Source organism: Paenibacillus sp. ISL-20 (assembly GCF_018613005.1).
Lineage (GTDB): Bacteria > Bacillota > Bacilli > Paenibacillales > Paenibacillaceae > Paenibacillus_AQ.
The window spans coordinates 1-57,671 of record NZ_JAGGRD010000001.1; the positions used below are offsets into that span (position 1 = coordinate 1).

The window sequence follows — 57,671 nt, forward strand, 5'->3', positions numbered from 1 at the left end:
AATGCTTTGTCCCCGAATTTCATCCTTGCTTAGAACCGTTCCAAGAAATTTGGGGGCAACAGCGATGGGAGGAACGATTCGTACACGGAGCGTCTCCTAACAGAAAAAGGGGGGCATCCCGCCAGAAATAAGATCTTTTGGGACACCCTCTTTAGCATGTTAAATTCGCTGTTATTATGATTTGTGTTTATCCAGCTCATATTTGATGTGCCGCAGCTCAGGCAATAGAATCCGGTTCATCGCAAGCTTGACGGCTCCGGTCGAACCTGGCATCGAGAAGACGGCCGTGTGGCTTAAAGTGCCGCCGATCGCACGGCTCAAAATGGCCGCAGACCCAATATCCTCGGTAAAGCTTAGGAAGCGGAAGATCTCGCCGAATCCGGGGAGTTCCTTATCAAGCAGTGAAGATACGGCTTCATAGGTGGTATCCCGGCTCGATATGCCTGTACCGCCGGTTAATAGGACGACATCAATCTCCGAATTGCTGACCGCGGAATAGATCGTTTCACGGATTATTTCATAGTCGTCTTGGACAATGCTGTAAGATACAACGACATGTCCGGCTTCTTCAAGCAAGCCGGTCATCAGTTTACCGCTCTTGTCCGTGTCCTTGGTCCGCGTGTCCGAGACGGTAATCACCTTACAGTTCACGGAAGCGGGAGATTGCTGTTTATGCTCTTGCGTTGAATTCATAGAAATGACATCTCCTGTAGTAGTTAATGGTGGTGAGCTTGCAGTAGTCGGATGAAATGTAGTACACTCGCTAGCATAATCATGATGCACGCAAAGGAGTATGGAACGTGGAGCATGTAACACCCATTTATATTTTATCAGGTTTTCTTGGCAGTGGAAAAACAACATTGCTTAGCCGTCTCATTACCTGCTTCAAGCAGCAGGGCTTGCGGCCAGCCATTGTCATGAACGAGATCGGCGAGGTCAACATTGAAGGGCTTGTCGCCTGTGAAGAGGTACCAACGGCAGAAATGCTAAGTGGCTGTATTTGTTGTACCATTAGATCCGATTTATCATCTGAAATCGCGATGCTGATCCAGCGGGAACAGCCGGATGTCATCGTCATTGAAGCGACGGGGATCGCGAATCCGATGGAAATCCTGGACGCAGCGGCGGAAGCTTCTTTATACATGAGAATCGATGTGATAAAACTGATCACCGTCGTGGATGCCGCGCATCTGCTGCATTTGAACATAGAGCAGAAGGGGAAGACCTATCGTTTGATGCAAGAGCAGATTCGCGCCGCCTCAGCACTCGTCCTCAATAAGATGGACCTGGTGAACGATCAGGACAAGGAGATGATTCAGCAGCTGGTTGAGCGCTGGAATCCGTATGCTCCGATTATCCCTGCGGTACGCTGCGACTTGAATCTTGAAGATCTGCTGCGGAGCGGTCCACATGGACAGAATGAGCATTCGCATGTACATGGTCGAGAGGACAGGGATGTGCATGAACATACAGACAAGCAAGAGCACGCCAACAGTCATGACCATGTGCACAACCATGACTATGCCGACAGCCATGACCATGGTCATGCTCACGATTCTCATGATCATGTGATGTCCTACACCTACTATTTCAGCCATGCGGTAAACAGTGTAGAATTCGAGCGATTCATAGCTGGGCTGCCAAGGGATGTGTACCGGGCTAAAGGCATCCTTACCTTCAATGATACCAACAGCCGATTCTTGTTTCAGTACGCCTTCCGGGAATCCGACTTTATGAAAATTACACCCCAGGGTCAAGTACCGGATGTGGTGGTATTTATCGGGGAGCACTTCCAGAAGTCGCTGCTGCAAGAGCAGCTTGAAATGCTGGAAGGGAAGATAAGTCGGGCATAAGTCACAGACTTGCCTGATCATTTTTTGGGCAATTGTACTGGGGTCTTTCTGGCCATGTTTGATTCAGAGGGCAGTTCAAAGTTTAATACAAAGGCATAGCGTAATAACTACAAGGAGGATCTACCCAATGTTAAATGAACTCAAATATAAAGAATGTATTGAAGCATGTCTCCAATGTATGAACGCTTGCAATGTATGCTATGTATCCTGTCTGAAAGAATACGAACTGGCTATGCTTCGCGATTGTATAACACTCGACAGAGAGTGTGCCGATATATGCGCGTTTGCGGCTCAAGCCATGTCACGGAAAAGCCCTTACGTTAAGGAAATTTGCGAGCTGTGCATCAAGGCATGCCTGGCTTGTGCGGAAGAATGCGGGAAGCATGATCACGAGCACTGCAAACTATGTGCCGAGGCGTGCCGGAAATGTGCTGAAGCATGCCGCGAAATGCTTCAGCACATGTAAGTTAACCAGTCTCTATCGTACGATATAACAAAGCCTGATTTCCGAAGCGGGGGATCAGGCTTTTAATTGTGAGTCTAGTATCTTCAGCTCCGGTGTGCTGATCCGCTTCAACGTGGAAAACGGCAATTTTGGCTGGATTCCAAGCCTCTCTGTTGGCCCGGCTTTGGCCGGGTTTGGGGTCGACGTACATAAAATTCAGTGGCCAGACTCCAAAGACCTTTTCTCTGTGAGAGCACCTGGAGGCATTTTACTAACTCCGAATTTTCCCCTATGATAAATGTGTGAGAAGGCAAGTTCAATTATAGGTAAAAGAATGAGGTTGTAATATGAATAGTTCAGTTGGTAAGAACAATCGGCATGTCCGGAACCTGAATCGTATCGGCATTATCGCGCTGCTACGCGACTACGGCAGTTTAACGAAAGCAGAAATTTCGGCCAAGATGAATTTAACGTTTACTGCCGTTAATAATCTGGTGGAAGAGCTGATGAAGGATCGATTGATCATTGAAGCCGGATATTATGATGATTCCAGCCGTGGCAGGAAGCCCAAGCTCATATCCTTGAATCCCGGCGATATTTACACGGTCGGAGTCCATATCAGCGCATCCTCCGTAAGGGCGGCCGTCATTAATTTGCAGGGAAAAGCGATAATGGAGAAGCGTTGTTCCTTTGAAGATAACACCAATCGCGGCAGCGTTGTGAACATTATTATATCGACGATACAAGCTGTACTGGACATGTCAGGCCTGGAATCCGAAATTATCGGCATCGGCGTAGGAGCTCCCGGACCGCTTGATCCGATTCAAGGCAAAATTCTGTCTCCGCCCAACTTACCCGGTCTGCATCAAGTACGGTTAAAGGGACTGATCGAGGAGAATACGGAGCTTCCAACCCATGTTGAGAAGGACGCTAATGTAATGGCACTCGGTGAATTATGGTATGGAAACGGCCGACATTTCAACAATCTGGTGTATGTGGAAGCCGATATTGGGATCGGGAGCGGACTGATCTTCAACCAGAGAATTTATCAGGGTTATCCCTTTGGAGCCGGTGAGATTGGGCACTGTACGATCGATATCGACGGTCCGCGCTGCAATTGCGGTAATGACGGCTGCCTTGAAGCGATGGCGTCGGGGATTGCGATCGTCCGCAAAGTGGGTGAGGAGTTAGGGCGTGGGGCTGCAAGCTCTCTTCGTTCTTATGTTAATGACGAACATCATGGTCTGGATGTTGTTGATGTAATCAATGCCGGGTTGGCTGGAGATCCATTGGCTGCCAATATCCTGCACGAATCGGCACGTTATGTCGGTATATCCCTGGCCAATATGATAAATCTGCTTACACCGGAGACCATCATCCTTGGCGGAGTACTGGCTAATCGTTACCCTGATTTCTACAATCATGTTAATGAAACATCCTTTAACAGAAGCTCGTCCAGGTTCCAGAATCAGATGGTGCTGCAGCCCTCAGAGCTTGGAGAACATGCGGGCATCATTGGTGCAGGGACGATTGTATTTGAACAATATCTGAATGAAATGAGCGATTAGAGGGAAAAGGACTTCTTCACCTTCATAAATATTAAATAAGGTTTAATAAATTCCTGACGTTCTTGGCTATGCTTAAGTATTGATTTTGGCAAGGCAAATCCGTAGTATAGCAGGGGAGCAAAAACAGCCCGTTTATCCAACGATAAACGGGCTGTTTTTGCTTTTTTAATCTATTTTTGCTGCCGAAGTATACTCATCCTTACCAAAGTCGAGGCATCACGGACAGTACCGGACTATCGGCATTTATTTACAAAGGATCAAGGTAAGTGCTGGTGGGTCCTCTTCATGGTCCAATGGTTATGGGAAGAAAGTCTAATATTTATTTGATTATCCATTATTAGGTGTTAATTACTTGATTGTAGTGTATGATTTTGGAAAGACACAGGAGATCCGGGTCCTTATATGACGCTGTTTCGAAAAGTGGAAATCAGGTTTATGACGATATCAAGGATGAAGGCGATCAGAATATCGATGATCTGAAGAATAAGAAAAATAATTAGCGACGTAAATGGATTGGGTCAATCAGAAAAGGGTTATGACCAAGTTGAACGTTAAGAAAGAATGATTAACAAGGCGGCCATTAGGCCGCCTTTGTTTATTTTATCTTCCTGCCCGTTACCTCCGATGCTTTTTGATAATGGCCTCGTGGCCGGAATAAACGCTGGATTTTCATGTCATGTGAGATAACGGTACCTCTGTTCACGGAGCTTGAAGTGTTGTGCTTTCAGGTAAAATAGCTCTACAATACAAATAACACCAGATTAAGTGAACAGGAGTTGAAATGTTTGCAAGAGCTGCTGGAATTGAATGGGGTACACAAGCGTTTCGGCAAATTTGTCGTCTTACATAACATTACCTGGGGTATTTCCCGAGCCGAGTGCGTTGCTATTACAGGAAGCAACGGCGCGGGAAAGAGCACCCTACTGCATGTAATAGCCGGACTTGCTAATCCATCGGGAGGGTCCCGGGTCGAGTATGAAACCTCCCTTCGCGTCGGATATGTTCCGGAGCGATTCCCTGCGCTTCGATTTCGTCCTTCTGAATACTTGCGCCATATGGCCGCCATTCAGGGTATGAACAAGCAAGAAGCCGAGAACCGAATTGGTGCGATGCTGAATGTGTTTCAGCTGCAGGACATGAAGATGACCCTATGCTCCAAGGGGATGCTGCAAAAAGTCAACATCATGCAGGCCCTGCTTCGTCAGCCCGATCTATTGGTTCTGGATGAGCCTCTGTCGGGACTGGACGAGGCTTCTCAAATGGAGATGATTGGCATTCTAAGTGAAATCAAAAGACAAGGGACAGCCATTGTGATGTCCGTTCACGAGCCGCTGCTTATTGCTTCGCTGGCCGACCGGGTAACGCAGCTCCGCCAGGGGCGGATCGAACGGGACGGAACGCTGGAAGCCGGTTCGGAGATGGGACGGATGAAGCTGGAATTCACGCGTGTTTCTCAGGACAAAATGCTGGAACTGGAACGCCGTTCAGGGTTTCACTATTGGATTTCGAGAGGTAACCCTACATCGATGGTCGTGTCGCGGCAAGTCGCGGATAATATGCTGCTGGATATTTTACAGTCAGGTGGTTCGCTGATACGGCTGGAACCCTGGAGCGGAGAGATGGCAAAGCAAGTGTACCCAACCTCTGGTCAATCAAATGAAGGGGAGGGAGCATAATGTGGTCATTGATTCGTTACATGCTTGCTAGTTACACGAGATCCTATCGATATTTCGCTCCGATTGCCTTCATGTTGATATCGGTGGTGTTTATATACTCCTACCGGCCCAATCCGATCATGGACAGTTATGCCGTAACGGCTGCATTTCTGTTTGTTGGCTCAGCTTGGCTAGGTTTGAACTTTCTCAATCATGATCAAGGGCGTCAAACGATGCTCCTGATCGTTCACAGCGGGAAGGCCATACGATATTATGCCGCCCAATATGTAACCGTAACGCTTCTATCTATCCTGTTCAGTTTATTTGCCGTCCTTTATCCAATCGTATTTGGAATGTTTGATAAGCCGATTACATTATCCCAGTTTGCATTGGGTTATCTGGGACATGTGGCATTGTCCTTGCTTGGGATTTCTCTGTCCGTATTTTTTCAGTTTGGCTTTATGGAGAATCAGGGAAGAGCGGCAGGATGGCTGTTAATCGTTATCGTTATTTCCTTAGCCGGGCAATCTATCGTTCAGGATGGTCTTGCTGATTTGAGATTGATTCCTTATGTTCTGCCACCTGTCTCTGTTATGATTGACATGTTCATTCATGCTGACGAGCGTTCCCAGTTCGTGTTATTCATGACGATTGCGTACACGTTCATATACAGCTTTATTTTGCTGGCGGTTTATCTATGGACGGCCTGTCGTAAGGATGCGGCAACCATAATCCGAAAAGTAGGTTGAAGTAGGAGGAATCTTCCTTTACCATAGGGATATACACAAATAGAAACGGTAAAGACAGCCAATACTAGAGGAGGATACCATGAAACAATCTCGACTGATGGATAGTGACCACTCCAAAGAGCTGTTTGCCTATTTCGGATTAGCGGTGTATTATTCACAGGCGCTTGAGCAGCAACTCGCGAATCTGTTGATGCTGATCAAGCTTTCCCAAGGGAATGTGCCTTCAGAAGAAGATTTCACCCAACTATATCATCGGAAATTAAGCAGCTCTCTGGGCCAACTGGTACACGAGATCCAGCATTACTTTCCATTCTCCGAAGAAGAAACACTTCAATTAAAAGAAGTCTGGAAGCAGCGTAACTACATCGTTCATGATTATTTCAAAGAACGGATTCATGAGACGTTCAGTCCGGCTGGCCGTTCCCGAATGATTCGGGAGCTGACCGCATTTAAGGACCAGGCTCAAGCGTTAGAGCAAAAGCTGCAGGGCTATTCTCGCGAAATGTATGTGAAGCTTGGCCTAGACAGCGAAAAAAGCGTATAAAAGAAATTAGGGCTGAGATGAAACATATTCCAGCACCTCTGCGTCAGATAGATTAGGAGGTGTAATTATGAAAAAAACTACGAAATTGTTAACTGCAATGCTTGTCACTTCGTCATTGCTCGGTGCCGGCGCCGCCTCTGCTTTCAACGATATTCAAGAGGAGCAGCCACTACAAATGGTGAAGGAGCTGCAAGCGAAAGGAATTATCCAAGGGATTAGTGCCGATAAATTCGCTCCGGCCAAAACAATAACGACCGCCCAAGCGGTGCAGATGATTGTGAATGTCGCCGACCTGAAGGTACAACCGAACTATACGGGCCGTTCGTTTGACAGTGTGCCGAAGGATGCCTGGTTTGCGGATGCTGTGAATATAGCGGCTCAGAACGGATTGTCCGTATCCGCAGACATGAAATGGAATGAACCGATAACCCGAGAAGGGTTCGCGACATTGCTCTCGGAAGCGATTCAGAAGACCGGGAATTATCCCGTGGTCATGATGTATCTGCATGTGGCTGACGAGGATTTGATGAAAGAGGAGAGCCGGGGAGCGGTGCAGTTCCTGCTGTTAACCAAGATCGCTGAGCTCGACGCCAACGCCAAGTTCCATCCTGCCAAGAGTTTAACTCGTATTGAAGCGGCAGAGCTTGCGTACAATTCCATTCAATTTATTGAGGAGCATCAGAAGAACATGATACCCGAGAAACCGGGACAATCTGAACCGGATGTAAGTACAAGCGTCGTTAAGGTGGATGATGCGCAGAATAAAGTCACGGTAACCAAGGAAGACCTACCGAATCCGGGGTACGGCATTAAAATTACGTCGGTCGACTATGTTAGCGATACCGAAGCCGTGATCTACTACAAAGTTCTTCAACCCGATCCGGACAAAATGTACCCGCAAGTCATCTCCAAATCTTCAGATAACGTGCTCGTGCCTTCCAAGTACACCAAAATCACGGTCAAAGCTGAAGCTACTCTTGATCATCTGGCAAAGTAATTCTTGTAATGTACCGCCAGCATACAATGCAATAAAGAAGGCTGTTCCCAAGCGAATGTAACATTCGACAGGGGACAGCCTTCTTTATTAGATATCTGTAGGTATAGTCTTCGAAGCATGGGTCTTCCTGATATCGCAAGAAAAACTTCTACTAACTTGCTTTATACATGACCACCAGCCATTTTACTGTTGGAGGCAAGTACCGTCTCCTTACTCTCTGCAATCGGAGCCGTACTGCCTTGCTGGAGTTGATACATTTTAAAGTATCTTCCGCCCAGGGCCATCAGCTCGTCATGGGAACCCTGTTCCACAATTTCGCCGCGGTGAAGGACCAGAATCTGATCGGCACTGCGGATCGTGGATAAGCGGTGGGCGATGATAAAGGTCGTGCGCCCTCGCTTCAGTATCTCCAGGGCTTCCTGGATTAAGGCTTCCGTCTCCGTATCAATGTTAGCGGTGGCTTCATCGAGAATCAGTATGGCCGGATTGAACGCAAGAGCCCGGGCAAAGGAGATTAACTGGCGTTGTCCGGCGGAGAGTGTGCTGCCTTTCTCTAGTACTGGCTCATCGAAGCCTTGCGGAAGATGAGCGAGCAGCCGGTCGGCCCCTACGTCGCGCAGCGCCTGCTCCACCTGTTCCCGTGTAATGCTCGGATCACCCAGGCTGACATTCGAAGCAATGGTGCCTGTGAACAGGTACGGGTCTTGCAGTACAATTCCCATATGCTTGCGGAGCCATTGCTTTGGAATATCGGTAACGGGCTGGCCATCAATGGTAATGGTGCCTTTCTGAGGGTCATAGAAGCGGAACAGCAGATTGATGATGGAGCTCTTGCCGGAGCCGGTATGACCTACAAGCGCCACGGTTTGGCCCTGCTTCGCTTCAAATGAAATGTTCTTAAGGACATAGTCCTTCTTGTACGCAAACGACACGTTCTGAAATTCTACATTTCCTAAATACCGCGGCATGCTGCCATCCGTTACTTTCTCGCCTGTTTCATCCATCAGCTCAAACACCCGTTTGGCGGAGACGATGGAGGTATCGAGCGCTGCCAGCTGGTTAACCATGCCCGTTATCGGCTGGAACATGCGGCCAAGCAGATCAACGAAGGCGTAGAGGACGCCGATCGAGACGATGCCGGCACCATTTAATGAAGCAGAACCGAAATACCAGAGTACGACTACAAAGGAAACGTTACGCAGAACATTCACCAGATTGTGCGTGGTGAAGGAGTTCAGATTGAGCATTTTGTTCTGATGAGCCATATAATCCGCATTCAGCGCCTCGAACTCGTCCTGGGTCGCTTTTTGGCGGCGGAATACACGAATGATGGCCATACCTTGAATGGATTCATTAATGATGGCATTGATCTCGCTCAGACGGGAGCGGATGACGGTATTGTATTTGGTTGCAAATTTACGGTACAGAATGGTCCATACAATCAACATTGGAATAACAAACAAACTGATCAAGCCCAGTCGTACATCCAGAAGGAACAAAGCGACGTAGACACCCGTGATATACACGGCGCCGGAGCTGAAGTTGGATAATACCGCAACGAACAGGTCCTTTACCGCTTCGGTATCATTGGTTACCCGGGAAACAACTTTGCCCGCCGGTAAATCATCAAAGAAATTGACGGGCAGCCGCTGAATGTGGGCGTACACATCGGTGCGCAGCTTCTGAATGACCCGATTAGCTGCCGATTGCAGCCAGTAGGTTCTGCCGAATACCGTAATCATGGAGATCAACAGGCAGATCAGGAACAGGCCGACCAGCTTATATATGTTGGGAAGTTCGGGTTTATAAAATTCAAACAGCTGTTCCTTGGTCAATTTAACAGCCGGATACTGCATCTCCTTCGAGGCGTAGGAAATTGTCATGACACCGTCCTGAAAGGAGCGGTTTCCTTCGGTTCGGGCTACCGGCTCGTTAATGAAGTAAAAGCTGCGGCCAGCCTGAACGAGACGTACTTCATGTCCTCGCGTCTCGCCTTCAAGAAAGCGATCCTCGCGTTTATAATAAGTCCCGTTATAGGATGCGGCATCTTGAGCCTGCGTCGTCTCATAATAAGGCCGTTCGATGCCCAGGATATGCTCGTCAATCATCGTTTTTGCGATGAAGGGACCTGCAAGCTCTGCGGCAACGCCGATGGCCAGCAGAATCAAGGCGGCGATGAAGGTGCCCTTGGCTGTTAAGGCATAACGGAACAGTCGTTTGGCAATGCCGGATTCATTCGATATGGTCGTATCGGTTGGAGTCAATTAAGACACCTCCTCCGAGGTCAGATTGTTTTCTACCTGCTGGCGTTCGAATTGCTCACGGTACCAGCCACCGAGCTCCAGCAGTTCATCATGGGTTCCTTGCTCCGTGATTCGACCATCCTCCAGCACCACGATGACATCGGCATGCTGAACGGCTGAGAGTCGATGCGTGGAGATCAGGGTCGTCTTGCCGGCACGTTTGCTCCGGATATTATCGATGATTCTGGCTTCCGTCCGGGCGTCTACAGCGGACAAGGAGTCGTCCAATATTAAGATTTCAGGGTCGCCGATAAAAGCTCGGGCCAGTGAGACCCTTTGTTTTTGCCCACCGGACAACGCCACACCTTTTTCGCCTACAAGGGTATCAAGCCCATCGGACAGGGTGACCAGATCGCGGTCAAACGCAGCGGTCGTAATGGCCTCCATGATCAATTCGTCGCTGGCATCCTTTTTGCCGAATTGGATGTTCTGACGCACCGTCTTGGAGAACAAAATCTGCTCCTGCGGCACATACCCAATCCAGCCATGGAGCCGGTCAGTCGCCAGCATCTCCATTGGTATATCGGAAATGAGGATTTCGCCGGTTCCGGTAGGGTACTCATGGAGAAGCTGCTTCAGCAGCGTCGATTTGCCGCTGCCCGTGCGTCCTACGACGCCGAGCGTCTGGCCTTTTTGCAGCGTAAAATTAATATGTTTCAAATTATCAATTGTAGAGGTTGGGTAACGGAACGTGACATCTTTAAATTGAATCGTATCCGGAACCTCCACATCTGCAGGGTTCGCGGCGTCGGTAACATCTGGCGGGGTCTTTAAGGTTTCGTTGACCCGATCCAGGGAAGCGTTTCCGCGCTGCATAATGTTGATCAATTCCCCGATGGCAAACATCGGCCAAATCATCATCCCGAGGTACATGTTGAACGATACGAGATCTCCGAGCGTGATTTGATTCTGGAACACCAGATACACACCGTAGGCTAAACCGATGACGTAACTGAGACCGATGGAGAAATTGATGGTTGGTTCGAATAAGGCGTCCACTTTGGCTACCGCCAGGTTTTTACGATATACATCATCCGTAATGTCCTGGAAGCGCTGCTGATCGGCGCGTTCCTGTACATAAGCGCGGACGACACGCACACCAGCTACGGACTCCAGAACCTGGTCGTTCATGTCACCGAAGGCATCCTGCGCCAGCGTGTAGCGTTTATGGATGGCTCTCCCGTAGATGACCATACCAATGGCTATGATCGGCATGGGCAGAATGGCTGCCAATGTAAGCTTCCAGCTGACAATGAAGCCCATGGCGAACAGAACGACGATCAAGTATATGGTGGAGTCGGTCATGACGAGCATCCCGAAGCCAGCAGTTGCTGCCACGGAGCGAAGGTCATTCGTAGCTTTTGCCATGAGATCTCCTGTGCGGTTACGCTCGAAAAACGGCGGAAGCATCCGCAGCAAATGGTTCATGTACCGGGTACGGAGCAAACGTTCCACGAGGTTCGCCCCTCCGAACAAACGGTGCATCCATATGTAAGTGGCACAATAAACGACAGCAACGATGCCGAGAATCATGAGCAGATATTGGACGAGAGACGCCCACGTTATGGAACTGCTGACGATATCGTCAATGGCGTTTCCGAGCAGAAGCGGCGGCAGCAGCTCAACCAGTCCGCAAAAGATGAGAAGCGCAAGGCCGATCAAGTAACGCTTTTTCTCTTGCTTGAAAAACCAGCCTAAATTTTTAAGTACAGCAAACAAATTATCCCTTCCTTTCGTAGGTCGTTCCGGCATCATATCATCCTAAAAACCAAAAAAAGCACATCATCCGACGACGGACGATATGCTTCATTAATTTTGAACTTATCATTCGCACGGCGATCATGACTTCCGTGCAACGGTTAGCTACTTCGTTCTGATCATTCAGGCAACGAATGAACGAGGCTTGATGATGATGAGACAGCACCATTGGGGAGTCGATCCATATTTAATTGTAGGAAATGATGATCCAGATGAACTTGATCCATCGCAAACAGTTTAAACATGTCACTCACCCTTTCTTCGTAATTTACAATTTATTCAAATCGATCTCGTATGGACTGAATTTTATCATCATGAACTGGAATGTGTCAAACTTATTTTTCAGGATCATAGTAAGATATTCGATAGTGAAGGTAGGGTAGAACCTTATGTCACTATTTTATTATCAAAATGATTTGTATCCTAACATGCGTATGCGTTATGATAATATTGCAACTATTTATAAGATACCGTTCCTAAGATCTCCGGTCTGCAAAAAGATAGGGGTCAACATAATATGACGTCTAAGGAGGGGGTACGACACATGCAAATTCAAGTCAGCGACCAGGCGGCACGTTGGTACAAGAAGGAACTTGATCTTCAGTCAGGCACGTTCGTTCGCTTCTTTCCACGATATAGCTCAGGCGGAGGTCTCCATCCCGGATTTTCGCTCGGTATTTCGGTAGAAGAACCAAGAGAAGCGGGATTGACGGAGCATTCCGAAGAGGTAACATTTTTTATGGAAGAACAGGATTTGTGGTATTTGGAGGGATATACGCTACGCGTGAAGTATGAGGAATCCTTGGATGACATTTCGTATATTTATGTAGAAGAGGGCGCAGTGAATTAACCTGATGTGAGACTGCAGCGCCATCCAGGGAAAGGAGGTTCCCAAGATGAGCGTATATCACCGTGATATCCGCCAATACATCGGCAAACGCTCGGTGGTCCGTGTGAAAGCGGCGGTGCTTGTGCTGAACGATAACGGAGAGCTTCTGCTCCTGAAGCGGCAGAACAAGGACGAGTGGGGACTTCCACTCGGAAACCTGAAGCCCGGCGAAGCTCTTGAAGACACAGCGTCCAGAGAGCTGTGGGAGGAGAGCGGCCTGACAGCGGATGATATGCGACTCTTGGACCTTGTGTCGGGTCCGGAGTATATGAAGAAGCAAATAGGTGGAGATGAAGTGTATTATGTGATAGGTGTGTATGCGGCAACCGGCCTGCACAGTGCCATTCATTTGTCCCCTAATACGGAAGTATCTCTTAAATATTTTGATTTTCAAGCATTGCCCGTTATGGATGCGATCACGGTTCGCTTGCTGGACAAGATAAAAAAGAACAGCTGAGGCTCGTTTCGTGGTGGCAGTTTGTACGCCTTAAATTCCCCGCACGGGGAATTTTTTTCGGTCAACATGAGGAGTTCCTGCCCCATTCAAACCGGGGGGAGGGACTCCTTTTGCCATGCGAAGCTGTGTACATAGGATCATTATGGCTGCCCGGACAGCGGGACCTCTAATGCAAAATCAAAATCGTCGATATCATAGACCTGAACGGGAAGAGCGCTTTCGACGATACGCTGAATCAATTCGTATTGATCGGTCAGTATGGGAGCAGCGGCTCTTTGGGATGCCAGCAGCAGCTCGGTTTCCACAGGATCGAAGGATTCCCCATAGGGTGCGGTGTCCATGGTATTCATGACCGAGACCCGGGTAGTTTCACTAACGGGAATGGTGGGGCTCTTGGACCAGGGCACCTGCAGGGCGCGCTCGATTTTCTTTTTGTTCAGCGGCTCTTCAAAATAGGAAATCAATTCGCCGATCTTTATCTTGACGTGCTGGTCATCAGCACTGCTATTCATGAGATGTTCCTCGGTGGTATGAAGCTCATATAATTCCAAAATGGTAGTGTACGGAATGATGTACTCGACGGGTTTAGTTGGTACTAACAGCTGACCGTAAATGGCCAGCATGACGGCCTCCGTCACGAAAATTCTGGTCATGACTAAATCCTCCTGCAAGACATGATACAATTCATAAGTTTAGAACTAATAAAGCATTGAAGTGCATAAATGTCAACTGCTCTTCGCCTGACAACCACGTGGATGTTACTTCAGAAAGGGGCTGTTATCACCTTTGAAATCATGGAAAATCTATTATCCGTTCGTTAAGCCATATATGAAGTGGATCATCCTGACCCTTATTATCGGCATGATCAAATTTGCAATCCCGTTGTTACTGCCTATGATCATGAAATATGTCGTGGATGATCTGCTGATCAACCAACAGATGACCATCGAACAGAAAATCCAGGATCTAATGTGGATTCTCGCCGGGACCCTGGTGCTGTTTGTCGTTGTGCGTGGTCCGGTGGAATACTTGCGGCAGTATTTTGCCCAATTCATTACCAGTCGTATTTTATTCGATATGCGTAATCGGCTGTATGCTCATCTGCAGCGGTTATCCCTTCGTTACTATCAGAATACCAAGGTAGGCGAGGCGATATCGCGCTTTATCAATGATGTAGAACAATCCAAGAACCTGGTAGAAGTCGGTATGATGAACATCTGGCTGGATATGTTTACATTGGTGTTTGTATTAATCGTCATGTTCTTCATGAATCCCGTTCTGACGCTGGTTGCCATCTCGATTCTTCCTCTCTACGGGTTAGCGGTGAATTTGCTGTATAAGCGGCTTAAGCGCTTGACTAAGGACCGGTCGCAGGCTCTCGCCGGCATCCAAGCGTACCTGCATGAGCGGATTCAAGGGATCTCGGTCATCCGGAGTTTCACCCTCGAGCGTTATGATCAGAAGAAATTCGAAGGCATCAACGGCAATTTTCTGAAAAAAGCGATGGCGCAGACCCGCTGGAATGCGCTCACCTTCTCCATTATCAACACACTCACCGATATTGCGCCTATTCTGGTTATCGGATACGGGGGATATCGGGTGATCCAAGGAGATCTGACATTGGGCACGTTTGTTGCCTTCTTTGGCTATCTCGACAGGCTGTATGCACCCCTTCGCCGCTTGATCAACTCGTCAACGGTGTTGACACAGGCTTCAGCGTCGCTGGAGCGGGTCAAGGAACTCATGGACGAGCCATATGACATCGTGGACCGTCCGGATGCCAAAACGCTTAAGACAGCGGGACAGATCGAGTTTGACCGCGTATGCTTCAAGTACAATGATGCCGCGGGCTGGGTGCTGCAAGATATTAACCTGACCATCAAGCAGGGGCAGACGGTTGCCTTCGTCGGCATGAGCGGCGGCGGCAAATCATCCCTGATTGGATTGATTCCGAGATTTTACGATGTACAGCAGGGCGCGGTGAAGATTAACGGTCACGATGTCAGGGATTTGACGCTGGACAGCCTGCGCGGATCGGTGGGGATGGTACTGCAGGACAACTTCCTGTTTAGCGGATCCGTTCGTGAAAATATATTGTTTGGTAGTCCGGAAGCGGATGAAGAGAGAATCGTCGCCGCTGCCAAAGCCGCCAATGCGCATGATTTCATCACCCAGCTGCCGCAAGGCTATGAGACCGAAGTGGGGGAACGTGGCGTCAAGCTCTCGGGCGGGCAGAAGCAGAGACTTGCCATCGCCAGAGTCTTCCTCAAGGATCCGGACATTCTGGTGCTGGATGAGGCGACTTCGGCGCTGGACCTGGAGTCCGAGCATCTGATACAGCAGGCGCTGCAGTCCTTGTCCAACAATCGCACTACATTGATCGTGGCCCATCGCCTTTCCACCATTACGCATGCTGATCAAATCATTGTGCTGGAGAATGGCAGAATTACAGAGCAAGGCACGCACGGCGAGCTGATGAATCTCGATGGAAGTTATGCCAGACTATACAACGTGCAGCATTTGGACAATTAATATTCTCTTATTTCAGTGATTAACGAAAGACCCGTCCTTCTAAGGCATGGTGTTCGGCCATGCTTCAGAGGACGGGTCTTTTGATGTGTTTAAAGGCTTATTTCTCGATATTCTTGAACACCGTGTCATAGGTCATCTGAATATAGTCCAGCGTCTGCCCGTGCAATACGATATTGTTCACCAAGGTGATCAGCAGGAACAGTACCATGATGCCGGTCAGAGCTTGTTGAATCCGGAGGTTCTTCATTCTGGCAATAAACAGTGCTGCAAGCACAAACAGGGCAAACAGATAATGTCCTGCGTACAAGTACAGATCGTAAGCATACGTAGCCAAACCAAACCCAACGATGATGTGCAGCAGAATCGCGAACAGAATATAGATTGCAAATGCCCAGGTATCGCGGGAGCGGATACCCTTAATGAAGGACAGAACAGCAAGCAGCAGTACTCCGATACCGACGATATGGACATGAATCGGATACGGCTTGGCCAAATTCGTCACGAATGCAGCGATCCCCGGATCGATCATGGCAAGCTCAGGCGACAGGATAGGACTTACAAACAGCATGTAGAAGACTCGGGAATGGTGCTCGAATGAAAAAGGAGAAACATAGCTGAGCGCACCGTTCTGCACGCTTGAAAACACGTTGGCGATCCACGATTTACCTGAGAACAGCAAGTGTTGAAGCAGAGTTACGATCACCGCCATCCCCAGGAAAACCAGCATTGTCATGATAAACCGTTTAAACGTTCCCTTCTGTTTTCTATCGAACTGGCTGATCAGCAGTGCTCCTGCGAACGTCGCCACATTCGTAGACGTGATGCCGAAATTAATCAGGGCCAGGGAGGCATTCGGCATGACGGCAAATCGATTCGTAAGCCGGCCATAGTGCAAATAAGCGGCTGATAGGATGATCATGAACTGCGCATAAGCGTAGGAATCCGGTATGAGTGTAGTGAACAGCGAATATGAGCTGATACCGAAGAAAGCCGCCGTGACGAGAGACAACAACCAGCTGGCTCCGCTTCTTCGGATGATGTAATAGACCAGCGCTGCGCTAAAGGCGTTCAAGACCGATTGAATCAGAAGATAGGGGAGGTTGGAGCTCCCGATCATCGTTGTTAACGGGCTCGTCAGGAAATTAATGAAGGGATGGATGATTGAGATATTTTCCGGTCCGTATTCCATTGAAGGATCGAAGTTAAACAGATTCAGTGTAAAGGGCGCACCATAGAATGGGCTATGAGGCATCAACTCGGCTGCATGATCCTTGATGTAGGCTACGAACGGAAGGTTCATGAACACATACCATAGGGCCAGACAGACGCTTAGGCCGATTGCCGTGTAATTATCTTTTTTATGTCGAAATAAATAACTGAAAAAAGTCATGCTTTTAGTTCCCCCATCTTTCTATTATATGTACTGAAAATAGGCCAAAGCGGCATTCGCTTTACCAGATCAGCAGAAGCAATCCGGAAATAATAAAAGCGACGCCGGCGATTTTTCGGATCCCGATGGTTTCCTTGAATACCAGTTTGGCAAACAACAACGCCCACAGGAACGTAAGTGCATTCGCCGGCATAACCAGCGTATAAGGAAGCTCTCCTAGAAGGTATATGTTTAACAAGGCCCCCAATCCGTAACTAAGAAAACCGATCAGCAGCAGCTTGATTTGTTTGTTTGCGGTATACCCTTTGAAGAATACGCTGCCCAGCGAGCCCAGTAAGGTCATCAGGAGCAGGAGCAAGTATAGGAACCCGTCATTTTTCATAGGAAGTTAATGTCACCCCGATTCCAAGCAGGGCTACGGCTGCCAGTTTTTGCAGGGTTAATGGTTCATCCAGAAAAAAATCACCATAAAACAGAGCCACAATATAGCTGATACACATCAGAGGATAGGCAACGGACAGCTTCTCCAGTGAAAACGATTTGATCATGAGAATGGCCCCGAGGCCGTAGCAGATAAAACCGATTCCCATGTATATCAAGTTGGCGTGGCCCCATTTCCAGAACAGCTGGCCGGTAGCTGTCAAAAAAGCCGATAGAACCATGAACAGCTTGCCCAGGTGGCGCGGGGCGCTCTGCGCTTTTATCTGTTCCATGTTAATCCCTCGCATCCCTGAGCGGATTTCTGATTGATCAAATATTTGTGTTTGACGAGCCCGAACATCGGGAGGTCAGACAAGGAATCGGAGTAAGCGCAGGAAGCTGCATAGTCAATGGTCAGTTGCCGCTCGTTCAAGTACTGCTGAATCCGGTTCACTTTTTCCTCTCCCTTACAATTGTTCCCTTCGATCATCGAGGTAAAGCGTCCTTCCCGTACGGAAAGTTTCGTAGCGATCACGGTGTCGACGCAAGGAAGCTCTGCAAAGTATCTCATGTAAGCGTCGGGGGACGCCGTTACAAGCAGCACATGATAACCCTCGCTTTTTTTTCGCTGCATTTCCTCCAGCGCAGCCGGGAAGATGGCAGGTTTTAATTCCGTTTCGTAAAAATGCTTCAGGTCGGCATCGTCCATATGGCGCATCGCATGAAAATAAGCGTTCTTTGCCTTCTCAGCTTCCAGAAGACGGAGCTTGTACAGCACGGAATGCAGCACGACTTTCAGAATGATGGGTGCTGTGGACGGTTTTTTTTGTATACCATATTTTAAAAACTGAAACATGGAGTCTGTATGGATGACCGTTTTGTCGATGTCAAAGATTGCGAATTTCTGATTCATATCATTTCCCTCAATTACTGATTCTGTATTATTCAAAGTATACTAAAATCCCGATAACGCTGATGACATAGAGGATCACGGTGACCAGGATGTGAGTGTCCTCCAGGAGCACCCGGTCCGGAGCCCCGCCTTTTTTCTCAATATGAATTAGATAAAGATAGCGGAACATCCCATATATGACAAGCGGTATGGTCCACATGAGGTGAACGGTTCTGCCTGACGTAAAGGTAAACAGCGAATAACTGATGATGGTTGCTGTGGTGACAATGCTGCTCATCTGGTCCAGCAGATCGAACGAATATTGATCGAGCACCTTGCGGTGAGAGCCCTTGTCATGCTGCAGCAGATGGAGCTCATGCCGTCTCTTGCCAATCGCCAGGAAGAGCGATAGCAGCATCGTACAGAGAAGGAACCATGGTGTGAACGGGACGTGGATGACCAATCCGCCTGCGATGGCGCGCAGCACAAACCCGGCCGCGATAATCATAATGTCAATGATAACAACATGCTTCAGCCGGAAGGAGTAGGCTACGTTCATGGCAAAATAGAGCACCAATAACACGGTAAACAGCGGATTGAGGAAATAAGATACGGCCAGCGAAGCTATTAGCAGCAGCGCGCCGAATGCAATAGCCAGCTTGGGCGGCAGCGCACCCGAGGCCATGGGACGGTGTTTTTTTACCGGATGGTTGCGATCCGCTTCGCGATCGGCATAATCGTTCACAATGTAGACGCAGCCGGATACGAAGGATAACAGGAAAAAACCGATCAGGGTGTCGAAGAGCACGCCGGGATTTACCACTTCAAATGAGAAGAGGGGGGCTGCAAATATGAGCAGGTTTTTGGTCCATTGCTTCGGCCTCAGCTGCCTGAAAAGCAGCATGGGAAGCTGCCTAAGGGGAGCAGCAGCCGATTCGGTATTCGTTGAAGACAAGTGTGTTACCTCCTGATACATCATATTTCATAAGGGATTACGGAAAAAAGCGCTAAAACACGATAGCTATCATACCATAAAATAGACTATATATGGTAATGTGCCGTCCGATACAAGGCTTATATATAGAACAAATAAACCTCCCCAAACGTTCACGAACCGACAGGGAGGTTATTTTTCTGTTTGTGTTATTAATAAAAAGGGCTGCATCTGTTCCTGCTCCTCACGATTTACCGATGAGCAGGGACAGCAGACCGGCGGCGATGAGCGGCCCGACGGGCACGCCGCGGAACAGGGCGACCCCAAGCACCGTGCCAACGAGAAGACCGGCAACTACGGTGGGGTTGCTTCCCATCAGCGTGGCACCACGACCGCCCAGATAAGCGACAAGCATGCCGACGGCGATAGCCAAAAGAGATTTCCAGTTCAGGAAGGATTCACCGATCGTTTGCAGGCTCATTTTGCCGCTGGCCAGCGGTGACATGACACCTATGGTGAGAATGATAATGCCGAGCGTTAGTCCGTATTTCTCCAGCCATGGGAATGCTTGCTGAAAGCCGGTTACACGGATGAGAAGCAATGCCAGCATCGCAATCGTCACGGCGGAATTGCTGCTGATAATGCCAATTCCCGCCATAGCCAGCAGGATGAGTGAAGTTACGTCCATGGGGGATCGCTCCTTTTTGTTAAGCGTTCGAGACCAGATGCTCGGCAATCAAACGACCGTGTAGTCTGCCTGTCTCAATGAACACCTCATTGGCATTACGACCGGACGCAATGACACCAGCGACATAGAGTCCCGGAACGTTGGTCTCCATCGTATCCGGATGATAGAGCGGCTTCTCCATGTCTTCATCCAGTTCAACGCCGGAGGATGCGAGCAGTTTGCGATCAGGACGGAATCCGGTCAAGGCCAGTACAAAATCATTTTCAATGATTGTTTCCTGGCCTTGATTCGAAAGAACGGTAATGGAAGACTCCGCGATTTGTACGACCCGCGAGTTCAGGTGAAGCTGGATATGTCCCTTTTGCACCATACTATCGAACAGAGGACGTACCCAAGGTTTGATGTTCTGAGAAACTTCTTCACCCCGATATACCATCGTGACCTCAGCTCCGACACGGATGAGCTCCATGGCAGCATCCACAGCGGAATTACTGCCGCCAATGATCGCGGTTTTCATTCCAGCATAGGGATGGGCTTCCCGGAAATAATGGGTGACTTTCTCCAAGTCTTCTCCAGGAATGCCAATAAAATTCGGATGATCAAAATAACCCGTAGCAATGACTACGTGTTTGGCTTCTCGCATAGACTCTACACCACCGCGGCGCTGGGTCTTTACCTGAAAGCTGCCGTCAGGCTGCTTGGTTATGGTGAGAGCTTCTTCGTATGGGGAGATCTTCAGATTAAAGTGTCTGGCAACTCTGCGATAATAAGCCAGTGCCTCGTGCCGAAACGGTTTATCATTCGATATCGCGAACGGAACTTCTCCGATTTCAAGCATTTCAGCCGTACTGAAAAACTGCATATGCGTTGGATAGAGATAAATGGAATGAACTACATTGTGTTTATCGATGATCTCGCAGCTGAGGCCCTGGTTGCGGCATTCAATGGCAGCTGAGAGACCACATGGGCCTGCGCCGATAATTAAGACGTCGAGCATGGTGAACCTCCTTATGTAATAACCTTACGCTATCGATCTGCATAATAATCCTACAGCAAATAAAAGGATAAATCCAGGTTTGACGGGATTGACAAACATTACAAATTTGATTAATATCTAATTAGATTAATATTAAATTAGATGATCGTGAAATTTATAATTCAAAGGGAGGAAGAACACCATGATGGTACCGACTGCAAGTGAAGCCTATAAGGCATCCGTTCTCCGGAATTTTATAGCGAAAGACGGAACGCTGCGTTCCATTCCTGCCCAGTACAAAAAGAAACTCGTCATATTGGAATATCTGGTAGAGCAGCTTGAAGCGGGGAAGGAATATCCGGAAAAGGACATCAATGCGTTTATCAAGCGTTATCATGCGGATTATGCGACCATTCGGCGGGAATTTATCATTCATCAATATATGAGCCGTGACCATGAAATCTATACACGTAACCCGCGTGAGTTATGGACCCAATGGGAAAAGGTTTAAACGGGATTACACAAAAGCCACCTTTCACTGCCTAAGACAGTGGAAGGTGGCTTTGTATATAACTATCCGTTGTATGAAGAGGTAAAAGTTCGATTAGAAACCGGCAGCAGCCTTTTTAACGAGCTCGAGACCGTTCTGAACGATCATTTCCGCTTCGTCAGGGAATTGGTTGTGGCCTTCGATGATGAGGGTTTCGATATCTTGCACGCCCCATTGACGAAGATTACCCATTACGAAGTTAACTGCCATCTCTGCCGCGGCCATAGGTCCCTCGGAATAGTTACCGCCACGAGCATTCAGGATGACGACTTTTTTGCCTGTCACAAGACCTACAACGCCTTGTGGCGTATATTTGAACGTTTTGCCTGCTTGGTTCAGGTAGTCGATATAGGTATGAAGAACGGCAGGTACGGTCATGTTCCACAATGGGAAAGCGAGCACGATTTTGTCTGCAGCGAGAAACTGGTCAAGATATTTGCTTACATTCGCAGCAGCTGCCTGCTCTTCGGGGGTAGATTCCAATCCTTGGGCAGCTTTGAACATACCGTTGATGGCTGTGCCGTCATAATAAGGAAGATCCTCTGCAAAAAGGTCAAGCTCTGTGATTTGGTCTTCCGGATGACTTGCTTTAAAGGATTCCAAAAACGCATGGTACATTTTTACGCTTACCGATTGTTCGATGGCTCTGTTGTTTGCTTTGATGAATAGTACATTAGACATGTATGAAAACTCTCCTTGTTGTGTAGTTTACTTTATAAAGTATAGTATATTTCATTTATATCGTTTGTCAACAACGTCTTAATGTACGATATCGATATTTCCGGAGTAGGTTTCCACTTGGATGGTATCGGTTGTTTCTTTCAGTGACTCCGGAGCTGAAACGTCTCCCGATAGTGTCTTAAGGTCATAGAAACCCCGGAATGACGGGTCAGGCTGTACTTTCACATTGCCGGATCTGCACAGGATATTAACCGATGAAACGCCGAGCAATCCTACGTTTACGCTGCCGGAAGTGACCTCGATGTCCACGGGGCCTTCCATATCTTTCAATACGACAATTCCCGAATGATTGACTATTTGAGTGGAGGCCTGAATGACGGAGCCGCGAATATTGCCTGAAATATTTTTTACGTTCAACTGATCGGCTCGTATGTTGCTCATGTTGATGTTGCCTGACTTCACGGAGATGTCAACCATCTTGGAGGAAGCTCCGCTTACCTGGATATTGTCTGAGAGCGTCGATAAATCGAGTTCGCCCAGTTGTGTGCTTGATGGAAGCACAATGGTCAGTTTTCCTTTCGGTGAACGAAAGTCCACACTCATCAACTGGAAAGTGGAAGGAGTAGTCAGATCCAATTCCACCTCAGGGCCAGATGGATTAAAATTTTTAAGAACATCGACATACTCCGGTTTTAATTTGCCGTCAAAAGCGATGTACCCGCTTGAATCTACGCTGTCCTCGAAAGAAAAGCTGATATCGATATTGCTGGTGATTTTTAATTTCTTCAGATTTTCGGCGTTTTGCAGATCCCATTTATTCTGATAACTGATAAGTTCTTCGCCGAATTTAAATTGGTTGGCTGCCATGCCGATAATGCCTACCAATATAAGTGCAATAGCTAAACTGAACAACCATTTCCTGTTCACTGTGCCTCACGACCTTTCAACAAGCGTGTATTCCATCTTGAGTACCTCGAGGTTAATGTTAGTAATCCAACCATGACAGAGCGGGTTGCGTATCCAAGGAATATGCCGATTCCAATCAGAGAAATGGACAAGAATAATTTAGCCGGATAAAATGTTCCGTTCACGATATATTCAAGCAGGACAAGAATCGGGCTGAGCATTGTTGCCAAAGCCCCCAAAGCAATGGCGACACCGCCGGACCACAATGCGGCCAGAAAAGGAACAGCCACCAATCCACAGAAGAACACTCCAACCATAGTCGCATATTTGCCAATTGAAGACGGTCTTCGGATCGCTGCCGGAGCAGGCATATCCATATCCACATACCGATCGCCTAACGCTTCTTTCGCCATTTCAAAAGGATCTCCCAGTTCACGGGCGATTTCCTCTTCGGTTCGTCCATTCTGCATGCCAATGACAAAATGGGACTCCACATCTTGAATGAATTCCCGTCGTTCGTCGGGAGGAAGCGCGGCAAGCCGCGATTCCAAAATCGAAATAAACTGTTTTTTAGTCATACAAATTCCCTTCCTCTATCAGATTGGTCACATTGCCCACAAAAGCTTGCCATTCCTTTACCATGGCTTTCATATAGATCACTCCGCTGGGCGTCAGTTTATAATATTTACGGGGCGGACCCTCGGTCGATTCCTGGAGGTACGTCGTACAATAGCCTTCATTTACGAGGCGGCGAAGGAGAGGGTACAATGCCCCTTCGGCTACTTCAATATGCCTCGATACCGCTTGAGCCAACTCGTACCCATATTGGTCCTTGCGATGAATTAACACCAGCACGCAGAGTTCGAGAACGCCTTTTTTGAATTGAATACTAACATTCATACGGCAGATACCTCCTTTCATAAGTCCATGTTCATGCTGTTCATCACGAGGTGGTAATTAATATTCAGTAGTGGTTTACAATAAGATAACATTTAGTACTGAATAATGCAAGGTACTGATTATAAAATGGGTTGTTGCCAGAATATCGTCGAATCATAAGAAGCTTTGTTAAACGAAAGAAAGTCTCGTTTAATCTTGAAAAGGCACGGTTAATAGAAGTTATCAGAACATTGGGTCGTTTTTCCAAAAGAAGAATGGAGGGATGAACAGTATGTCCATCGATCGGTTTATATTAAAAAAATTGGACAGATGCCAGGAGATCACAACGCGGAGAAATCTCGTAAAATTGTTTCAGATCCGAATTCAGAGAGCGCAGATAGCCGAGGATCGCCATTACGGGTTATAATGAGGTTAAACAAAAAAAAGGGCTACCCCTCTTTAAAAGAGAGATAGCGCAAGAGAGTCGTTTTCGCTTTTGCTGTGAAGAATTGCCTCGGATCCCTCGATTTCAATGCTGATCAGGGAATTGAGGCATTTTTGCAGCGCGTTTTTACCGGTTTGAATTTTATGGTCAAGCGCGCTGGTTAGCAGTTTTAGCACCTTCTGTACCGGCTGCTTGCTATCCGTTGTAAAGTATACGGGAACCGGCTTATTTTGGAACATGATTAGTGTTTTCATATCAATCACCTCACGAAAGATTTTTCATGATATTTGCATTATAAATTGCCAATCTTAAAATAACCTTAAATTCATAGAATTAATCAGCATCATTTTTCTGAGCGTGACATTTTTGTGAACGACGATATTATCCCGACGACAAACCCGGATTTAACCTATAATCAATACATAAATAGTCCCTCGGGACTAACAAAGCCGCGTGAAAAATAGGAAATAGGAAGTATGACACAAATTGACAGAACTGACCCTGGAATGATATTATTACAATAATGTAACTATTTTTTGCAACTATTGAAATAGGTGATTGGACTTTGCATATGGAATAAACATAAGGATTACCATTTTTGGAAAGGCAGGTTAACCAGATGATACTCACCGTGATCAGCGGGCGAAATGAAGATGATTGGTTTGATATCGACGTACCCGATGAGTGCTCCATTGAACGATTGAATGAGCTGCTGGGGCTACGTCTTTTTCGTGAACCCTCGGGTGAAGGGATTCAATATATATTGGAAGCAAAGTTCCCGGAAGGCTTGTGGTTTACGGTAGGGGGCCATTCTAACCTGGTTGAAGCAGGACTTAGAGAAGGCTCCTATATCCGTTTACAGCGGGCATTCTCAACAACCACCGAGGAAGCTCCTGTCTATGGCAGAAGATTGTTGTTTCAAGAAAGCTGAGATTGGGTAAATAGCCCTTTGGTTTTAATTGAAACAGCAAAATACATAAATGTACATTTCAGACGCTCTGGATTAGGAGGAAGTGACATATGAACGTGTTGTACCAACGTTCGCCGCGTATTAGACCGGCTTTACCGAATGAAGACATGGAGATTCTGAGACCGCCGTCCGAGCCAAGCAAACCGTCGTTTTCAATGATTGCCATCATTATCCCGATTATTATGACGGCTGCGATGGTTGGTTTCTATTTCTATATGAGCGCGAACGGCAAAATGGGGAGCAACTACATGATACTCTCCATCTTTATGATGCTGACTTCTTACACGCTGCCGTTCTTCATGTATTTAAGCAACAAGAAGACTTATCAGAAGAAGCTGGCTGAACGAAATCAGAAGTACCGTGCACAGCTTGACCTGCACCGGGAAGAGCTTAAGGAGCGGCAGGAGGATCAGGTACACATTCTGTTTGATATCCATGGCGATCCGGACGTGTGTTACAACGTTGTGAAGAACCGGAGCAGCAGCTTGTGGGAACGTTCTCCGGAAGATAAGGATTTTCTGGAGATTTGCGTAGGCAAGGGAGAGGTTCCATTCTACATTAACGTTAAGCCTCCCCGCGCAGATGGGTATGACAAAGATCCTTTGATCGAAGCAGCCGAATTGCTGACTTCCGAATTTCAGTCCGTCGACGATGCATCGATTGCGCTGCCGTTATTCGAATCCAAGGTCATAGGGATCGTAGGCGGAAGAGACCGCATATTAAATATGCTGCGCGTGATGATGGCCCAAACGGCTGTGCGGCACTCACCCGATGAAGTGAAGATCGCCGCTTTCTACGAAGAAAAAGAAGCGAGCGAGTGGCAATGGCTGCGCTGGCTCCCTCATACGTGGGATGATGATCGTTCCAGCCGCTATCTTGCGAATCGACGGAGCAATGCCCATCAGCTTGCCGATGAAATATTCACTCACTTGTACCGGCGTAAAAATAATCGCTCCGAACATGGGAAGAAATCGATTGAGACGCCGGCTTATGTCGTGATCCTATCCGCTACCCAATTAATCGAGGAAGAACCGCTGCTGCCTCTGCTGATGGAAGATGCCGAAGCGGCCGAAGCGGTTACCATCATCTTGTCCGACCGCAAGGAAAGCTTGCCGATGCACTGCCAGCTTATTGTTGAGGTTGACCGGGAGCAGGCGGCTTACACGATTAAGAAAGCGGACGGCACGGTCTCCAAGCAAACCTTCCAATCCCATCATATTAGCAGGGATCAGATTGAAGCCTTGGCCCGATATATGGCGCCTATCCGGTTGAAGCGATCCTCTGCGTCTGATATCCCTAGCGTTTTGGCACTTTTCGAGATGATGGATATTCAGAAAATCAACGATTTGGATGTACACAGACGCTGGCAGCAGAACCGATATCCGGATTCATTACCCGTTCCGATGGGTGTCCGGGCAGGCGGGAAGAAGATTAATTTGAATCTTCATGATAAAATAGAGCGTCAAGGTCATGGACCACACGGTCTGATTGCGGGAACGACCGGTTCCGGGAAAAGTGAGGTTATTCAATCTATTGTGGCTTCCCTGGCCTCCGAGTTTCACCCGTATGATCTAGCATTTATGCTTATTGATTATAAGGGCGGCGGCATGTCCAACACGTTTGTTAACTTGCCGCACGTAGTAGGCACCATAACGAACCTGGATAACAATCTGATTGAACGGGCGAAGGTGTCGCTGAAAGCGGAGCTGGTCCGCCGCCAGAAAATATTGAACGATGCGGGAAATCTGCAGCATATCGACGAGTACTACAAGCTGTTGCGCAATCGCCATGGCGAGCCGCTCCCGCATCTCGTGATTATCATTGATGAATTTGCACAGCTGAAGAAAGATCAACCAGAGTTCATGGATGAATTAATCAGCATTGCCGCTATTGGACGAACACTTGGTGTCCATCTGATTCTTGCGACTCAGAAACCGGCAGGTGTCGTGGACGATAAAATTTGGAGTAACTCGCGCTTTCGGATCTGTCTTCGGGTACAAAGCGAGGGCGACAGCCGTGATATGCTGAAGATTCCGAATGCAGCCTGGATTAACAAGCCCGGACGAGGCTACTTCCAGGTGGGCAGCGATGAAGTGTTTGAAGAAATGCAGTTTGCCTGGAGCGGCGCTCCTTACATTGAAGAGAAGGATACCCCTGGTGTAGTGGTTATTCGCGAGGTGCGAATTAACGGGAAGTCGGAGTCACTGCTTGCTTCTAATCCCTCCCTGGGAGCGCATCTGGAGGTGCCCAAACAGCTCCAGGTGTTTATCGACCATGTGGCTGAGGTGGCCAAGGAGCAAGGGATCGAACGGCTTCAGGGGCCTTGGCTTCCACCGCTTCCGGAGAGTCTGGATCTGGAGAGCATACCGTCTGGGACCGATCTGCAGAAGCAAGATCTGTTCAGTGATTCGGCACTTGTGTCCTATGTTGGAATGGTTGATGATCTGCCAAACCAGTGCCAGAAGCCGCTGATGCTCAATCTTGAGCAAGGCCACTGGGCCATATACGGCATGCCCGGACTTGGTAAGACCACCTTTATTCAAACGATGCTGATGTCGTTAGCCAATCGGTATACCCCGGACTTTTGGCATGGGTATATCGTGGATATGGGCCGGATGATGCGGGACTTTGCAGGGCTTCCTCATATCGGAGGAGTCATGATGGCGGAGGAAGAGGATCGTGTCAAGCGCCTGTTCCGTTTTCTGACGAAAACGGCGGCGACTCGCAAGGACATGATTGCCGAAGCGGGTGTGAAGACTGTTGCATCCTACCGCCGGGGCAACACAGGCCCCGTTCCGCAGCTGGTCGTGGTTATTGACGGTTATCTGAATTTCCGCAACTCCTATCCGGATGAGAATGATATGCTTGAATACCTGCTGCGAGAAGGCGGCAGTCTGGGGATTACGTTTGTCATTACGGCGAACCGGATTTCGGATATGTTCGAGAAGGTCCGAAGCAATATTTCGCAAGCGGTATCGTACGAACTCGCCGATCCTGCTGATTACTATTATGCGGTGGGGCGTCCAACAAGAGCTCCCAGCCAGCTTCCTCCAGGAAGAGGGCTGGTCAAAGGGCAGGTGCCGCCGCTTGAATTTCAGACGGCCTTGCCGGCTTCCGGTCAGGAAGAGGGGGATCGTTCCGCAGCGCTCCGCGATATGATTCGCACTCACCGGGCAGCGTGGCATGGGGAAGAAGCACCACGGATTGAGTCACTGCCGGACAAGATTCCGCTCCATCAACTGCTAAAGGTACAAAAGCCTTATGAATCAGCAGGTATGGTGAAGTATCGGGTCCCAGTCGGAGTGGCTACGGATGACTTGACACCTTTTGCTATCAATCTGGAGGATGGACCGCATTTTATTGTGGCGAGTCCGATGGAAGGTGGTAAAACGTCATTCCTCCTTAGCTGGATGTTATCACTTGCATATCATACATCGCCGGATGAGCTTGAAATATATACGGTTGATACACGCTATGGAAGCAGCGGTCTGAGTCGGATGAACCATCTTCCGCATGTCCGTGGGCATGCAGAGAATGAGGAAGATTTGGCTCCGCTCATTTCAGGCCTTTATGAACGGGTTCAGACCCGGTCGAAGGACAGTGAAGACCCGGCTATCCTGCTTATGATTGATGACGCTGACGTGCTCAGCAAGCAGCTTTCCGATTTCACCTTGAAAGACCAGCTTTCAGCCATCGTCAGACAGGGAAGGGATCGCAGGGTGCATGTTGTCGTTGCCGGTGTGCCGGCCGATTTCCCGACGTATGGCGTCGATTGGTTTACCGATATCAAGGCTGCACAAAACGGGTTTTTATTCGGAACATTGGATTCCAACGATTTATCGTTCTTCAGAATTCCTTTTTCCGAATCCGCCAATAGTCCTGGAGGACTAAAAATACTTCCGCCAGGACAGGGGTACTACGTAAAACGTAAATTTTCCAGAATAAAAGGCGCAGTTCCGTTCGATGACGAATGGAACGCCCAAAGATGGGTCACAGAAATTCGCGACCGATGGCATGTTGTAGTTTGAGGGGAGGTGGCTCATAATGTTGACAATTCATGCTTCCAAACAAGAAACGATCACGCTGAACGACAAGGAATTTTTCTTCTTGGCTGGAATTATCGGATCGGACCGATTACTTGGTGTTGAAGATCCTTTTGTAGGATACTTAACGGAAGAAATCGCGGTTGAGTGGGAGAAAACCAAACAATCGCTCCTAAGCAAGCAATATTTGATTCAAGAGGAAGGCGGGGAATTGTCGATTCCACCCGAAGTCTTCTCAAGAGTAGCTATTGCCGGACTTGCGGAACGTGCGTGCTGGTTGAAATATGAAAATCAGGATTCGGCGTTTGAAGGATATCTGCATGTTACGGACGAACGGGTAATACAAGTATGCAGAAGCGGCGAAGACAACCGATGTTACCTGCTTAGCGAACTTGGTACTATCGAACAAACCTGCGATCAGCTGGTGCAGGATCTTGCCCTAAGCGACCAAAACTGGGGGGATATACCGGCACTACTCCTTAGCCGGAAGGAATTCGGAGATATTTACACCTCCGTTTCCGAACAGAAGTGTGACGATATCGGCGATCGCTTGGCCAGGTTGACGGATGATGCTGAGGGTTCAATCGCTTTAGCGAAATGTATGAAAAACAAGGTGTCTTCGGGGGAACTCCAGCTGTCGATATGGAACGGAATCAGCTGGGAAAGTCAAAATGCAGCATTTATAGTGAACGAGTCCATGAATTGGCTGCTGCGTATGAGCCTGGAGGGAGACCAGGACTGGTTAACTGCAGCGCCAGCGACCAAAGAGCAGTTTCGTCATATGCTACTTATGTGGCTGAAACAGTAACAGAGCCTGTATGAAAGGTGAGGACCAATGCGTATTTCTGTCGAGCCGGAGTCTCTCCGGACGTTAAGCCGTCAGCTGCAGCATAGTGGCGATGAATATTTAGCGATTACGAGAACGCTCAACCAAGCTATGGAATCACTCGTTTGGGAGACGTCTCTCAAAGCGGCGGTTATTGATGAGTGGCAGTCTGCCCGGAGTCTTGGAGAGCATCTGGGAGCTCTTCTAGCTCAGTTGGGCAAGCATCTTCAAAGCAAAGCCGATCAATTTCAAGAAACGGATCATCAGTACCATACGATTTTGGAGCATGCAATCATAAGTACAGTATCACCGACAGCTCTGTTTGCGGCTTCCGGCATGGAGGGGCGTTCATCCATATTACCTGAATATGGTAATTCCTCGACGGTAATATCGAACCCGAGTTCGGTAGCCGCTGCCGTAGGAATGGCCAGTGGAGACAACGGGGATTCAGCTAGACAAGCCGCATTAGCCGGGCAAAGCTGGACCTTTACCGATCCGTCTTCGTTTGGTATTGCCAACTAAATCCCTATTCCTTTTGGGATAATCAGGATGGTAAATGTTTCAAATTGGGACGTATAGGGTAACTGGAAATTAGGTCTGAGGACATTTTGATAAACTAAGACTCTTGGGCTAAGATGTCAAGTGTCACCAGAAAACGAATTTCTAGGAGGTTACATAAATGGCAGGACGTATTTTAATTACGCCAGAGCAAGTCGAGCAAGTAGCGAACCAATTTAAACAGAGCGGTGATCAAAGTCAGCAAATCGTTAACAGCCTGACTCAATCGATCAACGGTATGGAAGGTCAATGGGACGGTATGACGAAGCAGCGCTTTTTCCAGGAATTCCAGGAAGCAAGCCGCTTGATGAACTCCTTCGTACAAACGCTTGACAGCATCAGCAATGAGCTGAAAGCGATCGCTCAGAAATTCCGTATGGCTGACGAATCTCGTTAATACCCATTCGGAGACTTTTGCTTTATAATAGTTTAATAGGCAGAATAAACCGGGTGGAAGACAACCCGGTTTTCTTGCAATTTTGGATGTTTAGAATAAAAGAATCTGGTTAATAGAGTTATATAGTTAGGTAACGGAGTTAAGAGAGGATGACGTTCATGACATTTCAGCCAAACCCGGGCGATGGGATTGTTGTAAATGGAACGGCTTATACAGTAGGGCAGCATCCTGCAGCGCCAGGCGTAGCCTATGCCCAAGCCGGGAGGCAGGGAATCGTCTACCAGCTGCTTCCTGTGGATGGGGAGCTGCATGAAGCCAAAGCACTAAAAGTGTTTTTTCCTAAGTTCAGAATTCCGGCTATGGTGTACCAATCCGAGCATATGGGGAATTATCGCGAGATACCGGGTTTGCAGGTAAGTAGTCGAGAGGTGCTCACTCCCGAAAGAAACGGAGATTTGATAGCGGAATATCCGGATTTGCTCTACGCGGTCATCATGCCATGGATTCATGGATGTACTTGGTTTGACATAATAAGCGATCAGCGTAATCTGGGACGTTCTGAAAGTCTGATGCTTGCCAAGGCATTGGCAGCCATCGGTTCAAGCATGGAGCAGCGCGGATTAGCACACTGTGACCTGTCTGCGCCTAATGTCATGCTTCCGTTTTTTTCGGAAGTGAAGCTGCCGGAAGGCGCTGCCGCCGTTGAGCTTGTTGATGTAGAGCAGATGTACAGCCCCAAAATGGATCGACCTGATGTTTTGCTTGCTGGCTCTCCTGGATATGCGGCTCATCGAACGGTACATAGCGGGTTATGGAGTGCATATGCCGACCGTTTCGCGGGTGCTGTTATCATTGCGGAAATGCTGGGATGGAGCGATCCGGCTATTGTTAATCGGGCATGGGGCGAAAGTTATTTTGATCAGCATGAAATGCAGACTCCGTGCGAGCGTTATTTTTTACTGAAAAAGTCGCTGGGTCAGCGTTGGGGTACACGGATTTCGGATCTGTTCGGCAGAACCTGGGACAGCCAGGATTTGAGCAGCTGCCCTACCTTTGGTGAGTGGCTGATTGCATTATCCTCATTAAGTGAGGAAGAAGTGGTGGAGGAAGCCCCAACCGCTGTAGCCGCTGCAACTGCCAATGACGATCATTCGGATGAAACCCGTTCTGAAACTTCCCAAGAGGTGCCGGCCGAGATTATGGCATCGCTTGGAATTGAGCCAGGCACCCGAGAGGTCAACGACAGTGTGGTTGGACGCTTGTTTCATCAGGCGCGTGATCTGGAGGATGCGGGCAATCTTTCCGGTGCGTTGGAAATATTCCGCTCCGCGTATCATTTTGTAAAAAAGGACAGTCCGCTTGAAGTGGAGCTTGCCGCCGCTATACAGGGGCTCGAGGAGCAGCTTCGTCCGGCTGAAGAATCATCCAACAAAGGCATTAAGGCACTGTTGTTATCCCGTAAATTCATGCTCTCGACCGCTGCGGCTATCGTCATATTGGCAGGTTCTGCGATTACGGTGAACCAGATTTTGGCGGAGAAGGCAGAGAGTCGTCAGTTGGATGCCCAGCGATTAGCCGAGCAGCGAGCGCAGGAGAAAGAAGCAGCTGCGCGCAAGCAAGAGGAAGAAGCGCGGAAGCAGCAGGAAGAGGCGGCTCAGAAAGAAGCAGAGGCTAAGAAAGCGGAAGAGGAGCGCTTGAAGGCAGAAGAGGCCAAGAAGGCTAAAGAAGCTGAGCAGGCGCTGAAGGAACAGGAGAAAACCGAGCTTCAGGCAAAGTATGAGAAGCAGGCGAAGTATGAAGCTTACCTAGCATCGCTAGAAGAGAAGAAAAAGAAGCAAGCATTGCAAGAAAAATATGATAATCAAGTCAAGTATGAGGCGTACTTAGCCCAAATGGAAGAGAAGAAGAAAAAGGCGGCCCAGGAAGCAGCGGCTGCCAAGGCGGAGGCAGAGCGTCAGGCGAAAGCCAAGGCTGCCCAAGAGGCCCAAGCCGCAAAGCTTCAGAAGCAGCGTTCCCAAAACGTTGTAGAACTGGTTGCCCTATATAATAAGGCTTATAATGCGCAGGTAGCCGGCAACAAAGACCGCGCCAAGAATGCCGCACGTGAGTTCATTGAGCTGTACAACAAGGATAAGGCCTATTATAAAACGGTTGGTAAAATGAGCAGCCGCCTTAATAATCTGCAGGAATTCATAAGTAACGACAGCCACTGGATACCAAAACTTTAAAGAAGTAAACATGACGAAAATGCAGGGGTGAATGTTAATTCACGATGAACTATACCATTCAAGCATCACAGCGCACGCCAGCGCTCATTATATATCTGATTGATATCAGCGCATCTATGAATATGCTGATGGAGGACCGCAGGCGGATCGACGTCGTTTACGAAGCATTGTCCTTGGCCATTCGGCAAATGGTGTTTCGCTCCACCAAAGGGAATCGGCTAACGCCGAGGTACCGGATCGCCATCCTTGCATACAGCGATGATGTCTATGATTTGTTAAACGGGATCAAGGGTATTGACGAAATTGCGGCGATCGGATCGCTTCCGGACTTAACGCCTAAACGGTTCTCCGATTCGGCGAAAGCGTTCCTTCAAGCCGAGAAAATTCTGCAATCGGAGATTCCGAATATGCAGGATTGCCCTGCGCCGCTTGTGTGCCATATGACGGACGGTGTGGCCACGGGAGAGGATCCGGAACCGATTGCCCGCCGTATCATGAACATGAGCGTTCCGGACGGCAACGTGCTCGTGGAGAATATTTTCATTTCCGATCATCTGATGAGCCAGCCGATATCCGAACCGCGCCGATGGAAGGGGATTTTGGCTGATACATCGCTTGAGGATGAACATGCGCGCAAACTTAAAATGATGTCTTCCGTTCTTCCCGAAAGCTATCGAGAAATGCTGCTTGAGGCGGATTATCAACTGAGCCCGGGAGCCTTGATGATGCTTCCAGGCACTTGCTCTGAGCTGGTGTCCATCGGGTTTCAGATGTCAGCTGCCACGCCGGTAAGGTAAGAGGTCACAAAGATGAAGCGATCATACGCGAGAAGCATGGAATCGTTGGGAATTCGTAAGCGGAAGGCTCAAGCAGCATCGTTTTATTACGAGAGCAAGCAGACCGTGGAAGAACCGATTACGAAGATTAAAGATTTGTTCACATGTCGTTATGCGTATGGCAGAGCGGCAGAATCTGTCATGCTCTCCGAGACGGGTCAGGATTTTATTGCGTTAAAGATGAATGAAGATGTATGCCATTTTGTACTGTGTGATGGTGTCGGATTGAGTTATCGAGGCGATGTGGCTTCACGTCTGCTGGGTCAGGGGTTAATGAACTGGCTGGAAACGATGGAGGAACTCACGAGCGCATCGCTCGAACGCAAACTGAAGGAACTTACCCATGAAGCCGATCAGGAAATGCGGACGCATTCGCTGAGTTCCGAAACGCCAAAGCTGCTTCGTGAAGTACTGGAGGAGAAGCAGCGCAAAGGAAGCGAAGCCATGTATATTTGCGGTCGCATAGAGCTCTCTTCGGGTTTTCGTCGCCAAGGAAGGCTGTGGCTCGCCTGGCAGGGTGATTCCAGGGTACGCTTGTGGCGCAAGGAAGACGAGATCACCTCGGTATTCGGAGATCGTTTCCGAACGTCGGAACGCTGGTCTTCCCGAAGTGGTCCGATCGGAGGCAGTCCTCATGTGTTCTCGTGCAAATTAGACCCGGAGACCGAATATCGGCTTCAGCTATACAGCGATGGGCTCAACGATCTGGACCCGATGAAGGAGCCGATTCCCGATGAGCAGGTGCAAGTATTAATGAATGCTCGCCATACGGACGGTCTGGAAGATGATGCTTCGTTTCTGGAGATAATATGGTAGGTTCCCAAGAAGGTTATGGTATGATAAACGCTGAGTCGGACCCAAGGGTCCGGCTTTTTTATGCAAAAAATTAGAAATCATGATTATAAAACAACTCCTTTTGGGTAATCTTGTGACAGATGAATGCATAACGGATTACGATTAAAAGGAGTGTGTTAATAATGAATGAAGGACACGGACGTTTTTATGGGAGAACAGCGATCATTACCGGAGCCGGATCAGGCATCGGAAAGGCAACGGCCATTCAGTTGGCGAAGGAAGGCGCAAATGTTGCCTTATTTGATCTGTTGGATGACCGAACGAATAAAGCGGAATCGGAGATCAACTCGATTCGTGAGGGTTCCGCCAGAGCCTTTGACGTGGATACCACAGATCCTGACCGGGTGGAGAAGGCGGTCCTCGAAACGGTGGAGATTTTTGGCGGCGTGGATATCGTATTCGCCAATGCAGGGATTAATGGCGTGATGACGCCAATTGATGAAATGAAGCTGGAGGAATGGACCAAGACGCTGAACGTGAATTTGAATGGTACGTTTCTGACGGTCAAATATGCCATCCCGCACCTTAAGAAACGGGGACAGGGCAGCATTATCATTACCAGCTCCGTCAATGGCACCCGAACCTTCTCCAACTTTGGGATGAGCGCCTACAGCACAACCAAAGCGGGACAGGTGGCTTTTGCGAAGATGGCTGCCCTGGAGCTGGCAAAATTCAAGATCAGGGTTAATGTAATCTGCCCCGGCGCAATTTCTACCAACATTGATCAAAGCACGAAGAAGCAGGGCGATCTGGAGGAGATCGTGATTCCGGTGGAATATCCGGAGGGGAGCCAGCCGCTGTCTGACGGTCCGGGTACGCCTGAAGAGGTCGCGGATTTGGTGGCGTTTCTCGCTTCCGATCAGTCGAGACATATTACAGGGGCTCAAATATTCATAGATGGAGCCGAATCGCTGTTGTAAATGAGATCAGTTGAACCCCCAAAGGTTCCCTGCATTTAGAACTTGGAATATAAACTGCGCTGCTATATGATGAGGAGGACGCGATCCGCAACGGAGAGCTCGATCATTTGCCTTTTGCCGGGAAGAAACTTCCGATCGACGATCTTTCGCACATTCCGGAGGATCTGAGAATGTCCTACCGCATCATGAAAAATGCGGGTTATGTTCCTGAAGAAGTTACACTTCGCAAGGAATGCGTTCAACTGTATGACCTACTCGGTGCAGCCCAAAACGAGGGTGAGCAGGAGCAGCTTCAACGCAAGCTGAATGAAAAGCATCTAAGACTGCAATTGCTGATGGAACAGCGGGGCCTTAGCGGTAATAGCGCGTTTACACAGTATGAGTCCAAGGTCAGGGAACGATTAACCCATGAGGAATAACAGAACAGCGCCAGCCTTTCTTCTCTTTTCGAGAATGATAGTGCTGGCGCTGATTGTTTGTCGGGATGTGAAGGAACGTAATTTGAATAATGCTCAATGAATCCCGTATTTTCGGTGAGCTGTACTTAGGATTCAAACAGCTGATTTTTGACATGATCCGTCATTTTTATCGGGGCAGAGGATACTTTCGATAAGTCAAAAACAGGAATTAGATCCTCAGGGCGAACGGATTCCGAATGATCCAGAAGGCCGGCGGTCCAAGCCAGCCAGCCGATGATGCGTTCGGGCATCAGGCCCTGGCCGCGAAGAAATGAGAGGCTAAGTCCGCGGGTTCTCTTAGCGAGCCTTCTGCCTTCCGCATCCACCATCAGCGGGGTGTGCGCAAACTGTGGCGGGTGGTAGCCTAATGCTTGGTATAACAGAAGCTGACGTGGGGTGGAGTCCAGTAGATCGGCTCCTCGGAGCACATGGGTTATGCCCATAAAGGCATCATCCACGACTACCGCAAGTTGATATGAGATAATATCGTCTGCCCTGCGAACCACAAAGTCTCCTCCATCGGATAGCCGATAGGACTGCTCTCCGGCGATGCCATCAACAAAGGAAACGATCGTTTGCGGTACCTTCATCCGCAGCGAAGGTTTCTTATGAAGCTCTCTAAGCACCGCTTCCTCCCGAGTTAAATCTCTGCAAGTTCCCGGGTAGCGGAGGCCTTCCGATGCAATGCCGTGCGGTGCGCTGGCTGCAGCCGTGATATCGGCCCGACTGCAATAGCAGGGGTATAGTTTATTCGATTCCTTCAGCTTGCTGATTTCCCGCTCGTACAGCGCTTGGCGTGCCGCCTGATGATAAGGTCCATAGGCTCCGGCCATACCAGGACCTTCATCCCAATCCAAACCGAGCCATTCCAGATCTCTCATAATCTCGACGGCAAGCTCCTGTCGGGAACGCTGGACATCGATATCTTCTATTCGGAGTATATATTGGCCGTTCATACTCCTTATTTGCAGCCATCCAAGTAAAGCGGTCAATGCATTGCCGATGTGCATTTTGCCTGATGGCGTAGGGGCAAAGCGACCGCGAAATGTGGCATGCTGCTCCATACAGTTCACCTTCTTGACTCCATGAATCTTGATGTTCACTTGGGAATGATATTCATATTGTAGCGCAATTATATCGATACTTTCCAGCCGTGGCGAACAAGGAGCTCCCCTTGACGAACATCGGGTGTTTTATATAATTAAGGGATTATATTGATATTTAATAGGATAACGGAGATGTATCCATGACTGAATTACCGATTCACCGAATACTTCCACGATTGAAAATGGCTTTATCTACTGGGACCCATGCGGTTTTGATCGCTGAACCGGGTGCAGGCAAGACGACCCAGGTGCCCTTAGCATTCCTGAATGAACCCTGGCTGGAAGGCAAGCGGATCATCATGTTGGAGCCCAGAAGGATCGCAGCCCGCTCGGCCGCGAGTTACATGGCATCCTCTTTAGGAGAGGCAGTTGGTGAGACGATCGGATATCGCGTCCGAATGGACAGCAAGATCGGGCAGAATACGCGGATCGAAGTTGTGACGGAAGGCATCATGACGCGCATGCTGCAGGATGATCCGGAATTAACCGGCATTGGTATGATTATATTCGACGAATTTCATGAACGAAATTTGCAGGCCGATACCGGCCTGGCTTTTGCGATGGAATCCCAGTCGGTGCTGCGGGAAGACTTAAGGCTGCTCGTCATGTCTGCTACCCTTGAGGCCGCACCAGTAGCGAAGCTTCTTGGCGATGCACCGATCATCGTTAGTGAAGGGCGTGCTTTTCCAGTGTCTACTCACTATTTGCGCTCATTCTCTCTCGAAGAGTTACATAAAGGTGCTGCGAGTGCCATCATGCGGTCACTCTCCGAACAGGAAGGCGATATTCTAGTATTTTTGCCGGGCGCCCGCGAAATCAGGAGGACCGCTAACGAATTATTAAGAATGGGGTTAAGGGAAGATGTCGTCATTCGAGAGTTATACAGCGCGCTTCCCATAGAGAAGCAGGATGAAGCGATTAGACGCGATTCGAATGGCAGGCGTAAAATCGTACTCTCCACAAGCATTGCCGAGAGCAGTATTACCATTGAGGGGATCATGACCGTTATTGACAGCGGTTATATGCGGACGGAGGTGTTCTCGCCGAGAACGGGACTGCCGCAATTGATTACGAGACGGTTATCCCGGGCATCCGCGGATCAGAGGAGGGGAAGGGCTGGACGTGTATCTGCTGGTGTATGTTATCGCTTATGGAGTGAGGAAGAGCATCGCCATCTGCCGGAAAGCACCATTCCGGCGATCCGTGAATCCGATCTGACGCCGCTGGCCTTGGAATTGGCAGTATGGGGGACGCGCGACCCCGAGCAGCTTGCCTGGCTTGATGTGCCGCCTCGACCAGCTCTTACGCAAGGGCAAACGTTATTGAAGCAGCTGTCGGCTTTGGATGATTCGGGCAGTATTACACAGCATGGCCGTGAGATGGCGCTTCTCGGGCTTCATCCAAGGCTGGCCCACATGCTGCTGAAGGCACAAGAACTAGGCGAGGCATCGCTGGCCATCCGAATGGCTGTACTGCTTCAGGAGCGTGATATCATGAGCAGAGGTGAAGCCTTAAGGGATCAGGATATGCGTTCGCGCGTGGAGCGGCTTCTCGCGTATGAACAAGGTGGGCAGCGGTTCGCCGAACAAGATATGTCCAATGAAGCCGTACTGCAGCGGATGAAACAAGAGATTAGGAAACTGCATACACAGCTAAATATCACATATACAGTAAGCGGGGATCTGAACCTCTGTGGACTATTGCTGTCATTCGCCTACCCGGATCGGATCGCAAAGAACAGGGGAGGAACCGGGTTCCTTATGCGAAGCGGCAGAGGTGTGAAATTGGTGTCGGTACAGCCTATGAGCCGTGCCCCGTATATTGTGGTCGCTGCAGTTGATGATCAAGGCGCGGACGGGAATATTCAGCTTGCCTCTGAAATGGATGAATTATGGCTCGATAAGTATTATCGTGACGAGGTGGAACAGTATAAAGAGGTCGTATGGGATGCTGCTACCGGCAGCATCAGGGCGAGACAAAAGCAGATGCTTGGAGCGATCGTGATCAAGGAGCAATCCTATTCGAATCCAACTGGAGAGGAAATAGCGCTAGCCTTGCTGCAAGGGATCAGGCAAGAGGGCCTTGGATTGTTACAGTGGAGCAAGGCAGCATTGCAGCTGAGAGAGCGGCTGGCTTTTATGTTCCGACATGATCCCGAGGGGAATTGGCCTGATGTTTCGGACGAAGGCCTGATGAATCAGGCGGAGGAGTGGCTGCTCCCTTATTTGGACGGGCTGCGGAATCGAAATGATATGCGACGTCTTGCTCCGGGAACGCTCTTGGAGCATATGCTTAGCTGGGAGCAAAAGCAGCAGCTTCAGAAGGCAGCGCCAACTCATATCAGGGTACCGAGCGGGTCCTTGATCCCAATTAACTACAGTGACCCTGAACAACCGTTCCTGGCTGTTCGCCTGCAGGAAATATTCGGACTTCAGGATACTCCGCGAATTGCCAATGGACGGGTTGCGTTGACCTTGCATTTGTTGTCACCTGCACAAAGGCCCGTTCAGGTAACCTCGGATTTATCCAGTTTCTGGCGCAGCGGCTATTTCGATGTGAAAAAAGACTTAAAGGGAAGATATCCTAAACATTATTGGCCTGATGATCCCATGGAGGCGACTGCAACCCATCGGATCCGGCCCAAGGCTTAACAGAGCAGCGTCACGTTTAATTTCACCTTCCGTCGGGTAATGTTAAATATGAACGACCACCGATGAGGAGGGTTTATCATGGAGAAGAAAATTGTTGGAGTATTTCGTTCGGAACAGGAAGCGGCTCAAGCCATCGAGCAGCTTCAGCAGCATGGGATTCCGAATGATGCCATTTCGATTATAGCGAAGGATAAACGCGAAGCAGACATGATTGCTGAACAGACGGGAACGATGGCGCCAGAAGGAGTAGCTGCAGGCGCAGCAACAGGCGGTATACTTGGGGGTACGGCAGGTTTGCTGGCAGGACTTGGGGCTTTGGCTATTCCCGGCATCGGTCCGATTCTTGCCGCAGGACCTATTGCAGCGACGCTTACCGGCGCAGCAGTGGGTGCGGGAGCCGGGGGGCTGGTCGGTGGTTTTATCGGCCTTGGCATCCCGGAAGATGAGGCGAAAGAGTACGAGTCCTATATAGAGCAAGGACGGATTCTGGTACTGGTTGACGCTGATCAAGAAAATACAGGCATCTACGACATATTCCGCGATTATGATTACAGAAACGAGGGTCGTGCCGGTGCGGTTGATCTGGATCGGGACGATATGCTTCCACCGCGAGGCACTACGCTGCTGTAAGGAAAAAACCCGGTTCTCATTGGAACCGGGTTTTATATTGATGTCAATCGCGGTCTGTCTTCTATGAAGGTTCATCGACAGACGTATTTCTTTTTGATATCTGAAAACCTTTTTATAATACATAAACTCATGACGGATTATCACATGCGAACAAATTTAGGCATACACCTATTCCTAGTAATGTTATAATGATGCCAAAATATGCCAATGGGTGCGGTTTATGAAGAAATTACGCAGTGCGTCGACATTATTGGCAGGAATCATCATAGGCGTGGGTCTCACATTCTCTCCAAATATCTTTGCAGATACCTCCTCACGACAGTCAAGATAGAGATTGATGAAGCAAAGAAAAGCCTGGAGTACGCCAAAGCTAAACTTGTTCATCTAGAAGTCCAACTGGCTGAGTTGGAGAAGTAACTAACAAGGGGACCTTCTTCGAGGGTCCTTAACCTTAGGATCAGTAAATAATTGGATTACCCGATTCAGGGCAGTGTCCCTTACAATGAGGAGTGTTCACACGAAGTCAGACGAAGGGGGAGCAGTATGCCCAAAGAAAGAATACCGGAAATTGAGCGCTTACGGGGAATTGCTTTCCTGGCTGTAGTCTTACAGCACTCCATCGCGCACTATTCTGTCGCGCCGGGAATGACGACAGGCGATGGTTTGATGATGGCAGTTCTTCTGATGGTGACGAAATTTGCTGTGCCCGTCTTTATTTTTATTACTGGCATGGTGCTGTTTTATAACGATAAAGGTCAACTGTATTACGGAAAGTTCGTCAAGAGGCGTTTTGGTGATATCTACGTTCCGTTTGCGGTATGGACCTTGATTACTTTATTGATCAATCATAAGTTTAATCCCACTGTAATTGAGGATTGGAAGTATCTTGGGGAAGTATGGTTAACCGGGAAATCGAGCTCGCATTTTTGGTACATCATTATGCTGTTTCAATTCTATTTGCTGTACCCGCTGTTCCGCTCCGCTATATTAGGAATAAAGAAGCGATGGGGCTGGCAGACGCAGCTTACGATATTGATTGTATCCGGGCTATTGTACGTGGGTTTAACAGGAATTATCAATGATATTGGCCAATTGATGGGAAGCCTGAATATCCCGGTATGGAGTGAGCTGTTCACAACCTACGCAGATCGAAATGCACTCTATTATTTCTTCTATTTTGCGCTGGGGGCGGCGGCTGGTTTATACCATGACGCTTGGAAAAAATGGCTGCAAAAGGCACGGCCGGCGATATGGCTCGTCTTCGCATTTTTGTTCGGATGGATGCTCATCCAGGCCGTTAATGAGATCCGTTCCGCAGCGAATGGCGCGATCACGTTCTATTCCTTATCGCTGCTTCGCCCGATGATGGCACTTTTCCTGATTAGCTCTATATTGGTCATGTACGATGTGGCCGGTTGGATATGTCGTCATACCGGAGCGGGAGCGAATGCGCTTTTGACCTCCATTGGGCTCTATTCGTATGGTGCTTACCTGATTCATCTATTGACACTGCGTATAAGCTATGCGGTCGACGAATCTATGCTGATCAGCATGCACCCTCTGGTGCGGATACTCTCTTCATGGATCATCAGCGTGGGCGGGGCTTATGGCGCCACTCGCCTGCTCGCCAAGCTGCCGTTCGGGAAGTGGCTTGTCGGAATCGCTGGAGCAAGAAAGAATCGCAAGGTTCGCCCATACAGCAAATCGCGTCCAGACCACGGCACATCCACCGGGATGTGAAGAATTAAACCCACCCTCCGAGGGTGGGTTTTTTAATCCTTCGATCCACCAACCACCCAAAAAACAGCAGATGAAAAACCACATACTATATAATTTCATCATATGAAAAATTCACAATAGTATAAAAACTGACGCTCTTGCATCACTCTTCTTCATCCAACACCCAGCAACGTTTCAATCTACGTCTTCTTGGTTTAAAAAGAGAAGGATGCTTCCTATTGTGCAAACTGGGAAACTGTGGGTTATAATTTAGGTATATTATGGGACAAGTTGCTCGTGAGGGAGGAGGCGTCCAGATGGCATTTATGATCGCCCAGCGTGCTTTTATCAAAGTATATCTCATTACCATGGTCGAACAGCAGCGCGGATATGGATATCAGATGCTGGAAGAACTGCGGCAAGAATTCAAGAGCCATGGGTATTCACCGCCGCAAAGCGAAATTTACCGGGCTCTGCATGAGTTGGTGCAAGAGGGTGTATTATACCGTACCAAGCAGCTGAAAGGGAATGATCCGCGGGTCGATTTTCAAGAAATCGTTCTTTATCATTTTACCGATGACGGTGCCGAGAAAGCTAAACTCTACAAAAAACAGGTTAAAACAGATTTGGATCGGTGTTTGGGGATTCTTCATAAAGCAGTCAACGATAATTTTTAAAAAACATCTGAACGGAATGCAGCCAAAGGAGGAATGACCTCGTGAGCAAGAAATTGCGCTTTGGAATTATGAGTACTGCTCGGATTGCAAGAAATGCAATGATACCAGGCATATTGAAATCGGAACGCTGTGAGGTCGGGGCGGTCGCCAGCCGCAACGCAGACAAAGCAAGTGAGCTCGCCGAGCGATATCATATCGGGAAATACTACGGTTCTTATGACGAGCTCCTGGAGGACCCCGACATTGATGCGGTATATATTCCTTTGCCGAATCACCTTCATAAACCTTGGACCATCAAAGCGGCACAAGCGGGCAAGCATATCTTATGCGAGAAACCGGCAGCCCTGACCGAAGCGGATGTCCGTGAAATGGCTGAGGCTGCTCAAGCACATAACGTGCTGTTCGCGGAAGCCTTTATGTACCGATATCATCCGAAACACGCACGTGTACGTGAAATCATCGAAAGCGGCGAAATCGGCCAGCTTCGCGGAATTCATGGATCGTTCACCTTCAACAATGCGGAGGATAAAAGCAATGTTCGTTACAGCAAGGATATGGGCGGAGGTTCGATCTATGACGTGGGATGCTATCCCATCTCGGCGGCGCGCATGATTTATGGGCAGGAGCCCAAGGCTGTAACGGCCCATGCTTTTTTCTCTGAGGAGCATGACGGTGTGGACATGATGGTCCACGGGATGGTGGAATTTGACGATGGACTGGGGCTTACATTTGAGTGCGGGATGTGGATATATTCCAGATGCTCTTTAGAGATCGCAGGAACGGAGGGCAGGATTGAGCTTCCTTCTGCCTTTGGATGGGAGCGGATGGAGGACATGGCCCAGATCTGTGTTCATACGGCCAAGGGATCCCGTGAGGAGAAGGTAGGGATTTACAACCACTTTGCACTGCAAGCGGATGCAATGGCAGCAGCCGTGATGGACGGAACGCCGCTCCCATATGGTCCGGAAGATGCCATCAGCAATATTAGAGCCATTGAAGCGTGTCTTCAAGCAGCCAGATCCTCATCGCGAGTGGTCATTAAATAAAGAAGCAACACGGTCAAAATATCCGTTAGACCCAATAAATCGCCAACATGGCGGTTTATTTTTTTGCCTATTGCATTCCTCTTCAAAATCATTAAAATAAACTTAACGATAAAATAATTTTAACGTAAATATTATTTTAATGAAATGAAAAAGTTTAATGTTGTTATCCAATTAACGAAGAGGAGTAGGAAACCATGCAAAATGCCGCTGTTTTAGAAAAGCAAGGATTTGGTCAGCTCTTGAAAATCCGCCCCTACCTGATTTATTTATCTGCCCAGGTCATTACCCGATTCGGGGATTCCCTGGATTCCATCGCTTACAGCTGGATGGTCTATATGCTCACAGGTTCAGAACTATTAATGGGTACATTGTTCGCCTTTAACTTTCTGCCCGGGTTACTTTTCAGTTTGTTTACCGGGACCTATGTCGATCGCTGGCCGAAGAAACTGGTACTTGCCTTAACCTATCTTAGCCGCGGCATTGTGGTTTCGCTAACGGCTTTTCTGTACGCTGTGGGTTCTCTTGAAGTCTGGCATTTGTTCCTGTTCACGTTCCTAAATTCAACCCTGGAATGCTTCTCCAGACCCGCCGAGACCTCCATTGTCCCCCGGTTGCTACCCAAGGATAAACTGCTTGCAGGCAATTCTTTCTCAACTTCCGTAAGTCGGAGCGCAGAATTAATCGGTTTATCCATCGCTGGAGCCCTAATCGCTCTGATCGGGATTTCGGGGACAATCTTGGTCGATGCCGTAACGTTTCTAATTGCAGCAGCTATTATCGCTTTTATGCCGAATCCGGAGGCAGCCGAACAGGCTGAAGCCAAGGAAACCTCCGCACGGCCAGAGACAGAGATGAATAAAACGGTGTTCGGCGATATTAAAGAGGCTCTTCTTTTTGTGAAGCAGCATACGCTGCTCCTTATAACAACCGTGCTTGCCATGATCAATAATTTCTGTTTGGCCCCCCTGAACGTACTGCAGCCGGTCTACGTCAAAGAGACCTTGGGTGCAGGACCCGGAGGTCTGAGCGTTTTAGGAACGGGCCTCCTGATCGGTATGATTTGCAGCGGGCTATGGATTGGACGTTATGGGAAGAGCTTCAAAAAGAGCACGTTGATCATGTCAGGGTCTATCATGCTCGGAATCGGTTATTTTGCGTTAGGGATTCCAGGACATCTGCCGGCATGGCGGGTGGAGTCCCCAGCGGTCTGCATGTTTATCACCGGTTTTGCCGTCTCTATGCTGAATGCCCCCATCTCCACTTACCTGATGGAAGTAACACCTAGGCATATGCTCGGCAGAATAGGTGCACTGATGACGGTAGCGTGCACGGCTGCCATTCCTGCGGGAAGCTTGATTACTGGAATAGTAGCGGAGCATCAATCCCCACCCATTCTGTATTCGATCATGGGATTCATCATGATGATGCCCGTGATATTCCTCATTCGGAAGAAGAGTTTCCGTGCCATTTAAATCCTTAGCATTTTGTAATTTCGATACTCTCGGCCTATAATGAAAAGAAGTGAAAAATAACATGAAGCTGAGGTGTACGGTGTGGAAACGAAGGAACTGACTACACTGGAAGAGATCAAAATATATTCAGATCCATATCGGCTCCAGATTTTGAATGTATTGAATAAGATGGACCGTCCGGCAACAGTAAAGGAAGTCGCGGACAATATAGGGGATGTGCCTGCTAAAGTTCATTATCATATGAAGAAGCTGGAGCGAATCGGTATGGTCAAGATCGTTTCCACGAAAGAGATCAACGGCATCATTGCTAAATATTATGAACCTTTTGTCGGTACGGTAAAGATCAAACGCGGGGCAAATTCCGAGGAGCCGGTGATCAAGGAATTAATTCGAACCGAGACGAACAAACTATTATCGGAGTTGTTTGACCAGAATAGAGACCGTTTCTTCAAAAATATGAGTCAAGAGGGCGAAACGACGTCCATGCTGACCAATACAACCTTGTATATGAGCGAGGAAGAAGCGCGCGAATTTTTTGTTGAACTGGATAAAATGTTGACCCCCTATAAAAAGAAACGCGGTGAAGGTTACGACGAATATGAGTTTTTTGCTTCCAATGTTCGGACTCATAAAGAATCTTGATCACGGAAAACAAGCTGGTACCTAACGTGCAGGTACCAGCTTTCCCTTCTATTTTACTGGATCGGTTCATACCTTCTTCTTATAATCGTCTTGTCCAGGTTTAATGGACATGCCGGGGGAGGTGGACGTTCCGTAATCTTCTACGGCATCCCACGCGCCAGCGTCATCAAATTTGCCGTCGGCCGCTTGGCGGTTGACGCCAGCTCCGGAAGGGGGCGGGGTCATGACATCCTCTTCAACCGGCCGGTTGTCGTTGATATCTTTCCGCGGCGTATGTTCGAGACAATAGGCCGTATAAGGCAAAGCTTCCAGCCGCTCGTACGGAATTTCTAGGCCGCACTGGGCACAGGTCCCGTATTCGCCCTGGTCCATTCGCTGCAAGGCAGACATAATCTGCTCCAATTCATGATCCAGCGTTTCCTGAATGGCCAGGTCCCGTCCGCGTTCGAAAACTTCGGTCCCTATGTCAGCGGGATGATTATCGGCTGCGCTCAGCTCTCCCGTAGAGTCCCGAAGGGAATGATCCCTATTGGTTTCATCGCGGGACTCCAATTGCTCTTCCAATCGTTCTTTATCACTGAGCAACCGTCGTCTAAGTTCACTGTATTGTTGTTTTGTCATCGTTGTCATAGATAAGCCGCTCCTCTCTTTCGCTAAGTACACAATAAAGCTTCTTATGTAAAATCAATACCCGAAATGGATTGGTAACAATCACATGAATTATGGGAATGGCAGCCCATCGTTTTTGGAACATTCTCCAAAAAAGCCCTGGAATGTTTTAATCCCGGTGCTTAATGTGATATAAACAAAGATAGAGAGAGAAGGCTAAAAAAGTAGGGCTGCGCCAATATTTGGAGGTAAATCATTATGGATGAACACATGAAACGCCGATTGGATAAACAGAAAAAGCTATTTAAGCAACTAGGCATTCAACTGGACGCTTTGTCTATCCATGAAAAGAATTTTTCGAATAAACTACGGGGTTATGATCAGGAGGAAGTGGATTCCTTTCTGGACGAAGTGATTCAAGATTATGAGCGGTTTTATGCCACTATCTCCGATCTTATGGATAAATGGCAGGAGCAGCAAATCACCATTCGCGACCTCAGGGCTGGCATTAAGCCAGAGGCAGAACGCCCGGCCTTGAACCCGGAAGAGATTGAAGAGACGGTGGCGAAGCTGGAAGCCGACTTGCATACCCTTAAGAAGCAGATCCGCCCTGAACAAAGATTTTATATTGATTGATGCAATATCGAGTTGCGAGCGAAATCATTACATAAGAAGCGTCCCAATAACAATAACCACACATGGCCGATCACCGGCTGCGTGTGGTTTTGTTGTTTGGGTGCCCGGTTATGAGTAAGGGTGGCGCCGGCAGAGGCTTATCCGAGGCAACACTCTCCATCTTTTTGTGTTGCGGGACAGGTGTAATGAGCGCCTTCGAGTGAGGTTTCTTGTTTGGATCATCACATTGCAACGCTTCTGCTCTCATGAGTGTATAAGCCCAGACCGACGCAATGTCCATTTGGTGTGGACGCTCAGTGTTATAGACCAATAGCAAGATCGTTCCAGGGGTTAGCGCTGTTATCCAGTGACACCAATCAATGGGGGCGTGTACCACCTGACCGGGTACGATCTGATATACGAGATTCTGATGAGTATCCGGATCAATCAGGGAATAGCTGATTTCTCCCTGAATGACGTAGCACAATTCGTCCGTGTCCGGGTGGCTATGGGGAGAGAGGCCCTTACCGCATTCAAGGTGGATTTCTGACATCATCATGCCTTGCAGAAGCGGCAGCTCCAGTGACGATACATTCGCAACTCCGAGGCCCGCTATACGCTCAGCCTGTTGCCTGGAATGATAAACATGCCTCGTCACTGCAGGATCCCCGCAAGCGCTTTAAAGGTCATCATACGTAACTCCTCCTTTTTTGAGAATTAGATCCTAATGTTGTACAAGCGTGTTCCTCTATAATATATGCCCATGCGTTTATAAATCTGACTGCCTACGACTAAAGAATCATTGATGACATCAAAACTGGTTTTGCTTGTAAACCATTTTCATAACAATTACTATGAGAATAGGAACAGACTTAGACTGATAGATGACAAGGGAGGTTAGCCATTTGTCTAACAACCTGAAATTCAACATCCGCAGCAAGATTGTAGTTGGATATTTAATAATATTATTATGTCTTGGAGCTTTTCTCTGGATTGTATCAGACCGCATCTCTTCTCTGCAGGAAGAGGCGGATTTTATAGAGAAGCATGATATCGAAGTACATAATCTCACGCACGAAATCGAGAAGAATTTACTTGAAATGGAAACCGGCCAGAGGGGTTTTGTGATAACGGGGGATGACACCTACCTGGAACCTTTCAACCAAGCGCTGTCGTCTTGGCAGATTAACTATAACAAGCTGTACAAGCTTGTTAGTGATAATTCGGAGCAAGCCAATCATCTGGAGAATATTAAGGAGAATATCAAGGAGTGGATTACCAACGCCGGTCAGCCTGCCGTTCAATTGAAGCAGCTAGGGCAGGATGAGGAAGCCCTTCATTTCTTTATTAATGATCCCGGCCAGCAAGCCATGAACTCCATTCATGAGCTGTTTCTCTCGTTTAGAAGTAAGGAACGTGAGCTGACAACCAGCAGGATCGAAGAGATGAAAGATAGCAACACCCATTTATTGTATACGATGTATCTTCTGTGGGCTGGGGCTGCGCTGATTACCATATGTGGAGCTTGGGTGATATCGAAGAGCATTGTAAGGCCGATCACGCAGGTAACTCATATCATCTCCGATATTGTTAGAGGCGGTAACCTCTCCCAACGGATTCATGTACGATCCAATGATGAGGTCCGCCAGTTGGCGGACACAACCAACGAACTTCTTGCACAGGTCGGCAGACAGAACTGGGCCAAGGATCACATTTCGGTTATGTCGACGCTTCTTCAATCGTCTGATCGCGTGGAGACGGCCGTACAGTTTTTCATTCATAAGCTGGCTTTGATCATGAAGCTGCCGTACGGTGCCGTTTTTATTAACCGGGGTGGATCGGAACTGGTAAAGGCAGCAGCTTTTGCCGATCCGGATGGTGAGCCTTGGAACAAGGTCAGAGATCGTTTCCTGCCAGGCGAAGGTTTGGTGGGACAATGTATGCTGGAGCAGCGAATGATTATTCTGGACGATATACCACCTAACTATGTGCGGATTGAATCGGGGCTGGGTGATGCTGAGCCTACCACGCTGCTGCTGGCGCCCGTTATGTTTGAAGGACAAGTTCTTGGTGTCATTGAATTGGCCAAGTTCAAGCCCTTCGATGACTTGGAAATTCAGCTGATCGAACAACTGAATTTTCAACTTGGGGTAACATTGAACTCGATTCAGAGTAAAATGGAAATCCAGCAATTGTATCATGAATCCCAATCGCTGAATGAGGAGCTTCAGAGTCAGACCGAAGAACTACAGGCGCAGACCGAGGAGCTGCAAACCCATTCCGTGGAAATGCATATGCTGAACGAACGATTGGGGGCCCAGAAGGAGGCTGCATTAATCGCGGCCAGCGAATTGGAGAAATACGCGAAAGAGCTCGAGAAGAGCTCGAAGTACAAGTCTCAATTTCTGGCTAATATGTCCCATGAGCTGCGGACACCACTGAACAGCATGTTAATTCTTTCCCAGATTTTATCTGAGAACAAGCAAGGGAACCTGACGGAGGAAGAACAGCATTACGCTTCTGTCATCCATAATTCAGGCAGTGAATTGCTGAATTTAATCAATGATATTCTGGATCTGTCCAAGGTCGAGGCCGGAAAGATGCAAATCGAAATGGACTTGGTAAATTTGACGGAGCTGCCAGAACTGATGGAAGGTTATTTCTCCAAAAGCGCGGAATCCAAAAGTCTGGAATTTGATATTGAGATGGCCGACGACTTGCCTGACCTGATGTACAGCGATGGGATGCGGCTCCATCAAATTCTGCGTAATTTGCTCTCGAATGCAATCAAGTTTACGGAGAGCGGTAGTGTTAAACTACGGGTGAAGAAGATGAATTCGATTGTGACCTCGGATTTTGTGATCAGTGGCGACGTCATTGCTTTTTTCGTTGAAGATACCGGCATCGGGATTGCAGCAGAGCATCTTCAACCGATCTTCGAAGCGTTCCAGCAAGGCGAAGAGGCTACGGCCAGAAAATTCGGGGGAACGGGTCTCGGCTTATCCATATCGCTGCATTTGGCGAAACTGCTTGGCGGGTATATTACCGTGGAGAGCGAGGAAGGAATCGGGAGCACGTTTGTTTTATATTTACCGCTCGTTACGGAATATGGCACCAGCGAAAGTCTGTTTATGCTGCCTGAAGTGGCTGCTACTTCGAGCAACGCCAGTTGGAGCGATCTCCGAATGGATGCGTTCGACATGGAAGTATCTAGCCGATTGGAGCACAAAACCGTATTGATTGTAGATGATGATATTCGGAACGTGTACGGTTTGACCAATGTGCTGGAGAAACTCCAGATGACCGTGCATACAGCCCAGAACGGATTCGAATGCTTGGAGATGTTATACAAACATCAAACCATCGATGCGGTGCTGCTGGATATGGTCATGCCGGAAATGGACGGAGTCGAAACGATGAAGCGGATTCGCGAGAACCCGGAATGGGCGGAGCTTCCCATTATCGTGATGAGCTCCAACACAATGAGGGATACGGATCAGTTTCTTGCAGACGGCGCGAATGGATATCTGCACAAACCCATTCATATCCAAGAAGTGATCCATACGCTTCAGAAATGGATTGGGAATTAAGGGAATCGATCGAATTTTTACCTGTGGCGGCAGCTTCGAATATTGTCATAATGTCGTATGTTGACGAATGCGAGCCAATTGTTTTATGATGGATTCATAACAGGAACATAAGACGGCGTGTTACCTTAACAGGGCATGAGCCAAGAAGAGACAGCTTTCACATGGGGTCTTTTCTTGGTTTTTTTAATGTTTTGGGGAATCAGTATGCAGCATTTCTACGGACATGAATCCTTCGCCGTTTCTATGATTAAACTTAAAGGAAAGGGGGAAGTTTATGAGCGGGATCGAGTTGTTTACAGTCGTACGTGTTATTGGTAACAATGTCGTGATGGTCACCGGCGGTAAGAAAGAATCGGAATACGTCATCTTGGGCAAAGGCATTGGCTTCGGCGCCAAAGCAGGCGGAACGATCGCTTCGGACGACAAGCGGATTGAGAAACTCTTCAGGCTGGAGGATCGGGAGCAGTGGAGTCAAGCTCACCATCTGCTGGAAGAATTTGATCCACTGGTAATGGAGATTACAGATCAGATACTCAATCTCATTGAACAGGAATTTCCGGGCACATTAAATGACAAGGTGTACTTGGCACTTCCAAGCCATATCCAGTTTACGATATACAGAATCCGTAAAGGCATGGATATTATTAATCCTTTCCTTGAAGAAACCCGGATCAGCTTCCCAAAAGAATATGATATCGCAGCCAAGGCAGCGGAATTGATCGGCCAGGCCTTCGATATCGAAGTTCCGGAGGATGAGATCGGCTTCTTAACTTACCATGTGTATTCGGCTGTCAGCCATGTTCCCGTTGGCCATCTGGTGAAGGCATCGAATGTGGTGGGAAACCTCGTAAGGTATATTGAAGAGGAACGGCAGGTCGCTTTTGACCGGGGAAGCATGGATTATGTCCGTCTTCTGATGCATTTGAGGTTCTCGGTAGACCGTATGTTGAATCAAGAAATCCATGTGGATAATCCGTTCGCGGACCAGATTCGCTCCAAGTTCACGAATGAGTATGGTCTGGCTACACGCCTCGCAGGCATGATGGAGAAAGAACTTGGCAAGAAAGTACCGGAAGCGGAGGTTTGCTTCCTAGCCATGCATCTATATCGGCTTTTTACAGGGCGACTACAGCAAAAGAATCAACCCAAGGAGGAATCTTAACATGTTTGATCGTTGGAAAAAGAAAAAAACAGCTACTGCTATTCAACTCACAGCACCTTTGTCAGGTACAGCTGTGCCTTTATCGCAAGTACCGGATGAGGCATTTGCTGCTGGTCATATGGGCAAAGGCATTGCCATTGAGCCTTCCGAGGGCAAATTAATTGCGCCTTTTGACGGGACTGTGGCACATGTCATCAAATCCAAGCATGCCGTTATGCTGGAGGATCCAGCGACCGGTCTGCAGTATTTATTCCATATCGGGATTAATACAGTCGGTTTGAAAGGCGAAGGTTTCACAAGCCATGTTCAAGCGGGTGATCAGGTGAAGTCGGGTCAGACGCTCATCGAATTCGACATGGCTGCAATCCAAGCTGCAGGTTATCCGACGATTACCCCGATCATTGTGACCAATGCGGATGAGGTGGCTTCCAAGGTTGACGGTCAGACCGGTAATGTTGTGTCCGGCCAGGATCCTGTCATGACCATTGAATTGAAATAATTCAATTCCATAGGCGATTGATTGAAATATTGGTTATTGACAAAACAGGAAGCCGTGAATTAAGATAACAGCATAAATGAATACGAGAACGGCGTGTTACCGCATTAGTGGGCATGAGCCAAGGATAATTGGTCTATATTAAGTAGACTATTGTCCTTGGCTTTTTTGCTTGTCCACGTCGGGACACAGCTACGTTTTCCCTCAAGAAAGTGAGGATGAGAAGTTAGTTTCGGTTCAGGGGTAGCACTGCTGGTGTGCAATTAAAATGGCTGGAGATGTAAACGATTCCAAGCCGAAAAAAATGAAGTTGAAGGGATTGAATCACATGTTGGCATTTTTACAAAAAATCGGTAAGTCGCTCATGCTGCCTGTAGCAACATTGCCTGCAGCGGCCATCCTGATGAGATTCGGGAACATCGATTATGTCAAAGATTTTCACCTGGGTGATAAGGTAGGCTGGTTCCTGAATCATTACATTGCTCCATTCCTGGATGCAGGGGGAACCACGATATTTGATAATCTGCCGTTGATTTTTGCGGTGGGCGTTGCTATCGGATTGGCAGGAGACGCTGTAGCAGCGTTATCAGCTGTCATCGGGCATATTATACTGATGAATGTATTGAGCAAAGTGCCTACAGCTTTCTCAACCATCATGAGCCCGGATGCGGAACTGAACATGGGCGTACTGGGCGGTATCATTGTTGGTATGATCTCTGCATTCCTCTACAACAAGTACCATAACATCAAGCTGCCGGATTGGTTAGGCTTCTTCGGCGGCAAACGCTTTGTTCCGATGGTTACCGCGATAACCATGGTTGTTCTGGGTATTGTGTTCGGTATTATTTGGGGTCCTGTTCAGGAAGTGCTGGATACATTCGGCCGCTGGATCGTTGGGCTCGGAGGCATAGGAAGTGCGATCCACATACTTGCAAACCGTTTGATTGTACCATTCGGGCTTCACCATATTATTAACTCCATCGTGTGGTTCCAGATCGGGGACTTCACGGATGCGGCAGGCAAAGTCATTCACGGTGACTTGTATCGATTCTTTGCCGGAGATAAAACAGCGGGCATGTTCATGACAGGCTTCTTCCCAATTATGATGTTCGGTCTTCCGGCAGCTGCGCTGGCGATCATTCATACAGCGAAAAAGGAAAAACGCCAGATGGTTGCTTCCATCTTTATCGGAACGGCGGTTGCTTCGTTCCTGACAGGGATCACGGAACCCCTCGAATTTGCATTCATGTTCGTAGCTCCTGTACTCTACATTATTCACGCCGTCCTGGCAGGTGTCTCGGGGTATATCATGTATGCGCTTGACGTGAAGCTCGGATTCGGTTTCTCAGCTGGACTGATCGACTATTTGATCAACTATCCGCTGTCCACGAACCCGCTCCTGCTCATTCCAGTTGGTCTTGCTTTTGCGGTGGTGTATTATCTGTTGTTCAGAATTCTGATCGTGAAGCTGAACCTGAAAACACCGGGCCGTGAGGATGAAAGTGAAGAGACTGAAATTAACGAGGTTGCTGACGGTCCAGCGTCAAGCGGTGACACGAAAGCAGCCAAGGTTCTCACAAACATCGGCGGAGAAGATAACATTGTCAGCGTCGATGCTTGTATCACTCGCCTTCGTCTGGTTGTTAAGGACGATAAAGCAGTAAATGACGCAGCTCTCAAGACGCTCGGTGCTTCCGGTGTCATGAGATTGGGCAAAGGTGCGGTCCAGGTCGTATTTGGACCACAGTCCGAACAGTTGAAGGATGACATCAAGGATATAATGAAGAAATAAAGGAACAGCAAAAAGAAGCAGGCCGATAAAGGTCTGCTTCTTATTATGGTTTTCACATTTCGGGCAAAAGCAGCCGGTCAATGACGGACGTTTATCGGTTCAAGCTTCTGCGCTGTCCCCAGTATCGCAGGTTGACGTCAACCTCAAGTTCAAGCGACGTTTCATCGTAGATCTCCTTTTTCTGTTCCACTAATTTCTTCCAGAGCTTCGGATCGGTTCGGTACAATTGGAGACATAGCTCGTAGGGATCCGCATGGATCAATGCAGCTTTATGGAAGGTATTATGCATTTCTTTTCGCAGGGTATCTTCGGTTAACCGCTTCATCTCCTTAATTCCCACCTTCTTATACATATTCTGCACCGTCCCGATGACGTTAAGCTTGATTCGATATGACGCATCGTTTGGTTTACGGATAACTTCAATGGATGATTGGGGCTTCTCCAGCCGTATGCTCCCGACGGCTTCGCCGTCCGCGTGAACAATGACGGCAGCATGGGTTTGAGGCGAGGCTAGCCAGCGTGTACCCAACAGATCGGATCGTTTGAGCCATCCCATCGTTTTCTTGTTCCTGATCAGAAAGCCGCCGTTCACCTCCAGGATCGGATGCTGCTTCAGATTTTCCGACCAGTTCTGATTTGAAATATGGAGCGAGGGCAATACGACGGTAGCGGCTTTCTCCCGGTAGAGACGAATAAAGTTCACGAATTGAATCGGACGTATAAACGAGAATTGGACATAGCTTTCTCTGGGTTCATGAAGCAGCGAGTGCAGAGGTGAGAGCTGAAAGAACGGCGATACCGTAAAGAGGTCCTCCATATTGTCCTTGGTGCCATAGAGCCATTTCGTATAACGGATTTCCTGCGAACGGTTGGTCAGGTCGAACACTTGGGACAACTGCTTAGGTTTTAACACCGCTTCCGTAAGCACCAAAGCCGTGACATGGCCCCAAGAGACCCGCTGCTGATTCGATGTATACAAATCGATTAGGGCTTCAGCCAAAGTGGTGCCGGTTCCTCGGCCGACCCAAATCGGCGCTTTCTCAGTTGGCTTGCTGCTTTCTTGTTTGGCAATCGTTGCGAAGTCCAGCATCTGCACATAGATGATATACTTGTCGTTCTTATAATCGACGCCCAAAGCCGTGATGTAGTTGATATCCTGCACTTCTTTGTTGTCCCAGCAGCCTGAGATCAGCAAAGATCCTATACATGCGAGTATCCATACACGCTTCATAGGGCTCCACCCTTTTTTCGTTTACCCGGAAATCGCATGAGATTGCCAATGATTTTGGATAAGGAAAAAGGCGAGAAGGGGGCAAGATACGGCTGTCCAAATGGATTATGATGGGCTGCATACTGAACGATCAAGAATACAGATATGAAAAAACCGAATAACCCGAATACCGAGGAAAGAGTAAGGACTAAAAACCGGAAAATCGTCTGGGTAACAACAAAATCCTGATTGGAGTGGGTTGACCCCGCAACAAAAGCCAGTGCGCCGATCACCGTCATCGTTGGGGAGAAAAAACCACCCCGAATCGCGGCGTCACCGATGATGATACCGGAAACGACCGTAATGGTTGACGCGATTGGAGAAGGCATCTGCATACCGGCTTCCCGCAGTAGGGTAAGTAGAAACAGGATGATCAGCATTTCAAACCCGGTCGGAATAGGAAGCCCAAGCCGCGTGTTCGCGACCGTGGCCAGCAGCGGAAAAGGGATTTGATCCTGATGAAAGGACAGCAAGGTAATATAAAATCCCGGAAGGAAAATGGAAATCAGGAAGCCAACCAGTCTGAGAATCCGCCATGGGATAACGAAATAAAACGGCATCTGCGGATCCTCTGCGGCAAACAGGAGTTGCATAAAACTGGAAGGTGCAATCAATACTATGGGACTTCCCTGCATAATAATGACCAATCGACCGCGGGTTAAAGAGTCATAAGCAAGATCGGTCCTTCCCGTATAATCGAACATGGGAAGCACCGTGAATCGATACGGCGTTAGATGCTCAGCGAGCTCGCCCATGCCTACGGGTGAGTCGCCGGAGAAATCATTTAGCTTATCCACGATGGCAGTGACGGTCTCTGGGATCACCTTGTCTTTTAAGTACATGATGCCGACAGTAGTTTTGCTCTTGTCACCCAGCTTAAAGGAGGAATAGACAAGTCCGGGTGATTTCAGCCGTTTGCGAATGAGCGATACATTGATATCCAATTCCTCGACGAACCCGTCACGAGGACCTTTGATCGAGGTCTCTGCGGTACTTTCCTCCGGGGTACGCCCAATGCTTTTGGATGCGCTATAAGAATACAGTTTATTGTCCTTAGGAAAATACAACGCAACATAACCTGAATATACAATATCATCAACCGATTCCACATTAGCCTCGGATGTGTCAAGGGTAAGATAATATTCCAGATGGTCGGGATCAAACGAATGCTTCTGAGAAATGGATATATTCCATTCCTTGCTAATAACAGGCAAAAAGATTTTGGACATCAGTTGAGAATCGCACATCATCGGGTTGTAAACCATAATGGCCCATGGCAGCATATCACCTTCTGCACCAGGATAAGACGTAATATAGATGTCATCGGAATCGGCATAACGATCTCGGAGCTGCTGTTCCGTCATATTCATTGCCGGGATTCTCCTTTCGACGAATGTGAGTTCTGTTGTTGGGATGGTTTATGGATCAAGAAGAACAACAGGAGGCTTAAGATGGTAATATAAACGGCGGATATGGGCAAAAAATAGTCTGCCATTGCATAATACATTTTAGGATTGCTGATCGGTGAAGCGCACAGAATAATAAGCAGCGTTGACACGGCTAATATGCCTACGCTTTGTTTGGACTTGGGA

At 48.3% G+C, this 57,671-nt stretch carries 55 protein-coding genes (1 of these 55 running past the window's edge); 33 read left to right on the plus strand and 22 right to left on the minus strand.

Annotated elements, in window-relative coordinates; translation table 11 throughout:
• Positions 1–174 precede the first annotated feature (174 nt).
• Positions 175–693 (minus strand): MogA/MoaB family molybdenum cofactor biosynthesis protein, encoded by a 519-nt coding sequence (locus tag J7E85_RS00005; protein ID WP_215153806.1) that lies wholly within the window; start codon positions 691–693, stop codon positions 175–177.
• Between the two features lie 107 nt (positions 694–800).
• On the opposite strand from J7E85_RS00005, the gene J7E85_RS00010 reads away from it, so the two are divergent.
• From J7E85_RS00010 to J7E85_RS00040, 7 genes are all read left to right on the plus strand, one after another.
• On the plus strand, positions 801–1,853 hold the full coding sequence (locus J7E85_RS00010) for a CobW family GTP-binding protein (protein ID WP_215153808.1): 1,053 nt from the start codon (positions 801–803) through the stop codon (positions 1,851–1,853).
• 127 nt (positions 1,854–1,980) lie between these two features.
• Entirely contained in the window at positions 1,981–2,319 is a 339-nt protein-coding gene (locus tag J7E85_RS00015) for a four-helix bundle copper-binding protein (protein WP_215153810.1), read from the plus strand.
• A 326-nt stretch (positions 2,320–2,645) separates the two neighbouring features.
• Positions 2,646–3,866 carry an ROK family protein gene (locus J7E85_RS00020; protein ID WP_215153812.1) on the plus strand — a complete coding sequence of 407 codons (1,221 nt, stop codon included), beginning with the start codon at positions 2,646–2,648 and terminating at the stop codon, positions 3,864–3,866.
• A 785-nt stretch (positions 3,867–4,651) separates the two neighbouring features.
• Complete coding sequence (locus J7E85_RS00025) at positions 4,652–5,542, plus strand: ABC transporter ATP-binding protein (RefSeq protein WP_215153814.1); 891 nt, start codon at positions 4,652–4,654, stop codon at positions 5,540–5,542.
• Positions 5,542–6,270, plus strand: a complete 729-nt coding sequence (locus J7E85_RS00030; RefSeq protein WP_251035344.1) for a hypothetical protein — start codon at positions 5,542–5,544, stop codon at positions 6,268–6,270. Before J7E85_RS00025 ends, J7E85_RS00030 begins: the two co-directional genes overlap by 1 nt.
• 79 nt (positions 6,271–6,349) lie before the next feature.
• Entirely contained in the window at positions 6,350–6,814 is a 465-nt protein-coding gene (locus J7E85_RS00035) for a hypothetical protein (RefSeq protein ID WP_076324908.1), read from the plus strand.
• 67 nt (positions 6,815–6,881) lie between these two features.
• Complete coding sequence (locus tag J7E85_RS00040; protein WP_215153816.1) at positions 6,882–7,811, plus strand: S-layer homology domain-containing protein; 930 nt, start codon at positions 6,882–6,884, stop codon at positions 7,809–7,811.
• Positions 7,812–7,972: 161 nt separating this feature from the next.
• Here J7E85_RS00040 and J7E85_RS00045 read toward each other — a convergent pair whose 3' ends face one another.
• Positions 7,973–10,075: an ABC transporter ATP-binding protein gene (locus J7E85_RS00045; RefSeq protein WP_215153818.1), complete on the minus strand. Its 2,103-nt coding sequence runs from the start codon at positions 10,073–10,075 to the stop codon at positions 7,973–7,975.
• Entirely contained in the window at positions 10,076–11,833 is a 1,758-nt protein-coding gene (locus J7E85_RS00050; RefSeq protein WP_076322208.1) for an ABC transporter ATP-binding protein, read from the minus strand.
• Between the two features lie 583 nt (positions 11,834–12,416).
• Between J7E85_RS00050 and J7E85_RS00055 the strand changes: the two genes are divergently transcribed.
• Positions 12,417–12,722, plus strand: coding sequence for a HesB/YadR/YfhF family protein (locus J7E85_RS00055; RefSeq protein WP_215153820.1), 306 nt, complete (start codon positions 12,417–12,419; stop codon positions 12,720–12,722).
• A 46-nt stretch (positions 12,723–12,768) separates the two neighbouring features.
• Positions 12,769–13,218: an NUDIX domain-containing protein gene (locus J7E85_RS00060; protein WP_215153821.1), complete on the plus strand. Its 450-nt coding sequence runs from the start codon at positions 12,769–12,771 to the stop codon at positions 13,216–13,218.
• 140 nt (positions 13,219–13,358) lie between these two features.
• Here the strand turns inward: J7E85_RS00060 and J7E85_RS00065 are convergent, their stop codons facing one another.
• The gene (locus J7E85_RS00065) at positions 13,359–13,871 is read right to left on the minus strand and encodes an ADP-heptose synthase (protein ID WP_215153822.1); all 513 of its coding nucleotides are present in this window, start codon (positions 13,869–13,871) and stop codon (positions 13,359–13,361) included.
• Between the two features lie 133 nt (positions 13,872–14,004).
• Here J7E85_RS00065 and J7E85_RS00070 point away from each other — a divergent pair, with 133 nt between their 5' ends.
• Positions 14,005–15,750, plus strand: coding sequence for an ABC transporter ATP-binding protein (locus J7E85_RS00070; RefSeq protein WP_285228770.1), 1,746 nt, complete (start codon positions 14,005–14,007; stop codon positions 15,748–15,750).
• A 97-nt stretch (positions 15,751–15,847) separates the two neighbouring features.
• Here the strand turns inward: J7E85_RS00070 and J7E85_RS00075 are convergent, their stop codons facing one another.
• From J7E85_RS00075 to J7E85_RS00105, 7 genes are all read right to left on the minus strand, one after another.
• Positions 15,848–17,140, minus strand: coding sequence for a DUF6080 domain-containing protein (locus J7E85_RS00075; protein ID WP_215153823.1), 1,293 nt, complete (start codon positions 17,138–17,140; stop codon positions 15,848–15,850).
• 61 nt (positions 17,141–17,201) lie between these two features.
• Entirely contained in the window at positions 17,202–17,522 is a 321-nt protein-coding gene (locus J7E85_RS00080) for an EamA family transporter (protein ID WP_076322124.1), read from the minus strand.
• The gene (locus J7E85_RS00085) at positions 17,512–17,853 is read right to left on the minus strand and encodes an EamA family transporter (protein ID WP_076322123.1); all 342 of its coding nucleotides are present in this window, start codon (positions 17,851–17,853) and stop codon (positions 17,512–17,514) included. Before J7E85_RS00085 ends, J7E85_RS00080 begins: the two co-directional genes overlap by 11 nt.
• On the minus strand, positions 17,841–18,473 hold the full coding sequence (locus J7E85_RS00090; RefSeq protein WP_215153824.1) for an HAD family hydrolase: 633 nt from the start codon (positions 18,471–18,473) through the stop codon (positions 17,841–17,843). Before J7E85_RS00090 ends, J7E85_RS00085 begins: the two co-directional genes overlap by 13 nt.
• A 28-nt stretch (positions 18,474–18,501) precedes the next feature.
• The gene (locus J7E85_RS00095) at positions 18,502–19,407 is read right to left on the minus strand and encodes a decaprenyl-phosphate phosphoribosyltransferase (protein ID WP_215153825.1); all 906 of its coding nucleotides are present in this window, start codon (positions 19,405–19,407) and stop codon (positions 18,502–18,504) included.
• Positions 19,408–19,630: 223 nt separating this feature from the next.
• Positions 19,631–20,074: a DUF441 domain-containing protein gene (locus tag J7E85_RS00100; RefSeq protein ID WP_215153827.1), complete on the minus strand. Its 444-nt coding sequence runs from the start codon at positions 20,072–20,074 to the stop codon at positions 19,631–19,633.
• Positions 20,075–20,093: 19 nt separating this feature from the next.
• The gene (locus tag J7E85_RS00105; protein ID WP_215153829.1) at positions 20,094–21,071 is read right to left on the minus strand and encodes a YpdA family putative bacillithiol disulfide reductase; all 978 of its coding nucleotides are present in this window, start codon (positions 21,069–21,071) and stop codon (positions 20,094–20,096) included.
• Positions 21,072–21,252: 181 nt separating this feature from the next.
• Between J7E85_RS00105 and J7E85_RS00110 the strand changes: the two genes are divergently transcribed.
• The gene (locus tag J7E85_RS00110; protein WP_251035345.1) at positions 21,253–21,561 is read left to right on the plus strand and encodes a DUF2087 domain-containing protein; all 309 of its coding nucleotides are present in this window, start codon (positions 21,253–21,255) and stop codon (positions 21,559–21,561) included.
• A gap of 93 nt (positions 21,562–21,654) precedes the next feature.
• Here the strand turns inward: J7E85_RS00110 and J7E85_RS00115 are convergent, their stop codons facing one another.
• From J7E85_RS00115 to J7E85_RS00135, 5 genes are all read right to left on the minus strand, one after another.
• Positions 21,655–22,281 carry an FMN-dependent NADH-azoreductase gene (locus tag J7E85_RS00115; RefSeq protein ID WP_215153831.1) on the minus strand — a complete coding sequence of 209 codons (627 nt, stop codon included), beginning with the start codon at positions 22,279–22,281 and terminating at the stop codon, positions 21,655–21,657.
• A 78-nt stretch (positions 22,282–22,359) separates the two neighbouring features.
• Positions 22,360–23,208, minus strand: a complete 849-nt coding sequence (locus J7E85_RS00120; protein WP_215153833.1) for a DUF4097 family beta strand repeat-containing protein — start codon at positions 23,206–23,208, stop codon at positions 22,360–22,362.
• On the minus strand, positions 23,205–23,765 hold the full coding sequence (locus tag J7E85_RS00125; RefSeq protein ID WP_215153835.1) for a DUF1700 domain-containing protein: 561 nt from the start codon (positions 23,763–23,765) through the stop codon (positions 23,205–23,207). The genes J7E85_RS00120 and J7E85_RS00125 overlap by 4 nt, the downstream gene beginning before the upstream one ends.
• The gene (locus J7E85_RS00130; protein WP_100537978.1) at positions 23,758–24,087 is read right to left on the minus strand and encodes a PadR family transcriptional regulator; all 330 of its coding nucleotides are present in this window, start codon (positions 24,085–24,087) and stop codon (positions 23,758–23,760) included. Before J7E85_RS00130 ends, J7E85_RS00125 begins: the two co-directional genes overlap by 8 nt.
• Before the next feature lie 438 nt (positions 24,088–24,525).
• The gene (locus tag J7E85_RS00135) at positions 24,526–24,765 is read right to left on the minus strand and encodes a hypothetical protein (RefSeq protein WP_098746871.1); all 240 of its coding nucleotides are present in this window, start codon (positions 24,763–24,765) and stop codon (positions 24,526–24,528) included.
• Between the two features lie 365 nt (positions 24,766–25,130).
• On the opposite strand from J7E85_RS00135, the gene J7E85_RS00140 reads away from it, so the two are divergent.
• From J7E85_RS00140 to J7E85_RS00185, 10 genes are all read left to right on the plus strand, one after another.
• Positions 25,131–25,442: a hypothetical protein gene (locus tag J7E85_RS00140; RefSeq protein ID WP_076322205.1), complete on the plus strand. Its 312-nt coding sequence runs from the start codon at positions 25,131–25,133 to the stop codon at positions 25,440–25,442.
• A gap of 89 nt (positions 25,443–25,531) precedes the next feature.
• On the plus strand, positions 25,532–29,509 hold the full coding sequence (essC, locus tag J7E85_RS00145) for a type VII secretion protein EssC (protein ID WP_215153837.1): 3,978 nt from the start codon (positions 25,532–25,534) through the stop codon (positions 29,507–29,509).
• 16 nt (positions 29,510–29,525) lie between these two features.
• A complete protein-coding gene (locus tag J7E85_RS00150) occupies positions 29,526–30,332 on the plus strand; it encodes a hypothetical protein (RefSeq protein ID WP_098746867.1) in 807 nt (268 codons plus the stop codon).
• A gap of 27 nt (positions 30,333–30,359) precedes the next feature.
• On the plus strand, positions 30,360–30,872 hold the full coding sequence (locus J7E85_RS00155; protein ID WP_215153839.1) for a WXG100 family type VII secretion target: 513 nt from the start codon (positions 30,360–30,362) through the stop codon (positions 30,870–30,872).
• 157 nt (positions 30,873–31,029) lie between these two features.
• On the plus strand, positions 31,030–31,305 hold the full coding sequence (locus J7E85_RS00160) for a WXG100 family type VII secretion target (protein WP_006211202.1): 276 nt from the start codon (positions 31,030–31,032) through the stop codon (positions 31,303–31,305).
• Positions 31,306–31,463: 158 nt separating this feature from the next.
• Positions 31,464–33,533: a protein kinase family protein gene (locus J7E85_RS00165; RefSeq protein ID WP_215153841.1), complete on the plus strand. Its 2,070-nt coding sequence runs from the start codon at positions 31,464–31,466 to the stop codon at positions 33,531–33,533.
• 44 nt (positions 33,534–33,577) lie between these two features.
• Positions 33,578–34,330 carry a vWA domain-containing protein gene (locus J7E85_RS00170; RefSeq protein ID WP_076322112.1) on the plus strand — a complete coding sequence of 251 codons (753 nt, stop codon included), beginning with the start codon at positions 33,578–33,580 and terminating at the stop codon, positions 34,328–34,330.
• Between the two features lie 12 nt (positions 34,331–34,342).
• Positions 34,343–35,185 carry a hypothetical protein gene (locus J7E85_RS00175; RefSeq protein WP_215153843.1) on the plus strand — a complete coding sequence of 281 codons (843 nt, stop codon included), beginning with the start codon at positions 34,343–34,345 and terminating at the stop codon, positions 35,183–35,185.
• 161 nt (positions 35,186–35,346) lie between these two features.
• Complete coding sequence (locus tag J7E85_RS00180; protein WP_215153845.1) at positions 35,347–36,144, plus strand: SDR family oxidoreductase; 798 nt, start codon at positions 35,347–35,349, stop codon at positions 36,142–36,144.
• Positions 36,145–36,203: 59 nt separating this feature from the next.
• Positions 36,204–36,563: a DnaJ family domain-containing protein gene (locus J7E85_RS00185; protein ID WP_215154570.1), complete on the plus strand. Its 360-nt coding sequence runs from the start codon at positions 36,204–36,206 to the stop codon at positions 36,561–36,563.
• 125 nt (positions 36,564–36,688) lie between these two features.
• Here the strand turns inward: J7E85_RS00185 and gluQRS are convergent, their stop codons facing one another.
• The gene (gluQRS, locus tag J7E85_RS00190; RefSeq protein ID WP_215154572.1) at positions 36,689–37,666 is read right to left on the minus strand and encodes a tRNA glutamyl-Q(34) synthetase GluQRS; all 978 of its coding nucleotides are present in this window, start codon (positions 37,664–37,666) and stop codon (positions 36,689–36,691) included.
• A gap of 182 nt (positions 37,667–37,848) precedes the next feature.
• Here gluQRS and hrpB point away from each other — a divergent pair, with 182 nt between their 5' ends.
• From hrpB to J7E85_RS00225, 7 genes are all read left to right on the plus strand, one after another.
• Positions 37,849–40,359, plus strand: a complete 2,511-nt coding sequence (hrpB, locus tag J7E85_RS00195) for an ATP-dependent helicase HrpB (protein WP_215153846.1) — start codon at positions 37,849–37,851, stop codon at positions 40,357–40,359.
• A gap of 78 nt (positions 40,360–40,437) precedes the next feature.
• Positions 40,438–40,989 carry a general stress protein gene (locus J7E85_RS00200; RefSeq protein WP_215153847.1) on the plus strand — a complete coding sequence of 184 codons (552 nt, stop codon included), beginning with the start codon at positions 40,438–40,440 and terminating at the stop codon, positions 40,987–40,989.
• Between the two features lie 543 nt (positions 40,990–41,532).
• Positions 41,533–42,729 (plus strand): acyltransferase, encoded by a 1,197-nt coding sequence (locus J7E85_RS00205; protein WP_215153850.1) that lies wholly within the window; start codon positions 41,533–41,535, stop codon positions 42,727–42,729.
• Between the two features lie 296 nt (positions 42,730–43,025).
• Entirely contained in the window at positions 43,026–43,385 is a 360-nt protein-coding gene (locus J7E85_RS00210) for a replication termination protein (RefSeq protein ID WP_071220214.1), read from the plus strand.
• 41 nt (positions 43,386–43,426) lie between these two features.
• Positions 43,427–44,431 carry a Gfo/Idh/MocA family protein gene (locus J7E85_RS00215; protein ID WP_215153851.1) on the plus strand — a complete coding sequence of 335 codons (1,005 nt, stop codon included), beginning with the start codon at positions 43,427–43,429 and terminating at the stop codon, positions 44,429–44,431.
• Between the two features lie 194 nt (positions 44,432–44,625).
• Positions 44,626–45,903: an MFS transporter gene (locus tag J7E85_RS00220; RefSeq protein WP_215153852.1), complete on the plus strand. Its 1,278-nt coding sequence runs from the start codon at positions 44,626–44,628 to the stop codon at positions 45,901–45,903.
• Between the two features lie 81 nt (positions 45,904–45,984).
• On the plus strand, positions 45,985–46,545 hold the full coding sequence (locus J7E85_RS00225; protein WP_098746835.1) for a winged helix-turn-helix domain-containing protein: 561 nt from the start codon (positions 45,985–45,987) through the stop codon (positions 46,543–46,545).
• A 66-nt stretch (positions 46,546–46,611) separates the two neighbouring features.
• Here the strand turns inward: J7E85_RS00225 and J7E85_RS00230 are convergent, their stop codons facing one another.
• Positions 46,612–47,175: a TraR/DksA C4-type zinc finger protein gene (locus J7E85_RS00230; protein WP_215153853.1), complete on the minus strand. Its 564-nt coding sequence runs from the start codon at positions 47,173–47,175 to the stop codon at positions 46,612–46,614.
• A 237-nt stretch (positions 47,176–47,412) separates the two neighbouring features.
• Here J7E85_RS00230 and J7E85_RS00235 point away from each other — a divergent pair, with 237 nt between their 5' ends.
• Positions 47,413–47,790, plus strand: coding sequence for a DivIVA domain-containing protein (locus J7E85_RS00235; RefSeq protein WP_215153854.1), 378 nt, complete (start codon positions 47,413–47,415; stop codon positions 47,788–47,790).
• A gap of 70 nt (positions 47,791–47,860) precedes the next feature.
• On the opposite strand, the gene J7E85_RS00240 is transcribed toward J7E85_RS00235, so the two are convergent.
• Positions 47,861–48,427, minus strand: coding sequence for a cupin domain-containing protein (locus tag J7E85_RS00240; protein ID WP_215153855.1), 567 nt, complete (start codon positions 48,425–48,427; stop codon positions 47,861–47,863).
• A 247-nt stretch (positions 48,428–48,674) separates the two neighbouring features.
• Here J7E85_RS00240 and J7E85_RS00245 point away from each other — a divergent pair, with 247 nt between their 5' ends.
• From J7E85_RS00245 to nagE, 4 genes are all read left to right on the plus strand, one after another.
• Complete coding sequence (locus J7E85_RS00245) at positions 48,675–51,359, plus strand: CHASE3 domain-containing protein (RefSeq protein WP_215153858.1); 2,685 nt, start codon at positions 48,675–48,677, stop codon at positions 51,357–51,359.
• Between the two features lie 274 nt (positions 51,360–51,633).
• Positions 51,634–52,521, plus strand: coding sequence for a PRD domain-containing protein (locus tag J7E85_RS00250; protein WP_215153860.1), 888 nt, complete (start codon positions 51,634–51,636; stop codon positions 52,519–52,521).
• Position 52,522: 1 nt separating this feature from the next.
• On the plus strand, positions 52,523–53,020 hold the full coding sequence (locus tag J7E85_RS00255) for a PTS sugar transporter subunit IIA (protein WP_215153862.1): 498 nt from the start codon (positions 52,523–52,525) through the stop codon (positions 53,018–53,020).
• A gap of 325 nt (positions 53,021–53,345) precedes the next feature.
• Positions 53,346–54,809, plus strand: coding sequence for an N-acetylglucosamine-specific PTS transporter subunit IIBC (gene nagE / locus J7E85_RS00260; RefSeq protein WP_215154574.1), 1,464 nt, complete (start codon positions 53,346–53,348; stop codon positions 54,807–54,809).
• A gap of 91 nt (positions 54,810–54,900) precedes the next feature.
• On the opposite strand, the gene J7E85_RS00265 is transcribed toward nagE, so the two are convergent.
• The 3 genes in view from J7E85_RS00265 to J7E85_RS00275 are tightly spaced (each overlapping or abutting the next) and all read right to left on the minus strand, a layout consistent with a single transcriptional unit that may run on beyond the window.
• Complete coding sequence (locus J7E85_RS00265) at positions 54,901–56,040, minus strand: Ger(x)C family spore germination protein (RefSeq protein ID WP_215153864.1); 1,140 nt, start codon at positions 56,038–56,040, stop codon at positions 54,901–54,903.
• Positions 56,037–57,449 carry a spore germination protein gene (locus J7E85_RS00270; protein WP_215153866.1) on the minus strand — a complete coding sequence of 471 codons (1,413 nt, stop codon included), beginning with the start codon at positions 57,447–57,449 and terminating at the stop codon, positions 56,037–56,039. The genes J7E85_RS00265 and J7E85_RS00270 overlap by 4 nt, the downstream gene beginning before the upstream one ends.
• Positions 57,446–57,671, minus strand: the final stretch of a protein-coding gene (locus J7E85_RS00275; RefSeq protein WP_215153868.1) for a GerAB/ArcD/ProY family transporter. It continues 881 nt past the right edge of the window; only the last 226 of its 1,107 coding nucleotides appear in the window; the start codon falls outside the window, past its right edge; the stop codon is at positions 57,446–57,448. The genes J7E85_RS00270 and J7E85_RS00275 overlap by 4 nt, the downstream gene beginning before the upstream one ends.

What these genes read in the sequence shown, in the direction of transcription:
- J7E85_RS00265 (WP_215153864.1), bottom strand. Translation starts at nt 56,040, where the DNA reads ATGAAGCGTGTATGGATACTCGCATGTATAGGATCTTTGCTGATCTCA.
- J7E85_RS00155 (WP_215153839.1), top strand. Translation starts at nt 30,360, where the DNA reads ATGCGTATTTCTGTCGAGCCGGAGTCTCTCCGGACGTTAAGCCGTCAG.
- J7E85_RS00035 (WP_076324908.1), top strand. Translation starts at nt 6,350, where the DNA reads ATGAAACAATCTCGACTGATGGATAGTGACCACTCCAAAGAGCTGTTT.
- J7E85_RS00115 (WP_215153831.1), bottom strand. Translation starts at nt 22,281, where the DNA reads ATGTCTAATGTACTATTCATCAAAGCAAACAACAGAGCCATCGAACAA.
- J7E85_RS00170 (WP_076322112.1), top strand. Translation starts at nt 33,578, where the DNA reads ATGAACTATACCATTCAAGCATCACAGCGCACGCCAGCGCTCATTATA.
- hrpB (WP_215153846.1), top strand. Translation starts at nt 37,849, where the DNA reads ATGACTGAATTACCGATTCACCGAATACTTCCACGATTGAAAATGGCT.
- J7E85_RS00180 (WP_215153845.1), top strand. Translation starts at nt 35,347, where the DNA reads ATGAATGAAGGACACGGACGTTTTTATGGGAGAACAGCGATCATTACC.
- J7E85_RS00065 (WP_215153822.1), bottom strand. Translation starts at nt 13,871, where the DNA reads ATGACCAGAATTTTCGTGACGGAGGCCGTCATGCTGGCCATTTACGGT.
- J7E85_RS00150 (WP_098746867.1), top strand. Translation starts at nt 29,526, where the DNA reads ATGTTGACAATTCATGCTTCCAAACAAGAAACGATCACGCTGAACGAC.
- J7E85_RS00005 (WP_215153806.1), bottom strand. Translation starts at nt 693, where the DNA reads ATGAATTCAACGCAAGAGCATAAACAGCAATCTCCCGCTTCCGTGAAC.
- J7E85_RS00220 (WP_215153852.1), top strand. Translation starts at nt 44,626, where the DNA reads ATGCAAAATGCCGCTGTTTTAGAAAAGCAAGGATTTGGTCAGCTCTTG.
- J7E85_RS00060 (WP_215153821.1), top strand. Translation starts at nt 12,769, where the DNA reads ATGAGCGTATATCACCGTGATATCCGCCAATACATCGGCAAACGCTCG.
- J7E85_RS00270 (WP_215153866.1), bottom strand. Translation starts at nt 57,449, where the DNA reads ATGAATATGACGGAACAGCAGCTCCGAGATCGTTATGCCGATTCCGAT.
- J7E85_RS00205 (WP_215153850.1), top strand. Translation starts at nt 41,533, where the DNA reads ATGCCCAAAGAAAGAATACCGGAAATTGAGCGCTTACGGGGAATTGCT.
- J7E85_RS00110 (WP_251035345.1), top strand. Translation starts at nt 21,253, where the DNA reads ATGATGGTACCGACTGCAAGTGAAGCCTATAAGGCATCCGTTCTCCGG.
- gluQRS (WP_215154572.1), bottom strand. Translation starts at nt 37,666, where the DNA reads ATGGAGCAGCATGCCACATTTCGCGGTCGCTTTGCCCCTACGCCATCA.
- J7E85_RS00040 (WP_215153816.1), top strand. Translation starts at nt 6,882, where the DNA reads ATGAAAAAAACTACGAAATTGTTAACTGCAATGCTTGTCACTTCGTCA.
- J7E85_RS00130 (WP_100537978.1), bottom strand. Translation starts at nt 24,087, where the DNA reads ATGAATGTTAGTATTCAATTCAAAAAAGGCGTTCTCGAACTCTGCGTG.
- J7E85_RS00080 (WP_076322124.1), bottom strand. Translation starts at nt 17,522, where the DNA reads ATGAAAAATGACGGGTTCCTATACTTGCTCCTGCTCCTGATGACCTTA.
- J7E85_RS00230 (WP_215153853.1), bottom strand. Translation starts at nt 47,175, where the DNA reads ATGACAACGATGACAAAACAACAATACAGTGAACTTAGACGACGGTTG.
- J7E85_RS00160 (WP_006211202.1), top strand. Translation starts at nt 31,030, where the DNA reads ATGGCAGGACGTATTTTAATTACGCCAGAGCAAGTCGAGCAAGTAGCG.
- essC (WP_215153837.1), top strand. Translation starts at nt 25,532, where the DNA reads ATGAACGTGTTGTACCAACGTTCGCCGCGTATTAGACCGGCTTTACCG.
- J7E85_RS00100 (WP_215153827.1), bottom strand. Translation starts at nt 20,074, where the DNA reads ATGGACGTAACTTCACTCATCCTGCTGGCTATGGCGGGAATTGGCATT.
- J7E85_RS00055 (WP_215153820.1), top strand. Translation starts at nt 12,417, where the DNA reads ATGCAAATTCAAGTCAGCGACCAGGCGGCACGTTGGTACAAGAAGGAA.
- nagE (WP_215154574.1), top strand. Translation starts at nt 53,346, where the DNA reads ATGTTGGCATTTTTACAAAAAATCGGTAAGTCGCTCATGCTGCCTGTA.
- J7E85_RS00135 (WP_098746871.1), bottom strand. Translation starts at nt 24,765, where the DNA reads ATGAAAACACTAATCATGTTCCAAAATAAGCCGGTTCCCGTATACTTT.
- J7E85_RS00255 (WP_215153862.1), top strand. Translation starts at nt 52,523, where the DNA reads ATGTTTGATCGTTGGAAAAAGAAAAAAACAGCTACTGCTATTCAACTC.
- J7E85_RS00015 (WP_215153810.1), top strand. Translation starts at nt 1,981, where the DNA reads ATGTTAAATGAACTCAAATATAAAGAATGTATTGAAGCATGTCTCCAA.
- J7E85_RS00030 (WP_251035344.1), top strand. Translation starts at nt 5,542, where the DNA reads ATGTGGTCATTGATTCGTTACATGCTTGCTAGTTACACGAGATCCTAT.
- J7E85_RS00140 (WP_076322205.1), top strand. Translation starts at nt 25,131, where the DNA reads ATGATACTCACCGTGATCAGCGGGCGAAATGAAGATGATTGGTTTGAT.
- J7E85_RS00250 (WP_215153860.1), top strand. Translation starts at nt 51,634, where the DNA reads ATGAGCGGGATCGAGTTGTTTACAGTCGTACGTGTTATTGGTAACAAT.
- J7E85_RS00210 (WP_071220214.1), top strand. Translation starts at nt 43,026, where the DNA reads ATGGCATTTATGATCGCCCAGCGTGCTTTTATCAAAGTATATCTCATT.
- J7E85_RS00200 (WP_215153847.1), top strand. Translation starts at nt 40,438, where the DNA reads ATGGAGAAGAAAATTGTTGGAGTATTTCGTTCGGAACAGGAAGCGGCT.
- J7E85_RS00085 (WP_076322123.1), bottom strand. Translation starts at nt 17,853, where the DNA reads ATGGAACAGATAAAAGCGCAGAGCGCCCCGCGCCACCTGGGCAAGCTG.
- J7E85_RS00020 (WP_215153812.1), top strand. Translation starts at nt 2,646, where the DNA reads ATGAATAGTTCAGTTGGTAAGAACAATCGGCATGTCCGGAACCTGAAT.
- J7E85_RS00075 (WP_215153823.1), bottom strand. Translation starts at nt 17,140, where the DNA reads ATGACTTTTTTCAGTTATTTATTTCGACATAAAAAAGATAATTACACG.
- J7E85_RS00175 (WP_215153843.1), top strand. Translation starts at nt 34,343, where the DNA reads ATGAAGCGATCATACGCGAGAAGCATGGAATCGTTGGGAATTCGTAAG.
- J7E85_RS00105 (WP_215153829.1), bottom strand. Translation starts at nt 21,071, where the DNA reads ATGCTCGACGTCTTAATTATCGGCGCAGGCCCATGTGGTCTCTCAGCT.
- J7E85_RS00125 (WP_215153835.1), bottom strand. Translation starts at nt 23,765, where the DNA reads ATGACTAAAAAACAGTTTATTTCGATTTTGGAATCGCGGCTTGCCGCG.
- J7E85_RS00165 (WP_215153841.1), top strand. Translation starts at nt 31,464, where the DNA reads ATGACATTTCAGCCAAACCCGGGCGATGGGATTGTTGTAAATGGAACG.
- J7E85_RS00090 (WP_215153824.1), bottom strand. Translation starts at nt 18,473, where the DNA reads ATGAATCAGAAATTCGCAATCTTTGACATCGACAAAACGGTCATCCAT.
- J7E85_RS00235 (WP_215153854.1), top strand. Translation starts at nt 47,413, where the DNA reads ATGGATGAACACATGAAACGCCGATTGGATAAACAGAAAAAGCTATTT.